Origin of the sequence: Streptomyces sp. NPDC058683, assembly GCF_042716195.1 — a bacterium.
GTDB lineage: Bacteria > Actinomycetota > Actinomycetes > Streptomycetales > Streptomycetaceae > Streptomyces.
Map to the genome: position 1 here is coordinate 1 of NZ_JBHXSK010000001.1, position 53,886 is coordinate 53,886.

Here is a 53,886-nt window from a genome sequence, read left to right on the forward strand (position 1 = left end):
CTCGGAGATGTGTAAAAGAGACAGGCCAACCGGCGATCCCGCGCTATGTTGCCCCGCTCGCGTGGGTCGGTGATCAGCGTGAACGGCTGGCTGGGCGGCCGGCTGTGACCGCCGGAGTTGCCGGCACTCTGGCGGCGAGGCGGGTCTGGTGCTCGCGGCCCGGCTGGGCCTGGCGTGTGCCGGTCTGGTGGGCGAGGGTCTCGGAGAGATCCGTCAGCAGCGAACTCGGCGTGTGCGGGGACGCGGTGATGGCCCAGGTGGGCCGGTCCGGACTGGGTCCGGCCCAGATGGTCCAGGTGGCCAGGTTCTGATTCGGGTGCTGTGCGGTGAAGGCGTCGAACTGGACGCCCGCGGCCCCGTCGGGGGACGTCCAGCGGATCCATCGTCCGTCCGCGGTGTGCTTCCATCCGGCGTCGGAGAGCGGCTGGGTGGCCGAGGTGACCGTCCTCTCGTCCACCGGGGCGCCGATGACCGTGTCCCAGCCCTCGCCGTCGGCGAGGTGGATCAGCAGATCCTGCAGCACCGGGGCGGGGGTGGCGCCGGTTGCGGTGAGGACCCACCTGCGGTCGGAGACGGGTGTCTCGTAGGCGGCTACGGTCCAGGCGGTCTCGTGGGCGGGGGTTTCGTGGACGCGCTCGATGCGCAGGGTCTGCGACTCGTGGATGGCGTGGGTCGTGTCATCCGACCAGGTCCGTTCCCTGTCAAGTTGTGCGTGTTGAAGGATTGACGCCCCGGTGGCCGACGAAGGCGAGGTTCGTCAAGGCACCGGTCCGGCGGGGACGCTGTCCAGCGCTGTCCAACGGCTGCCCGTCATCACCCATATCGAGCCCTCTTCAGGACGCTGGGATCGCGAGGGGTGCCGAGAGCACCGGCCTGCTGGTCATCTGCGCAGGGTGCGGGTGAGACGACGTGAGTGCATCGGTGCTCGGCAAGGCAGTGAAGGGTCTGCGTTCCGGCCTTGCGTCAGCCTGCGGGGCAGAAAGTTCGATGCGTCGATTGTCTGGGGTCGTGGCCGGTAACGGCTCCGTCCTGGCGATGGTCCCCAGCTGTCAGGGAAACGGTCCTAAGCGGAAACGACCCCGAGAGGGCGAGCTACTCATTGAGGAACTGCGCTTGCTGCGGACCGAGCGCGCGTCGCTTCCGGCCGTGGGTGTCGCCGCCTCTCCAAGCTGTGGAAACCTGCCCACCGTGGCCCGAACCCCGCGCGAGGGCTCCGGGGGAAAGTGGGTCTCCCGGGGCGGGGTGTAGCCAGCGCTCAGCAGCGAACCGCTCTGACCTGCGATTTCGTGCTGCTGGAGGAGGGGTGCGTTGGGGGTTACTGCTGTGAGGGGTAATGACAGGGTCTCTCAGTCCATGTGCGGCGAACCTACCCTGGCCTCATGGACAACCGCGCCGAAATCAGTGCGTTTCTGAAATCTCGCCGTGGCAAGATCACGCCCGAGCAGGCCGGTCTGCCCGTGTACGGCCAACGCCGGGTGACCGGGCTGCGCAGGAACGAGGTCGCGACGCTCGCAGGCGTCAGCGTCGAGTACTACACGCGGCTGGAGCGCGGCAATCTCAGCGGTGTCTCCGACGGCGTCCTGGACGCGCTCGCCCAGGCCCTGCGGCTCGATGACACGGAGCGCACGCACCTGTACGACCTGGCCCGAGCGGCGAACACGACGCCCGCCCGGGTGCGGCGCCGGACTGCCCGGCCGGCTGTGCGGCCCAGCGTGCAGCGCATCGTGGACGGGATGCCGGGCATGCCGGCGTTCGTGAAGAACCACCGGTTCGACATTCTGGTCGCCAACCCGCTCGGTCGCGCGCTGTTCTCGGAGATGTACGCCGATCCGGTCTGCGCGGCGAACACCGTGCGGTTCGTGTTCCTCAGCCCCGCGGCCAGGCGGTTCTACGTCGACTGGGAACGCATCGCCAGGGGCGCTGTGGGCGCGCTGCGGATCGAGGCGGGCAAGAACCCGTACGACCGGGAGCTGTCGAACCTGATCGGTGAGTTGTCGACCCGCAGTGACGCCTTCCGTGTGATGTGGGGCGCCCACGACGTGCACGTCTTCCACGAGGGGACGAAACGCCTCCGGCATCCGGTCGTCGGCGAGCTGGAGCTCGACTTCGAATCGATGAACCTGCCGGACGGCTCGGGGCTGGTCGTGGCGTTGTACAACGCGGCCCCCGGCTCCGCGGCCGAGGACGCTCTGAAACTGCTGGCGAGTTGGTCCGCCACGGCCGAGGCCGCGGATGTCCAGGCCGCCGAGGCGGACTCCGGGAACTGAACCGACCTCCACAGCCCCGCCTTCTCTGGTTGCCGCCGGCAGCATGGGCGGGGCTGTGGCCTGCGCATATACCGCTGGGGGTCCCTGCCATTACCCCTCACAGCGGAGACTCCCTCATCGTGTCCGTTCCCGGTTGCATGGTCAGTGCCCCGCTTCAGGGGCCGGCCGATATCGAGCCCCGTATCGGTCCGTCCCCGCTCATGCAAGGAACCACCATGACTGGCAAGAGCACGATGATCACGCTGAACAACGGCGTGCAGATGCCCGCGCTCGGCCTCGGCGTCTTTCAGAGCCCGCCGGAGGAGACCGCCACTGCGGTCACGACCGCGCTCCAGGACGGCTACCGGCTGATCGACACCGCCGCCGTCTACGGGAACGAGAAGGAGGTCGGCGAGGGCATCGTCGCCTCCGGCGTCGACCGCGGCGAGGTCTTCGTGACCACCAAGCTGTGGCTCTCCGACTTCGGCCACGACGCGACCCTGCGTGCCTTCGACACCAGCCTCGGCAAGTTGGGCCTGGAATACCTGGACCTGTATCTGCTGCACTTCCCGTACACGTCCGAGTTCGACTCCACGGTCGCCGCGTACAAGGCGGCGGAGAAGCTGCTGGCCGACAGGCGGGTGCGGGCGATCGGCGTCTCCAACTTCGGTCCCGAGCGTCTCGACGACCTCATCGCGCGCACCGACGTCGTGCCGGCGGTCAACCAGGTCGAGCTGCACCCGTACTTCACCCAGCGCGAACTGCGCGAGGCGCATGCCGGCCTCGGCATCGTCACCCAGGCGTGGTCGCCCCTCGGCGCGGTGAACCTGTACTGGCCCGACGCCCCGCACGCGGGCAAGAGCCCGTTGCAGGACCCGGTCATCACACGGATCGCCGCCAAGTACGGCAAGACCCCCGCGCAGATCGTGCTGCGCTGGCACATCGAGCACGGCCTGTCCGCGATCCCGAAGTCCGTCACGCCGCACCGCATCGCGGAGAACATCGGCGTCTTCGACTTCGCGCTCACCGCCGACGAGACGGCCGCCGTCGACGCCCTCGACACCGGCCTGCGCGGCGGCCCCGACCCGGACAGCATCAAGGCCGACTCCTTCGGCTGAACCGGCGCCGGCACCCGGCCGCTCCCGCGCCCCGGCCCCCTGTTTCACCCCCCACATTCAGCGAAGGCTCTACCTCCGCATGTCCTCTCACCGAGAAAAGCCCGCCAAGCTGCCGTTCGTCGTCCCGCTCCTCGCCCTCGGCACCTTCCTGATGATCACCAGCGAGTACATCATCGCGGCGCTCCTGCCCGAGGTGTCCTCCGACCTCGGCGTCAGCGTCTCCACGGCCGGCCTGCTGATCACTGCGTTCGCGGTCGGCATGATCGTGGGCGCGCCCACGATCTCGATCGCCACGCTGCGCCTGCCCAGGCGCTCCACCCTGGTCCTGGCGCCGGCCGTCTTCGCCGTCGGCCACGTGATCGCGGCACTCAGCTCCTCCTTCACCATCGTGCTCGCGGCCCGTGTGATCACCGCGCTGGCCACCGGCACCTTCATCTCCATCGCCTCGGTCGTAGCCACCTCCGCCGCCGGTGCGGCCGCCGCCTCCCGCGCCATGGGCGTGATGATGAGCGGCATGAGCCTGGCCATCGTGGCCGGTGTGCCGCTGGGCTCCTGGGTCGGTCAGGCCATCGGCTGGCGTGGCACGTTCTGGGCGCTGGCCGCCCTCGCGGTCGTAGCCGCCCTGGTCATCGGCCGGTTCATCCCCGCCGAGGAACGCCCCGAGGTGACACCCTCCGTCCGCTCCCAGCTCGCCGTACTGCGCCACGGCCGTATGTGGCTGGTCCTGGCCGCCACCGCGCTCGTCACGGGCGGCTTCATGGCCGCGTACAGCTACATCTCTCCGCTGCTCACCGAGCGGACCGGCATCTCCGAAGGAGCCGTTCCGCTGGTCCTGGTCGGCTTCGGCGTCGGCGCCCTGCTGGGCACGAACATCACCGGGCGCCTCGGCGACCGCAAGCCGCTGGCCACGTTCATCACCACCTCCGTCGCCTCGGTGCTGGTGCTGCTCCTGCTGATCCCGCTGTCCAAGAACCCCGTGGCGACAGTCGTCCTGGTGGTGCTCCTGGGCATGACGGGCCTGGGCATCACGTCGATCGCCACCCCGCTGTCCGTGCGCTTCGGACACTCCTCGCCCGCCCTTGCCGCTGCCTTGACAGTGTCGGCCTTCAACGTGGGAATCGCCCTCGTCTCCTGGCTGGCCGGCACGACCTTGGACACCTCGCTGGGCGTGACCGGACCGGAGGTGGTCGGCGTGGTGATGGCCGGCCTGGGCCTGATTCCCCTGCTCGTCCTCGCCGCGATACGCGCCACCCGGACCGTCGTGCCTCAGGTGTCCCTGCCTGCGGCGGACGAGGAGACCTCGCACGAGGCTCAGGCCCACCGCGTGGCCTGAGTACGGGACACCACCGGGTGATCCATCACAGCCCCCATCGCGGCTGATTACGTTTCGTAACAGATCAAACACTTGCAAAGGATGAAACGCCATGGCTGAAGGACAGAGTGCCGCGCAGAAGCTGCTCGGCGACTTCGCCCCCGAACTGGTCCGGCTCACCGACGACGTCCTCTTCGGCGAGGTGTGGGCGGGTGAGGGCCTGTCCCAGCGGGACCGCAGCCTGATCACCGTCGCCACCCTGGTCGCCCTCTACCGCGCCGACCAGCTCGCCTTCCACCTGCCCCGGGCCCTGGAGAACGGGGTGACGAAGGAGGAGCTGGTCGAGGCCATCACCCACATCGCGTTCTATGCCGGCTGGCCCAACGCGATGTCCGCGATCACCCAGCTGAAGAACATCGTCGAGAGCGCCGACGCGGGCTGACCCCGCGCCCACGCGTCTGCAACTCCGTCTGGAGCAACACCCCTATGAGCAAGGTCTTCTTCATTACCGGTGCCGGCCGCGGGCTGGGCGTGGACATCGCCCGCCAGGCCCTGGCCGCCGGCCACCGGGTGGTCGCCACCGGCCGTCGCCCCGAAGACGTCGTCAAGGCCCTCGGTGGCGGGCCGGACAACCTGCTGGCCACCGCCCTGGACCTCACCGACCCCGACACCGCCGAGGCCGCCGTCCGCGCGGCCGTGGAGCGGTTCGGCCGGATCGACGTCCTGGTCAACAATGCCGCCAACTTCTTCGCCGGCTACTTCGAGGTCGTCTCTCCGCAGCAGATGCGGCAGCAGATCGAGACCAACGTCTTCGGCCCGATGAACGTCACCCGCGCCGTGCTGCCCGTCCTGCGCGAGCAGCGCGCCGGGCACATCATGACGATTTCCTCGCTGGCCGGGCTGGTCGGCCAGGAGTTCTGTGCCGCCTACACCACCTCCAAGTTCGCCGTGGAGGGGTGGATGGAGGCGCTGCGCCTGGATGTGGCCCCCTTCGGGATCCGCACCACGACCGTGGAGCCCGGCTTCTTCCGCACCGAGCTGCTGGTGGACGCCTCCACCACCTGGCCGGAGCGGATCGTCGACGACTACGCCGAGAGCACCGCGGCGCAGATCGAGGGCTGGAAGTCCATGAACGGCCGCCAGGCCGGCGACCCGGCCAAGCTGGCCGCCGCCCTGGTGAAGGTCGCCGAACAGGACGAGCCGCCGGTGCGGTTCGTGGCCGGCGCCGACGCCATCACCGCCGTAGAGGCACAGGCCAAAGAGCTGCTGGCACAGGTCGGGGCATCACGCGAGCTGGGCTGGGACCTGGCCCACGACGACGCGGCCTGACCGGGCGCCCGGCACACCTCACCCACCATCAGGACCCACACCGGCCAGGGCGTCCTCGCCCGCGGCCACTCGAAAGGAGAACCACCATGAAGAAGCGTGAACTGGGAAACAGCGGCCTCGAAGTGTCCTCGATCGGGCTCGGCTGCATGGGAATGACCTTCGGCTACGGCCCGGCGGCAGACACGGGTGAGGCCATCAAGCTGATCCGGGCCGCCGCCGAGCGCGGTGTGACGCTCTTCGACACCGCCGAGGGGTACGGGGAAGCGAACGAAAGGCTGGTGGGCGAGGCCCTCGCGCCGGTGCGCGACCAGGTCGTCATCGCAACCAAGTTCGGGTTCAAGGACGGCAACCCCACGGCGGGACTGGACAGCCGCCCGGAACGGATCCGGATCGTCGCCGAGCAGTCCCTCAAGCGCCTGCAGACCGACCGCATCGACCTCTTCTACCAGCACCGGGTGGACCCCGACGTGCCGATCGAGGAGGTCGCGGGAGCCGTCAAGGAGCTCATCCAGGAGGGCAAGGTCAAGCACTTCGGCCTGTCCGAGGCCGGTGTGGACGTCATCCGCAGGGCCCACGCGGTACAGCCGGTCACGGCCCTGCAGAGCGAGTACTCGCTCTGGTGGCGCGAGCCCGAGGAGGTCATCCTGCCGACGCTGGAGGAACTGGGCATCGGCTTCGTGGCGTTCAGCCCGCTCGGCAAGGGGTTCCTGACCGGCGCGATCAGCCAGGACACGAAGTTCGAGGCCAACGACGTCCGCAACGTGCTGCCGCGCTTCGAGGAAGAGGCGCGCCAGGCCAACCTCGCGCTGATCGCGCTGCTGGGCGAGATCGCGGACGCCAAGCAGGCGACCCGGGCCCAGACCGCCATCGCGTGGCTGCTGGCACAGAAGCCGTGGATCGCACCGATCCCGGGCACGACGAAGCTGCACCGCCTCGAAGAGAACATCGGCGCCGACAGCGTGGAACTGACCTCCGAGGACCTCAAGCGCATGGAAGAGGCCGTCGCCCAGGTGCAGATCAAGGGCGAGCGGTACACCGCAGCGCAGCAGAAGACCATCAACAGGTAAGTCACCGGCCCCCATTGGCCCTTTCCCGACGAAGCGCCGAGCGTCGTTCGAAGCGCTTCGTCGGGAAGACCCCACCCATCAGGAGAGGTTCACATGGAAACGCAGGCACTCAAGGGGCGGATCGCCCTGGTCACCGGCGGCACGACCGGACTCGGCTTCGGCGCCGCCAAGCGTCTGATCGAAGAGGGCGCCACGGTCTACATCACGGGCCGGCGCAAGGACGTGCTCGACGCCGCCGCGGAGAAGCTCGGCGCGTCCGCCACCGGGATCCAGGCCGACGTCACCAGCAAGGCCGACATGCTTCGTGTCGCCGAAACGATCAAGGCGGCGCACGGCCACCTCGACATACTCTTCGCCAACGCGGGTGGCGGACACGCCACGCCCCTCGACGAGCTGACCGAGGAGCAGATCGACAGCGAGCTCGGCATCAACATCAAGGGCGTCATCCTCACGGTGCAGAGCGTGCTGGACGTCCTGCGCGACGGCGCGTCCATCGTCCTCAACGCGTCGATCACCGCCGACATGGGGCTGCCCGGGTTCGCCGTCTACGCGTCGTCGAAGGCGGCCGTACGCTCCCTCGCCCGCAGCTGGACGACGGACCTCAAGGACCGGGGGATCCGGGTCAACTCGATCAGCCCCGGAGTGGTGCCCACCGAGGGCTACAGCCACGAACAGAAGCTGAGCGACGAAGACATCGCCGCCTACGTCGAGCGCGTCGCCAAGGAGATCCCGGCGGGCCGCGTGGGCACGGCCGAGGACATCGGCGACGCCCTCGTCTTCCTGGCCTCGGACACCAGCCGCTACATCACGGGCGTCGACCTCGTCGTGGACGGCGGCATGACCCGCGTCTACGCCGGCCAGAACTGACGAAGGAATCCACATGAGCACCACCAAGTCGGCAGAACGCCACATCATCTGCGAGGTACGCGGCAAGGCAGCCCACCGCGCCAGGGTCGAGGAGCTCCTGCTGGAGCTCGTGGGCCCAGCGCGAGCCGAGGCCGGATGCCTCTACTACGACCTGTACCAGCAGTCGGACGAGCCCGACACCTTCTACATCGTCGACGGCTGGGCCTCGGCCGAAGCCGTCGCGGAACACGCCGAGCACCCGAACGTGACGAAGGTCGTCGAGCAACTGCTCCCGCTGCTCGACGTGCCCCTCAAGGTCACCACCAGCAATCGGGTCAGCGACCCGGACTGACGACTGGTCGGGGTTCCGAACCCGTCAGGAAAGACTCATGGCTCGCATCTTCATCACCGGTTCCACCGACGGCCTCGGCCTGATGGCCGCCCAGCTCCTGTCCCGGCAGGGCCACACGGTGGCGCTCCACGCACGCAACGACACCCGGGCCCGCGACGCACACGCCGTACTCCCGGACAACGCGGGCGTCGCCGTCGGGGACCTCGCCGGCATCGCCCAGACCCGCGAAGTCGCCTCCCAGGTCAACGACCTGGGCACCTTCGACGCGGTCATCCACAACGCCGGCGTCGGCTACTACGGGCGAGGCCGGGTGGAGACCGAGGACGGTCTCTCGGACGTCTTCGCGGTCAACGTGCTGGCGCCCTACCTCCTCACGGCGCTGATCACCACGCCCCGACGGCTCGTCTATCTCAGTTCCGGCATGCACCACAGCGGCGACGCCACCCTGCGGGACCCGCAGTGGGCGACGCGGCCGTGGCAGGGCTCCCAGGCGTACTCGGAGTCGAAGTTCCACCTCACCGCGCTCACGTTCGCCATCGCGAGGAAGTGGCCCGCGGTGCTTTCCAACGCCGTCGACCCGGGCTGGGTCCCCACGAAGATGGGCGGGAGCGGAGCCACTGACGACCTGCGGCTGGCTCCGGTGACCCAGGCATGGCTGGCCGTCAGCGACGACGCCGAGGCGCTGGTCACCGGCCGCTACTTCCACCACCGGCAGCCCCGCCCTCCGCACCCGGCGACGCAGTCACCCGAGGTGCAGGACCGGCTGCTGGAGTACTGCGCCGACCTCACCAAGGTCGAACTGCCGACCGCGCTCTCAGCCGACTGAGCCCGCGCGCCCCCTCACCTCCGCACGTGCGGACTGCTACGTGCGCCCAACCCGATAGGAGCGAATCATGACCGGAACGAACCCGCTCATCGCCCTGAACAACGGCGTACAGATCCCCGCCCTGGGACTCGGCGTCTACCAGAGCACCCCCGAGGAGACCACCGACGCGGTCCTGACCGCGCTGCACGACGGTTACCGGCTGATCGACACCGCCGCCGCGTACTTCAACGAGCGGGAGGTCGGCGAGGCGATCGCCCGCTCCGATGTGGACCGCTCCGAGATCTTCGTGACGACCAAGGTGTGGATCAGCGACTACGGCTACGACTCCGCGCTGCGGGCCTTCGACGTGAGCCTGCGCAAGCTGGGCCTTGAACAGCTCGACCTGTGGCTGCTGCACCAGCCGCTGCCGTCCGACTTCGAGAAGACGATCGCGGCGTACAAGGCGGCGGAGAAGCTCCTCGCCGACGGCCGCGTCCGCGCGATCGGCGTGTCGAACCAGACACCCAAGCAGCTCGAGGAGCTCATCTCCCGCACCGGCATCGTCCCGGCCGTCAACCAGATCCAGGTGCACCCCTACTACACGCAGCCCGAGTGGCGGGCGGCGAACGACAGCCACGGCATCCTGACCCAGTCGTGGTCGCCCATCGGCGGCGCCTACGTCTACCGGGGCGCCGACACCAACCCGCTCGAAGACCCCGTCATCACCGCCCTGGCCGACAAGTACGCGAAGACACCCGCGCAGGTCGTGCTGCGCTGGCACCTCGACCACGGCTTCTGCGCGATCCCCAAGTCCGTCAAGGCGCACCGCATCGCCGAGAACCTCGACGTCTTCGACTTCGCCCTGACACCCGACGAGGTGACCGCGATCGATGCCCTCGACACCGGCGTACGCGGCGGCCCCGACCCCGACTCGCTCGACCTGCAGAACGCCGGCTTCCCGATCCCCGACTAGGGACCGTGAAGCACCTTTCCAACGAGCCCAAGAACGAAAGCACGAAAGTACGCAATGATCACGAAAGCCCTGCCCATCAAGAAGCGGTCCGGATTCGCGGCGATCTCAGCAGTAGCGGCCGTCATCGTCTCGGCACCGTACGCGTCCGCCGCGACCGAGTGTGCGGATGCGCAGCCCGCCGTCAGCCACGTCAGGACCGTGGCCGCATTCGACTTCGCCACCGGCGACGTCCCTGAGAACGTCACCGTCGCCCCGGACAATTCACTGACCGTCTCGATGGTCGGCGCGCCCGCGGGCGAACGTCCGGCGCTGGTGCGGATCTCGCCGTCCGGGCAGCGCACGGTGCTGGTCACCGGGCAGAAGGGCGACGGAATCACCGGCAACACCCGCGGCCACGACGGCACCATCTACTACAACGTGTGGTCCTCCGACGCCTCCCGCAACGGAGTGTGGAAGCTCGCGCCCGGCGGCACCCCCCACCGCATCTCGGCGCTGCCCGTCGGAGGAGTCCCCAACGGTCTGGCCATCGATCCGGCCGGGCGCACCTTGTATGTCGCCGACAGCCAGAAGGGCACCGTCTGGGCGGTACCGGTCTCCGGCGGTCCCGTGACCGCCTGGCTGGTCGACCCCGCCCTCGCGATCAAGGCATCCGCACCCGTGCCGTACGGTGCGAACGGGCTCCGCTTCCACAACGGCGCCGTGTGGGTCTCCAACCTCAGCAAGGGCACCCTGCTGCGGATCCCCGTCACCGCCACCGGAGCTCCGGGCCGGATCCACACCGTCACCAGCAGCCTCACCGGCGTCGACGACTTCAACTTCCTCAGCGCCCACTCCAACGTCGTGTTCGCCGCGCTGAACACGCAGAACCAGATCGCGGTCGTCTACCCGGACGGCACCACCAGGACCGTGCTGACCGCCTCGGACGGCCTCGCCTCGCCCACCGCCACCGCAGTGCGAGGGCAGCGGCTGTACATCACCGACGGCGGACTGAACGAGCCCCACGACGCGAAGCTGCAGACCGGGACGATCGACCTCGGCGCGCTGCTCTCGCACTGAGCATCCGGCAGTTCCCCGTGATCAGAGCCCTTGGTTTTCAGGGATGCCGACTCGGGGTCCCTGCCGGTACCCCTCACCACCGAGACTCCCACGTCGTGTCCGGCCTCGGTTCCATGGTCAGTACCCCACTTCCGTGGGCCCGGCCGCCAAGGGGATGAGCCATGACCGGCAGGAGTCCGGTGATCAAGGAGAGAACAGCATGACCACAGCAGCGCGCGACACGACCCGCTCCGGGAACCAGGACGAACGCCATGGCACCGCCGTCGTCGTCGGTGCCTCCCTCGCGGGTCTGATGGCCGGACTGGCCCTGTCGCACGCCGGAGTGGACGTGACGATGCTGGAGCGATCGGGGGTGGTCTCCCGGGCCCGGAGAGGGGCCGCCCTTGGTTGGGTGAGTGAGGGCCTGCTCAGCAGAATCACGGGATCCCGTCACTCGAAGAACGGCTCGGCGCCGCTGAGTTCGGTGGCCTCCGGCGTGCAGAGCTGGACGGCTGTCCACGCCCGGCTCCGAGCGGCCGTTGACGCCGACCCCCATATCGAGCTTCGCCCCCACACGACCGTACGAAGCGTCGGCCAGGACGCGGATTCGGCGTGGGCGATCACCGCGGACCAGCAGACTTTCCGGGGCGATGTCGTGATCGGAGCGGACGGCCACGGAAGCGTGGTGCGAGCCGCCGTCGCACCCGACAAGCCCGACGCGACGTTCGCCGGCTACCTGATCTGGCTCGGTCTCACCGATGAGTCCTCGCTCGTGTCCTCGCGCCACCTGCCGCGGGACGTGGACATCCTCAGCGGTGGAGATGACTATCTCCTCGGCTATCCGCTGCCCGGCCCCGACGGTTCCGTCACCCCGGGCTCCCGCCAGGCCGGCTGGGCCTGGTACGACGCGAGCCACAACGATCTCTTGCGCGAAACGCGGGCTGTCGTCGGCAATGTCGTGCGCCGGTCGCTCACCTCCGCCGACATACCGGAGGCGACCTTCCGCGAGCTCGTGGACAAGGCCGAGGACCTGTGGCCGTCGCCCTGGCGCGAGGCCATCCTCGACTGCATCGAGCGGCGTGCCGTGATCGGCACCCCCATCGCCGAGTACGTCCCCGACCGGCTCGTCAACGGCCGCCTCGCCCTCGTCGGCGACGCCGCCCACGTGCCCACCCCGATGACGGGCTCGGGATTCAGCGCCTCACTCCACGACGCCGAGGCGGTCGCCGCAGCCGTCTCGGCCGGTGTAGGCGGACAGGCCATGGCACAGGCCCTGCGCGAGTATGAGCGGAAGCGGCTCAGCAGTGTGCGGAGCGTGGTCCAGTCGGGCCAACAGTTCAGCCGCTCCTTTGGGAATCTGGCCACCTGAGCGGCTGCCACGTCTCCAAGGCACGCGTGCCGCGCGTCGAGATGCGAGGTGACCGTACTCCGGAAAAGTACGGTCTGCGGCGGACAATGGCGAAAGCGGACAGGAAGGCGGACCGCTAGGCGCGGTTCATGCCGCGCTCGCAGGCAACCGGGTGACCACCTTCGAGTTCTTCTTTGACCTGGTCTACGTGTTTGCCCTTACCCAGGTCACCGCCTGTATGGCGCATCAGCTCGGGTGGGCTCCTGCGGCGGCCGCACCGTGGGCTGTCGCGGCCCTGGCAGGCGCAGTCACCGTCCTGGCAGCGGTGGCCGCCGCCGAGACCTGGCGATACGCGGCACTTCCACCACCTGCGACGCTGAAAACCGCTTAACAGCCACGCAGCTCGTGCAGCGACTCAGGGCGTCCGATTCGGGTGCGGCTGGGTTGGCAGCGCCCGGACGGAGGAGTCGGGCTGCGACAGAGCGTGGAGCAGTTGCCGGTTGTGCGCGGTGAGTTGGTTGACGGCGCGGACGAGGTGGTTGACGTCGGTCCGCAGTTGCGCCAGCTCCGTGGCGTCCTGCTGGCGGAGTTCCTTCAGTTTGACGATCTGCTTGCGCAGACGGATCTCGGAGTCTGGCATTTGTTCCCGTGCCCTGACCTGCGCGTAGAAGTCGTTTTTGAGGTCGGGGTGGCGCTGGGTCAGTGCGTTGCGGGGTACGCCGGCTTCCTCGGCCAGGGCGACGATCGTCCACGCGCCATTGGAGCGCTGTGGAGTCCCTTGCAGGATCCGGCCCATGGCCGCGCGGATACAGTCGCGTTCGTCGGGTGCGGGGGTCACGCGGTTCCGTCCTGGAGGGTGATGATGCGGCTGCGGTGGTGGGCGTCGGCGAGGTTGCGCAGGCGTTCGGCGTTGCCGTGCAGCCGCTCGCCGAGCGGGCCGGGGACGTGGGCTGCCCGCTGATCGAGCACGGTGGCGCGGCGCCGGAGGCCGACGGCATGCTGATCGGTGCGGGCGATGTTCGCGCACGTGGGAACACAGTGGTCGAGACTGGGGGTGGCCTTGATGCCGCGGTGGCACAGGGCCTTGTCGCGCTTGTAGACGCACATCAGCAGCGTGTGGGGGTTGTCGTAGACGGCCAGTTCAGGGTTGGCGCAGATCTGTCGGGCCTGCCGGGCGGTGATGACGTTGCCGGTGTACTGGGCCGCGGTGACGGCGGCCTTGATGGCCCGGCGGGCAGCGGGCCCGGAGATCCCGATGCCGTCCTCGAGAGCGGCGTTCAGGTCGGCGACGGTGTCGATGGTGGCGCGAGCTGTCTCGACGTCGAGGAGGTCGTGGATGCCGTCCCGGCTGCGCGCGGCGTAGCCGGCTGATACGGAAGTTCGCAGATGGCCGTACTGAATCGCGAGAGCGACCAGCCCGCCGGGTCGACGGGCGATGTGCCAGGCCAGACTTCTGCGGAACCGCTCAGTACCGATTTTGCCGTGCGGATCCGGCGGGATGACCTCATGAACCAGCCCGCGGGCAGCCGCCTCCTTGTTGGCCCAGGTGACGAAGTCCTCCACCCGGATTCCCAGCGTGTGGATGGTGAGGGAGCCGGTGCCGGTCCGGGTGCCGCGCAGGTCGTGGGCGTGGTGGTCGAACAGCAGCTCACCGTCGGGAACCATGCGTTCCAGGACGCGGATGGCGTTCACGACGGGGGCGATGGCTACCCAGGGAACATCACGGAGTTCACCCTCCGAGCGGTGGTTGCCGTCCGCGTCCCGGGCGGTCTTGTACACGGTGCTCGTGATCAGGTGGCGTCTGTACAGCCCCGTGTTGTCCGGTTCCGGGTCGGGGCAGCAGCCGCTGCGCAGTCCGGCCGCCTCGCCGGGGCGCATCCCGGTCAGGTAGGCGATGACGATGAAGCAGGCCGTGCCCAACTGGCGCATCAGGAAGGCTGCTTCGGTGTAGTCGATGGCCTCTCGCCAGGCAGTGTCGTCGAGCAGGCCGGTGACCGGGACATCGAGCGGGCAGGGACCGGGCCGTTGCAGGGCGGCCTGGCGCCGTCCTCGATCACGGGAGGCGTTGTAGACCTGGGTGAGCGAGGCGCCGGTGAACGCGGCGATGTAGGCGCCCGCGGGCGTGGTTCTGCCGAGCCAATCCGTGCTCGGGATGGGCCGCCGGTCGGTGTCGATCCGGTCCATGAAGGCCCTGAGCGCGGCCCGCGAAGCGGGTGTGGACGCGTTGGCTGCGGCCGCCTCGCGCAGACGGTTCCGTTCGGCCCAAGCAGCCAGGATGTCGTCGCTGAAATCCTCGACCGTGCGGATCGCCCAGATGAGCAGGGGGCCCATGGTCTGCTCGGCGATCGCCTCGGTTGCGTTCTCGCCGTCTGACGTCGCCGGCGGCAGGTAGTCGTCCACCCCTTCGGTCTCCCAGGGAGGGCAGCCGATCCCGCTGGGCCGGCCGCTGAGCCGGTCGAAGACCCACAGCCGGGTCAGGGACGACAGCCCACTGTGCACCGTGATGCGGGCCGTCCCGCTGTCCCGTAGGTGACGGCCGTACTCGCCCAGCACCTGCGTGGTGCAGTCGCCCAGCGTGGTGATGCCCCGGTCGGTGAGCCACACAGCCAGCCGGGCCCAGGTCCCGATCGTCTGGTACAGCGCCTTGGGCGCCTGGCGCGAGCGCCACGTGGGATGGCGCTCGCGCAGGAACGCCCACGGCAGGTCGCCGTTGACCAAGGTCCAGGCCGCCAGCCGCATCTCCTCCCGGAAGGCGTCGGGGAACGCGGACCATCGGATCGTGCTGTGCGTGACGCCCGGGTTGGCGTTCATCGGGATCAGCGGCCAGGTCGGCGCCGCCTAGCGGGCGACCGGGCCGGTGTAGCCGTCGACAATCCGGTGGGCGGGAATGACGGGGGTGTCCGGACCGGGAAGGACAAGGACAGGGGCTGCGATGGCCGTCACTGGTCGAGGTCTCCGTTGAGCAGAAGGGCGATGAGTTCACGGTCGGTGTCGGTGACCTGAGTCAGGGCACTGGTCCACACCGCGGCGCCGAGCCGGCCCTTGAGGTGTTCGAGGCGGGCGTGCGCATCTCCCCAGCCGGCCTGCCACTGGCCCGCGTCCATGACAGTGCGCAGGTTTTCCAGTGCATGGTGGAGATGCGCCAGGCGGCTGTGATGGGCGGGGTGGACTCGGGCGTTGGCACAGCCCAGACACATCAGAAACGAGGCCCCGCAGCCTCCGTCGGGGCCGGGATAGGGGCTGTTGTCGTAGTCATGGCAGTCGGCGGTGGCCGTGGGCCGGTCGGCGGGATCAGCTCTCTGGCGTAATTCGGCGGCGAACATTGCTTCTCGGGCCTTGGCCACGACGGCCTCGGCCGCCTCGGCGATGACAGGGATCGCGGCCTGGCGGACCTGGGGGTCGGTCAGGGCGTAGACGCGGTCGTGGGTGGCCTGGCTGTTCTGTCCTAGCTCGCGCCGGTGCAGTGTGTTCACCGTCCGCCGCCCTCTGCGGAACGGCGAGGAGGGGAAGCCCTGTTGGGTCGCCCACCTCTGGGCCGTGCAGCCGGTGATACCGAATCCGAACACCCCAGCGCCCGACTTCTTGCTCGCCTCGTCCTGCGGGTAGCCGTTCAGCGGGGCCCTGCCGGAGCGCCAGATCAACAAGCGGTCCGTGCCGGGGCTCAGCGTGTGGACGGCTCTGCGGGCGAACACGGTGGCCTCCAGTGCCTGCGTGATGAGCCGCCCTGGCGCGGCGGCCCCGTCGTCGGTGAGGTTGCGGGTCTCGAAGTACCGTCCGGCGCCGCGCTTGTGCTTCTCCAGCTCGACCCGGTAGATCCGCGTGCCGTCGCTGCCCGCGTCCGGAGCTGCTTGCGGCACCTTCAGACGGTTGATCACCGACAGGTTCCAGCCGTGCTCGGCCAGCAGCAACACCCCCAGCGCGACCGTCTCCATCCGGGTCAAAAACAGCCGCTGCCACGTGTGCTCGGGCCCCTCCCCGCCCAGCACCCTGACATAGCGGGCGAGCACCCTGCCGCGCTGACGAACCCTGGTGTCATGGGGTGCCTCGCCGGTACGGGCCAGACAGTCCAGCGCCTCGCCCAGTAGCCACGCCTCGCTGTCGCGAGCGAACGCCCCCGACTGCCATTGGGCAAGGTGGCGGGCGTTCTCCGTGATCCGCAGATGCGCAGTACGGAACATCCGCCGCGCCGTCGAGACGATCGCGTCGAACTCGGCGCCCTGGAAGGAAACTTCCTTCGCCTTGGGCGTCAGAACGCGTTGGGAGATAGCTTCACGTGCCGCCGCGGACAGCCGCGGATCGTCCAGCAGCAGCCCCCGCACGGTGACGATCTGCCGGTAGCCGGACATGGTGTTTGGCCGGCTGAGCTTCCACTGACTCCACACCCCCGCTGCCAGCTGGGTGATGTCGGCAACCGGTGTGTCCCTCGCGGCCAGGTACGCGGTGAACGCCTGGAGGTGAACCCAGAAATGCCTGCTGCTGAGGTGGGAAGTCCACCGGCTCGGTACACACCGGGAGGCGAACAGCCGGGCCAGCGACCCGCGCAGGGCGTCCTCGACCGGCAGACCACGGAAGTCGTAGACCGCGACGGCCCCGGCCCCGGTCCCGTCGCGGTGCTCGACGATGAGCCCGTCACCGACCAGAACCGGCTGTCTGCGCACGGATGTTGTCGGCAGAGGTGCCGCATGCCCGCGCCGACTCATACCGCCGCCCCCGACGTGACCTGCAGTTTGGTGTCGATATCCTGGATGCCCTCGGCTTCACGCGCCAGGCGCGCGAACACCTCATCCAACTGCCGCGCTGGCCGCTCACCCTCGCGGGATGAGGGCGCGGTGGCCAGCAGCGATCGCAGCTGAAGGTCGGCGACCGGGGCCAGATACCGCTCGCGGGTCGTCTCCAGGGACGCATGGCCCAGCAGGTCCTGCACCATCCGCCACGGATCCCCGTACAGCAGCCGGTAGTCCCGCCGCTCCTCCGGGGTCAGGCCGAACCGCTGGTCCATCAGATGGTGCAGGATCACCAGCATGTAGAGGGCGAAACTGTGCCGGCAGGAATGCGGAGTCGCATACGGTGCCAGGCTCCGGTACGGGTCCAGCCGACGCTCCGGCTCCGAATCCAGCACCGCCCGGCACCGCAGGTTCGCCGCCGTGAAAACGTTGTTCCACGAATGCGGCTGGAACGGCAGGCCCATCTCGTTCAGCCACAGCCACAACGGCTCCGGCCCTCCCGGACCTTCGGTGAACCACGTCATCCGCTCGTCCGCGTCAGCCTCCGTCAGCGCAATGCGGCCCATAACGCCCTGGCGGTCGCACCAGTACACCGTCGGCTTCGGCCCCCGGTTCACCCCGGTGACCAGGCGCATGTCCCGCACACCGTCGTACCGGCCGCGTGAGCTTGTTCCGCTTTGACGGACACCATTGGTGTGGTGGTCAGGCTGCGAGTGCGGCCTCGTACTCGGCAGGGCTGCGGTAGCCGAGGCTGCTGTGCAGACGATGCAAGTTGTACCAGCCCTCGACGAAATCGAAGATCGCGGTGCGAGCGACGGCCCGGCTGGGCCAGGTGGCGGTGTCGAGCAACTCGCGCTTGATGGTGGCAAAGAACGACTCGGCGAGCGCGTTGTCCCAGCACTGCCCGGTGCGGCCGACCGACAGCCGAACGCCGAACTCGTCGGCCAGGGAAGCGAATTGCTGACTGGTGTACTGCTTGGATTCAACCGGTCGTTGCAACACCGGTTTGGAGCAAGAGTAGCTGCTCGTTGAATGCCTCGGCCGGGGTCCTCCAGGCGAGTGTCTTGCGGGGTCTGGTGTTCAGTGTGTGAGCGACGGCTTCGATTTCTTCGGCGGACCAGCGCGAGAGGTCAGTGCCCTTCGGGAAGTACTGACGCAGGAGTCCGTTGGTGTTTTCGTTCGTGCCTCGCTGCCAAGGGCTGTGCGGATCGGCGAAGAACACGGGGATGCCGGTCTCCACCCTGAACTGCGTGTGCGCCGACATTTCCTTGCCGCGGTCCCATGTCAGCGACCGTGTCAGCTGCTCGGGGAGCGTCGACATTGTGTTGGCGAGCGCCCTCTTCATGGAGACCGCCCCGTAGCCGGCCAGTGCGGGACCGTTCTTCGTCCGGGGGACCGTGCCGTATCCCTCTTCGCGGGGCAGATGGACCAGCATCGTGAACCGGGTCGACCGCTCAACCACGGTGCCGATCGCGGAACGCTCCAGCCCGATGATCAAATCCCCCTCCCAGTGGCCGGGGACGGCGCGGTCCTCAGCTTCAGCGGGCCTCTCGCTGATCAACGCTTCCGGCGTGACGTGCGCCCAGGTCCTCCGCCCTGAACGCGCCCGCGGCGCACGCAGAGCGCGACCAGTCCGAAGACACAGGATGAGCTCGCGCTTCAGCGCCCCGCGGCCCTGAATGTAGAGGGCCTGGTAGATCGCCTCGTGGCTGATGCGCATGGACTCATCATCGGGGAAATCACGCTTGATCCGGTTCGCGATCTGTTCCGGACTCCATCCCTGGACCCACGAACGGTCCTTGCGATGCGGCTTGTTCCGCCCTGTCCAGGAGCCCGTCACCGGTCCCGCCACCGGTATGCCGCCAGCCGTGGTGACCTGGCCGGACAGCCTCTCCTGGACGTAGGCGTGCAACCTCGGACTGGCGGCCAGCTTCGCTGTCTTCGGACGCCGGGCCGCCATATCGGCCTTCCACTGCGCCACCGAAGCCCGGTAATCGAGCTTCCCACTTCGTGTGGCTGCGTTGCGCCGCAGCTCGCGGGAGATCGTGCCCGGATCACGACCGACGTCCCGGGCGATCTCGCGCACGCCCTTGCCCCGGGCCCGCAGCAACGCGATCTCCTCTCGCTCGGAGAACGACAAGTACCTGCCCGAGGGTGGCTTCGAATCGAACGGCCGCATGCCGCCAGACTCTCGGAACCAACGCGCCGCGACCGCCGGCGCCACGCCGATGACGGCGGCGGCCTCCTCGGCGAGAAGGCCCCTGGCGATCTCCGCCCAGAACGCCTCCTCGACATGACGCTGATACTTCGGATGCCCCGGAGACCTCAGCTTCGGACGCACCGCCCGATCCGCTGCCTGCTGACGACGCACCATCCAACACCCCCATGCATATGAGGTGTTGCGACGACTGGTTGAATCCGCCCTGGCAGCCGCGATCCGAATGGAAGATCACGGGACGTGCTGGGCGACGCTGCCGGCAGGCGGTCTTGAGGGCATCGGCGACCAGCTCGGTCCGCAGGTGATCGGCGGTCGCCCAGCCGACCACGCGCCGCGACGCAATGTCGATGACGGTGGCCAGGTAGAGCCAGCCCTCCTCGGTCGGAATGTAGGTGATGTCACCGCACCAGCGGGCGTCGAGCCCGGCGGGGTCGGGCTGGAAGTCCCGGACGATGAGATCGGGCCTGGATGCGGCTCGGGGATCGGGGATCGTGGTCAGGTGCCGTCGTCGGTGATGCCGGCCTTGCAGCCCGGCGGCCCGCATCAGCCGTGCGACACGGCGACGCCCGCATCCGGCACCTTCCCGCTTGAGCACGGCATGGACGCGAGGGGCTCCGTAAGTTCCGCGCGATCTTGCATGGACCTCGGTGATCTGCTCGGTCAGCTCAGCGTCACGGACGGCCCGGGGGCCGGGCTTGCCGGCGCGGCGGACGTAGAAGGCGGTTCTGGAGACCTTCAGCAGCTCACACGCCCGTCTGACGTTGTGGCCGCTCTGCTTCTCCGCCTCGATGAACGGGTGCACCGTCACCGGGTCTCCTTCGAGAAGAAAGCCGTGGCCCGCTTGAGGATGTCGACATCCTCGCGCAACCGGCGGTTCTCCCGCCGCAGCGCGGCCAACTCCTCCCGTTCGCTGCTGGTCAGCCCGTCGCGCTCGCCTGAATCGACCTCGGCCTGCTTCACCCAGTCGCGCACCGCGGTCTCGGTCAGATCGAAGTCCGTGGCGATCTGACCGACCGAGCGGTCACCGCGCCGACACAGCTCGACGATCTCGGCCTTGAACTCCGGTGTGAACGAGCGGCGAGGGCGGCGAGGCTTCTTCTTCCCCATGCTCTCCATGATGGACATCCTCCCGGGGCTGAACCCCTGATCTCGGATGTCCGTCAAAGCAGATCAAGCCCACAGGCTCATCAGCGCGGCTAATTCACGATTCCACTTGTTCCCGCCCACCTGGACAGGGTTGTCCGGCGACGTCTGGCGCCAGAACTGGAAGTCATCCACATCCGACTCAACCGCCTGCGTCCAGACTTTCCCACGTAGCCACAGAAAGTTGAGGAACAGGCAGACGTCCGTGATGTAGTTCCGCTTCGTCTCCTTCGTGTAGCTCCGGAACGGACTACTGCGCGTGTACAGGCTCAGGAACTCGTCGATGCGATAGTCCGGTGCCAACAGAATCGGATCACCAGGTCGGATCCCGGCAGACTCTTCGCGCTCCGCCAGATCTCCCCACCCCACCAGCACGGGTACGCGCGGGGGCACGATCGGCACCGTCTTGGGGACCCAAAACACACGCCACTTGCTCATGACGCCACCCTGTCAGATCGGCTTCAACACGCCGATTCAATAGGGAAGGTCCGCCACTTCTCGAACTCGCCGTGCGCGTCGAGGAAGGTGTCGAGGAGCGCGTCGTGGTCGCCGGCATCGGCCAGGTAGACGGGGACAATCTCCGGCTCCGGGCGGGAAGGTCCAGACTTGGCCGTGGTGACGTCGAAGACGGAGCGCGCTTCGATGGCGGCGCGTTCGGTGTCGGTCAGGGGCGCCGAGCCGGGGCGCATCTCGGCCGCGTGGACCTTCTCGAAGGCCATCAGAGCCTCCGCGGGTGAGTCGAAGGTGTCCGCGACCTGGCGCAGGTGGTCCTCGCCGTGGAGATAGACGGACTTGCCGCCTCGATGGAGGTATGTGCCGACGGCGACGGTGGTGTGGCCATCGTGGGCGTGGGCGTGGATGAGGAGCTGGCCGTCGCGGATGTCGTCGTGGATCTTCTGCGCCTGATTGGAGACCTCGCGGATTTCGCTGCGGGTGCACCATGGCATCGGATAGTTCGCCCAGGTCCATTCCTCGTTGATGGCTTCCTGGAGCTGAGGGGTGATCTCGACGGTGATGCCTTCGGCGATCAGGTGCTTTGCTGCGTCGGAGGCCCAGTAGGGCTCCGTAAGTTGATAGGCGGCCCGGCAGGGTCGGATGTGGCTGAGTAGGGCTTGCCGACTGTGGCTGGCGAGGAGTGGTCGTCCGGCTCCGTAAGTTGGTAGGTGGCCCGGGAGGGCCGGATGTGGCTGAGTACGACTTGCCATCGGTGGCTACCGAGGAGTGGCCGTCCGGCTCTCTGGGGTGCCCTGGCTGCTGATTGAGATATGCGCGTCTGATGCGGTCGCAACTTACGGAGATGACGGCGGGGTGCTCCTGGGCTGACAGCACGCTGTGCGAGGCGAGGAGGGTCAAGTGAGCAAGCATGATGGCCATGTCTGGGCCGGTGTCGATGCGGGCAAGAGCCACCATTGGGCCGCCGTCGTCGATGAGTCCGGGGCGACCTTGTGGTCCAAGAAGATCGAAAACGATGAGACGGCGATCCTGACCGCGCTCGGCGAGATCCTGGAACTGGCCGACGATGTCCACTGGGCCGTGGATATCTCAGGCACCTCGTCGGCGCTGTTGCTCGCCCTTCTGGCCGCGCATGGCCAGCAGGCCGTCTACGTGCCCGGCCGCAAGGTCAATCGTATGGCCGGCGCCTACCGGGGCGAAGCTAAGACCGATGCCCGCGACGCCTACGTCATCGCCGAAACAGCGCGCCACCGCCGCGACTTCACCATTATCGACGTGCCCGCCCAGCTGGCCGCGGACCTTGCCCTGCTGACCGCCCACCGCTCCGACCTGATCGCCGACCGAGTGCGGATGGTCAACCGGCTCCGCGACGTACTCACCGGCACCTTCCCGGCACTGGAACGGGCTTTCGACTACTCCGCTCACAAGGGCGCCCTGGTCCTGCTGACCAGCCATCAGACTGCCTCAGTGATCAGGCGCCGTGGCCGTGCCCGGCTGACGGCGTGGCTCGCCAACCGGGCGGTGCGTGGCGCCGATGCGGTCGCGGCCGCCGCGTTGGAAGCAGCCCGATCTCAGCAGACCGTGCTGCCCGGCGAGGAGGTTGCTGCCCAGCTCGTCGCCGACCTGGCGGTGCAGATTCTGGCCCTGGACGATCGGCTCAAGCGGGTCGAGAAGCAGATCTGTGACACCTTCCGCCTCCATCCTCAGGCGGCGATCATCGAGTCCCTGCCAGGTATGGGACCGATACTCGGAGCCGAGTTCGTTGTGGCGGCTGGTGACCTTGCGGCCTACGCCGACGCAGGCCACCTCGCCTCCGCGGCCGGGCTCGTCCCCGTCCCGCGTGATTCCGGGCGACGGACCGGGAACCTGCACCGTCCCAAACGGTACAACCGCCGCTTGCGCCGGGTGTTCTACATGTCCGCGCAGACCAGCATGATCCGCGAGGGACCCAGCAGGGACTTCTATCTCAAGAAGCGCTCCGAGGGGTGCAGACACGTCCAGGCCGTGATCGCCCTGGCCCGCCGGCGAGTCAGTGTGCTGTGGGCGCTTCTGCGCGACGACCGCGTGTTCACCCTCGCACCGCCAGCGGCACAGACGGAGTGACCCCGACGGCGAACATCCCCTCGCCGCCAAGCCCGATGCTCCGACCGTGCCTTGGGTGATCGGCCGACTGGAGGCAGTGGCGCGGATGGAACGGTACCCCTCCGCGGGCGCCGCCGAGCATCACTGCCTTTCAGGCTCCCCACGTCTTGGCATGCTTGCACAGGTAGCCGACGAGTTCGGACGGTTCGAGTTCGAGCGCTGCCACGGCTGATGCGTCCAGTGCGACCCGGACCGGCGAGAAGTCTCCGGTATCGGCGTCGTCCGGCTCGGGACCACCACGACGGTTGAGATCCATGTCCAGTACTTCGGCGCGGAAGTAGTGCCGCACGACGGTGACCTTGCCGCCCGGCTCGGTCAAGGTGAGGAACTCGGTGGCAGGGCCGATCGTGGCGCCGAGTTCTTCCATGACTTCGCGGCGCAGGGCTGCTTCAAGGTCGGCATCGTAGGGTTCAACGCCGCCACCGACCGTCGTGTAATAGGGCAGGCAGCCTGGCCATCTCCGGCGCAGGAACACCAGTTGATTGTCTTCCAGCAGGACCGCGCGAACGTTGTGACGGACCCTCATGTACGCGACGATAGTGCGCCCGTCCCTGTGGTGAGGCCCGAACTCAGTCGGCAGTGGCTTCGTTCACTGTCATCGGCAGCGTTTGTCGATCGGTTTCAGCAGCAGTTGGTGATCAGCGGCTCGGCGGATGTTGACGGGAAATGACGGCACCGGGAGCAGGATCGTGCTTCGTTGCCATGCCTGGCGCTGAAACGGAGTGACGAGGACCGGCGGTGCTCGAAACCCGGGGGCGGGCCGGACTCGGACCGCGGCAGGATGGGCGGATGGAGCAACCCCTTGAAGTGCCTGAACTCGCTGCTGACGCGGGATTCGTGCTGCGGCCGTGGCGTTCTTCTGACCTTCCGCTGGTCCGTGAGGCGTCGGAGGACGACTACATTCCGTTGATCACGACGGTGCCCTCGCCGTATTCCGAGCCGGCAGGCGTCGCGTTCATCGAACGGCAGTGGGGCCGGGCGACCACGAGGGCTGGGTATACGTTCGTCATCGTGACATCTGCCGGTCTGCCCGTCGGCCAGGTGGGGCTGTGGCTGAGGGATCTGGAACAGGGCCGTGCGTCGCTGGGCTACTGGGTTGTCAAGTCGGCGCGTGGTCAGGGAGCCGCCGTGGCTGCTGTCAACGCCGTGGTCGGCTGGGCCCTGCGGGATCTGCGGATTTCCCGGCTCGAACTGTGGGTGGAGCCGTGGAATACAGCCTCCGTGCGCACTGCCGAGCGTGCGGGGTTCCAACGCGAGGGACTGCTGCGGGGGTGGCAGAAGATCGGGAACGAACGCCGGGACATGTTCATGTATTCGCTGCTCAACGACGAGACGTGAGGTCGTTGGTCCCGCCGCCGGGCTGGCATGACCAGGGTCTAGACCGCGATTGCAGGGCACCGCTGGTGGACCGTGGCGGAACTGGTCACGACCTTGGATGTGGTGCGGCCGACTGGGCTGCCGGGGCTGCTGGCGTCCTTGCCGAAGGACGGCCCACCGATTCGCCGATCATGGTGAATGGCAGAGTGTCGCCAACGGCGCGGGCGCCAGCTTCACCCACGGACGACACCTCATCCGCTTGACTCGGTCATTGAGACTCCTCGTGGTCGATGCGGGCCAGGACCAGGGTGTTGTCGGCGATGACGGTCCAGTTGGCTGCTTCCAGGCCCAGGTGGGCGATGTGGGCCTGGGTGCCGGTCAGGACGGCGGTCACGGCGCTGGGATGGGTGGGGTGGGTGTCGAGGCGGACGTGGGCGTCGATGCTGGAGGTCACGTGGGGTGTCGTCTCTTCTGCCGGTGGCCGGGCCTTCGGGTCCGGCCACCGGCGTATGCGGGGTGCTATCGGGTTGCTCGCGCGGTGCGGGCGGAGTGCGCGGCCGCCGTGGTCGGCGGGCGGGCACGGGTGGTGGGCTCCGGTCGCGGTCGGGGTCGCGGCGTCGGGAGCGTTCCGGTGGCGTGCTGCCAGCGGGTGCGGACGGCGCCGATGTCGGCGAGGGAGCGGCGGGCGCCGACGACGAGTTGGAACGGGGTGTTCGCCGGGTCGCCGGCGTATGCCTCGATGTGCCGGCAGGTGTACTCGGCGGTGGCAAGGAGGGAACGCTGAAGGGCGCGCTCGCCCCAGTGCTCCACGGATCCAGCCGGTTCGGCCAGCATGCGGAGCACCTCGCCAGGATCACTTCCGTCGCCGAGCAGGCCGCGCTGCTGGGCCTCCCACAGGACCGTGACGGGGTCGACGGGCTCGCCGCGGCCGGCCAGGGTGGTCAGGCACTGCCACAGACTGGCGTGCAAGGGCAGGGCGAAGTCGTCGGGGAGCAGCCACCGGACAGACTCGATGTCGGCGGGGTAGGCGGTGGCGGTCGCGAGCAGCAGCTGCTCCTCCTCGACCGCTTCTGTGTGGTCGGGCGCGGCGGTCGGCGGTGGTGCCGTGGTGCGGGGCAGCACGCCGGCGCGCGGCGGGAAGCGGGTTGCGATGTCGTCCACGACCGCGGCGAGCGCGTCGGCCTCGGCGAGCACTGTCTGGACGGGGTGCGGGAGGGAGGCGTCGTGGACGGTCTGGACGAGGCGTTGTGCGGCTGTCTGCAGGCGGCGGCGGGCGTGTTCGGTCTCGACCATCCGGGCGTAGGCCGGTGCGTGGCGGGGCCAGGGGCAGACCTGGATGAGGGCGTGCAGGTCTGAGGCGGTCAGTCCGCGTGCCTGCTTGCGTGCCGTGGCGAGCACGCGGTCGAGCCATGTGGTGTTCTTCGCGTGCTCGTCCGGGTCGGGCGGCGGCAGAGTGCTGATCGCGGCGAACAGGGCGGCGTGCGCGGCGGTGGAGAAGGAGTCGGCGGCGATGCCGGCCAGGTCGCGGAGACGGTGCGGATCGAGGAGGAGGGCTCCGAGGAGGGCCTGCTCGACGTGGAACACCGGCTGCCGGGGTGCGCTGGTGTAGAAGTCGTCTTCGTCGGGTTCGGGGGCGTGGGACATCAGGCGGCGAGAGTGAAGTCGTCGGGGTCGAGGGCGACGCCGAGGTGCGGGGCGAGGAGGTGGCCGGCGAGCAACGGGGGCACGGCGTTGCCGATCTGCGAGAACTGCTGGCCCTTGTTGCCAGCCCAGGGGTAGTCGGCAGGGAAGGTCTGCAGGAGGCCGGCCTCGCGGGCGGTGATCCGTATCGGCTCCGGCACCGCCGGCGCGTCCGTGTCCTTGGTCGGAGGCGAGGTGGGTTCGGCGACCCAGGTGCACTCGTTGGCCCGGTGTCCGAAGAACAGTGTGCCTGCCGGCTCGGACAGCGGACGGACGGTGGCGTTGGCCTGGTTGTTGCTGCGCAGGGACCAGGACCAGCGGTGAGCCTCGGCGGTGAACGTGGGTGTGGGAAGATCGGCGGCCCGGTTCTCGGGTGTGCCGTGCCGGGCGGTCTGTCCAGCGCTTTCACGACGGGACCGCAGGGGCGCTCCGTCCGGCCGGGGTATCCAGGTGCCGCGCTCCCGGGCGTCGGACAGTGTCTTGCGGGAGCCCGACGGGAACGGTTCGGGTCCGCCGCCGGGCCCGCCGCCGGCGCAGACAGTGGGAACAGGTCGGTCGGTCGCGCCCCACCCCAGGGCCTCGGCCATGCTGACCCAGCGGGCGCGGCCCGGCCCGAACAGCGACTCCGGCTCGGCGACTTGGGAGTGCGTGGGCGTGGGAGGCTGCGCCGTACGGACCCGGGAGGCGAGCAGGATCGCCCGCCTCCTGGTCTGAGGAACGCCGAAGTCGGCGGCGTTGAGAATCCCGTACCAGACGGAGAACCCCCAGCCGCGCAGGACGGCCGCGTACTGCTTCCACAGCGGCAGGACGTCTGGCACCTCCTCCATGGCGACCCACTCGGGCTCGCCGACCGAGTTCAGGGCGTGCAGGTAGCGCATCGGCTCGGCGGCGAGGAGGGAGCGCTCGTCTCGGCAGGAGGCGAGAAGGCTCTCGCGGATGTCACGTCCGGCGGCCAGGTCCTCGACCGCCGCATTCACCAGAGGCTGGTCGAGTAGACCGAGGCGCTTGCCGGCCATGCTCCACGCCTGGCACGGCGGGGAAGCGATCACGCCGCGTGTGCGGCCGACGAACGGCCACGTCGGATACCTCGCCACGTCTGTGCGGATGGTCAACTGCCCAGCGGCGACACGGGTTTTGCAGGCCCACTCGTCCCATTCCAGACCGACGTCGCCCACACCGAGGACACCCAGTGCCCTGCTCCAGCCGCCCGGCCCCGCGAAGAGGTCGAGTATCACGTGGCCAGCCCGAAGTCGTCCTGCGCCAGCGCGTCGGCATCTCCGCGGCACGCCCAGGGCGAGCAACTGTCCGCGACGCCGTTCTCCAGCTCGTCGGCTTCGTCCGCACCGAGGGGCACGGCTGCCCGTTCGGCGGCGGTGACATGGTCGATCGGAGCCTGGCTCAGTGGGACGCGGGAGCGATGCAGGAATGCCTCGCCGAGCAGCCGGCTGCCCGCAGCGTTGGCGCGGGCATTACCCTGCCGGATCGCCGCGTCGAATTCGACGACATCCGCCCACTCGGACGGAGAGGTGTCCCTGATATGCCTCCACTGCGCATTTCCGTGGAACGGGCATCCCAGACAACTCGATTTCGGAGTATCGGCCAGCCCGAGCGAGGTCAGGTAACGAATGCAGTCCGCTCGGCTCCAATTAAGGTCCAGGAGGGGATGCCGGTTGCGCATGTACTTCACGTCGGCGTCCTTGGCCCGGTGGAACTCGTCAGTTGAGATTCCCACCCACTGCTCGACGAACACTCCCTTGGGAATGCGTGAAGGATAGGGGTGTCCGAGCAGCTCGCGGACCTTCTGCTTGATCGGCTTTACTTTATATTCGCCGGTGCACTGCCTGCGAGTCATTCCGGGCCGCCCGTCCTTGTTCAGGATATGCAGGGGCATGGAGGCGAATCGGTGATCGGGATTCAGTGCGTCACTGCGAATGTTCCCGGACGACACCCGAAGAACTGGGATGTCGGCGGGCTTTGCTATCTCCATTTCCAGGCGGTCGAGGTGGGCGTAAACCGTTGAGGGTTCCCATCCGGTGTCGGCGAAAATCGCGTAGTCGACCTTCGGAAGGATGCCTTCGGCTGACAGGGCGAGGAGGGTGCTGGATTGAACTCCCGCGCCTAGAGAAAGGGCACGGAATCGAGGCTGATCTGAAATGGTCTGTCCTGGGGGGTGGGGGAAACGGGGGGACGCCCTCAATGCGGCTGGTGCGTGAGCGGGCTGGGCGGGATCAGCCGGTCGCGGTGTATGGCGTGGCAGAGGGCAGGGATGCGGTCGAGGAGGTCGGTGGCCGACGCGATGAACTGCTGCGGTGACGGTCCGACCAGGACGACCCGGCCCGATGCGGTCTCGGCTTGGCGGCGCCGGTTCTCCATGGCGCGGGCGAGGGCCGCAGTCAGTTCCGCGCCTGCGTCCTGGGCGGCCTTGGCGATCTGCGCGACGCGTTCGAGGAGCAGCAGATCCGCGGACGAGTGCTGTGGCGTGTACCGGGCGAAGTCGAGGAACAGCCGCAGGGCGGCGGAGGCGAGTTCTTGGGCTCGGTGATCCGCGCAGGCAGCGTGTGCGGGTGGTCGGGGCGTGGGTGCACATGGCCCGGTGCACGGCGAGGGCGTCTGCTGCGATCCGGTCGGAGGGCCAGCGTGCAACGGGGTTGGGTGAGGAGGGTGTGCAGGGGTCGGAGGTTGCCTGCGTGGTGCCTTTCCGGCGGTCGGAATGTTGCCGAGGGTCAGCGGCGGCGTCCGGCCGGTGGAGTCGGGGTGGTTGTGGGGGCAGCGGTGCTCCGGCCGTGACTGCGGTGCGGGCCGGGCGCGGTGTCCGCGGTGGGCTGGCTGCTGAAGGCGGGAGCTACGCGGTCGAGGGCCTGGGCGAGCTGCTGAGCCTGGGCGTGGGCGTCCTGGAGCTGCTTGGCGACGTCGTCGGGGAGCCGGTCCCATTGGGCGCGGTACTGGTAGTGCTGGATGATCTCGGCGGCATTGCGCAGTTGCTCGGCGACCTGCCGCAGGACTGTGGTCTTCTGCTCGGGGGCATTTGCGGTGTGCGTGGCCTGCAAGAGCGCGTCCAGGGCGGCGGGCAGCGGCTCGTCGTCCGTGGGAAGGCCGTAGAGAGTGGCGTGCAGTGCCTGGGCGTAGACCGTCACGGGCCCGCCCCGACCGCGGTCGCGGTACTCGACTGGGGCCTGTCGGCGGGCGCTGAAGCTGACGGTCACGTCACGGGGAGCGGCACCAGGGTGGAGCTGATCGGCGAGGGCGCGGGCGAGACCATGCGCGGTCGGGGTGTCGGAGGACGTGGAAACTCCCATCGGACGGTGGTGATGACGTCTACGAGGGTGGTCAGCGAGTGCGGCCACGGGCCGAGGACACGGTTGGGTGACGGCGGCGCCGGCCTCGATCGGGGTCTGCCGAGTGTGCTGGGGCCTGCCAGAAGGGCTCGTGAGCGTGCAGGGCATCGAAGTCATCCGCCAGGGAGTGCAGTTGTTGTGCTTGTTCTGCCAGGTCGTGCTGGGGCATGGGGTGGTGTGGCTCCGGAGGGGGTCGGTCAGCGGCTTCGGGTAGCTGTCTTCGCGGCGGCGGGTGCGGGCGCGGGTGTCGTGCCGGGGGGCCTGGCGGTGGGCGGGCGGCTGATGGCGGCGGCCAGGGCGGTGGTGCCGGCGGCGGTGAGACGGACTCGGTCTTGCAGCGGTCCGCCCACGTAGGCCGAGGACGCGGACTTCGGGACGCGCTCGGCCAGGCCGTTCGCCTCCAGCGACCGGAGTGTGCCGATGAGCACGCGCTCGTCGCGGTAGTGGACGTACTGCCGTGCCAGGGAGCTCGTGGCCACCACGTGTCCGCAGGCGATCTCCCACAGTGCGGTGCGCTGGGCGGAGGTCAGCTGGTGGTCTGGAGCGTCGGTGGTGCTCGTCCAGCGGCGGCGTCGGAACTCGTCGGCAATGGTCTCGGCGCAGCCCGTGGCGGCTTCAGGGGCCAGGGCGGTCAGCGTGCGCGCCATCGGAAGACGCTGGTCCGTGGAGGCGCTGCTCAGGAAGGCGAGCTGCTGGAGGCGGACCACCGCGTCCGACAACTCGTCACTTGCGTAGAGACGCTCGTCGGTAACCGCCTTGATGGCCGCGTGTGTTGCGGAGGCAAGTCGCTGGGCGGAGGCGGCGTGCGCGTCTGGCTCGGACGGCGATCCGGCTCGCAGGAGGCGGTCGAGTGTGTCGTTGTGCTGCACGTACTGGTCTGCGAGCAGCAGCAGCCGTTCAACCGGCGTCGGTGGCGGGGCCACTTCGAAGAGGAGCCCATCGGTGTGCGGTGTCGTCATGTGCGGCGCCGGACGGCCGGGGCGGGCAACGGGGCCGGCGCGGGTGCGCTCGCAGCAGCGGTCGGTCGCGGTACCTCCAGCGCGGTGCGGACCGCGGCCAGAGCGCGCCGGGCGTCGTCGAGGTGGACCCGCAGGCGGGAGTGGTGGTCGAGCGAGTCGAGCCTTTGCTGGAGCGTGTCCCGCACTGTGGTGGTCAGGGTGATGAGCGGGGCGAGGGTCCGGGTGTAGTGGGCGATGGCCCGCCCGACGTGCCCGGCGCTGGCGCCGAGGGTCTCGGCGGGCGGAAGGTCGGTGATGTTCGGGGCGAGCTGGTACTTGGCGTCGGCAGCCATGCGGGCGGCGAGGCGGCAGAGCAGGTCGATGTGCCGTGTGGCGTTGGACAGACCGGTGCCGTCCGCGCTGATGGGGTGGTCGCGGATGTCGGCGGTCACGGCGTCTGCGGCTTGACGCGGGGACATGTCATCGAGGTCGGTGGGTTCGTAGGTGTGCAGGGCGTCTCCCGTCAGGTGTTTCAGGGGGCTTGCCACAGGAAGCGGGCGATGTGGTCGTTGCCGTGGCCGGTCCGGGGCGGGAGGGGGTGTGCCATCTAGCCCGGGGCGGGCGGCTGGCGATCAGGTGCCATCCCGCGCCGCGCAGGGAGGCGCCGCTCTCGCCCTCCTGGGTGAAGGTGATCAGGCGCCGTATCCGAGGGCTTTCGTTGCGCGCCACGCGGCCCCGTACAGCAGTGAGTTGGCGTTGCGAGCGCCGTCGCTGGCGGTCCGGGTGACTTCGAGGGTGGTGCCGTCATCAAGGTGGCGGGCAACCGGCCTGCCGACGATGGCCACGGCGGGCAGCGTGCCGGTCTCGTCGGCGGCTCCGACGGCGAAGATCTGACCTGCGGGCGGTGGGTGGTGGCGGTGCCGGGCGCGCACGAAGTCCTTCGCCTCACGTGAGCGCACCGGCACCAGGTGGAGCGGGACGTCGCTCACGCGGCCTTCTGGAAGTCGGACTGTGTCGGCGCGTGCTTCGCCACGGCGCGGGTGGTGATCGCCTTCGACGCGCGGGCGGACGCCGCGGACAGCTCCTCTGCTCCGGGCTCCAGATACCACGGGCGCAGGTCGAGCATGGCGGCCCGCATACCGGTGGCGAAGCACAGTGCGGTGCCCTTGGGGAGGGCGCGGATCGCGTCGGCGGGCAGGATCCGCTCCTGCCGCATGCTGACCGAGGTCGACTTGCCGGACTCCGAGTGCGAGGTCGAGGTGGTCTCGACGTCGTGGTCGCCGATCAGCCGGGAGAGCTTGTCCGCGAAGTCGGGGTCGTCGATGCCGGAGCCGATGACCTTGACGGTCGAGGCGGACCACATGGCGTCCATGCCGGCGTCCGACCACACCTTCTGGCCCTGGCGGTAGGACTGCAGGATGGTGATCGGGATGATCCCGCGGGAGCCGAGGTGTGAGTACAGGTCCGGAAGGTCGCTGATCTTGCACACGTTGGCGGCCTCGTCGAGGATCGCGAGCATCGGCGGGTCGAGGCGTCCGCCGGCGCGTTCGGCCTGCGCCGTCGCGGCCCGCATCACCGAGTCCGCGCACGCGGCGATCAGAGCCGAGGCGCCGCCTCCGCCGTCCTTGCTGAGCAGGAACAAAGTGTCGGCGGAAGACACGAACGCGGACGGCCTGAACTCGGCGATGTCCTTCTGCGGAGTGACCCAGGCAGCGATCTCGCTGTTCAGCAACGCGGCGGCATACTGGCGGGCGGTCTCGTAGATGCCGTCCCTGGTTTCCGGCGGCCCTTCCACCGATCCCTTGAGCTGGGCGGCGACGGCGGCGAACTGGTGGTCGCGGAGGATGTCGAGCGGAGTGCGGTCCGCGGGGAAGGCCAGCCACTGCATGACGTCGGTGATCGGCCGCTCGTCGAGGGCCGCGGCCAGGAACAACTGCGCCAGGATGTTGGATCCGGCCTTGGACCAGAAGTCACCCTGCTGGCTCGCGTCCACCGACGCGGCGAGGAAGTGACCGGCCAACCGCCCCGCGCCGTCCAGGGTTTTGGCGTCCGCCAAGGGGTTCCACCACATCTCGCGCGCGGCGTGCGCGATCTGCTGCGGGTCCATCGACCACACCTGACCGACGCGGGCGCGGGCATCGTAGGTCGCGGTGAAGGCATCGCCGGCGGCCTTGTTCGAGGTCAGCAGGACCGGACCGGGCGCGGAAAGGATCGAGGGGATCGCCAGCGAGGTGGTCTTGCCCGAGCGGGGCGCCATGATGGCGACGGCCACGTCCTCATAGCCCATGCGCACCTCGTGACGGGTGCCTTGCAAGTTGCCGAGCAGGATGCCGGTGTCGCGGGCTTCGATGTGCTTGGCGTCCTTCAGGCTCGGGCGCAGCGAGCGGGCCTTGTCGGCGATCGCCTTGGCCATCAGCGGTTCGATGTCCCGGGCCTTGGCCATGCCGGTGATCTTCTTCCAGCCGCCGCTGCGGTTCTTGTGCCGGGCCCACACCATGCCCGCGGCCGTCCCGAGGACAAGGAGGAGGACAACGGGGACGATGCGGGCACCGATCAGCAGGGACGTTTCTCCTGCGTGGGGCCACACCTGCTCGGGGTGGAGCAGGGCGGTGGTCGGCTGGTAGGGGGCCCAGCTGGATCCGGTGAGGTAGGCGGTGATGTTGCCGGACAGCCAGGCGAGGTGGGACAGGGGGACGACGACGGCGAGCACGCCGATCAGGAGGCGCAGGACGAGGTCGTATCCGTCGGTGTTGCTGTTGGAGGAGGAAGGGGGCAAGGGCTACGTGCTTCCGGGCGGGAACGGAGGGATCAGCGGCTGCGGCTGTTGTTGAACGACGGCCCTCGCTTGGGGATCGGGCTCGTCGGCGGGGCGGTATGCCGGACAGCGAGGGCGTGGACGCGTTCTTCCAGTGCCCCTGCGACGAGTACGGCGAGCACGTCTGTGGTCCGGCGGGTGACGTCATTCGAGTCGTGGGCCGGCAGCCTGTGCACGCTGTCGGTGCGCGCTATGGGCTTCGGATCGGCGAGTGCGGCGGTGAACGCGGTGACCAGGTGTGTGGGAGTGTGTTCGTCAAAGCGGGCATGCCACACCTTCTTGTGCAGGCCGAGCGTGACGGTGACGAACCAGGCCCCCGGATCATCGGGCGTTCCCTGGCGCACGACGTACGCCGCCTTGTCGGGCGATACGAAGCCGTCGTCGTCGTACGGTGACCAACCGGTCTGCCGGAGCGGCGCGTACGGATCGGATGGTGCGCTCGCTGTTGAGGCGGGGTCGGTGAGGGTGTCGGTGACGGCGCCGATGAGTTCGACCGGGGTGCGGGCACCGAAACTCGCGTACCACGCGGGCTGGTCCGGCTGCGCAGCGTGGTGAAGGTTCCACCACTGTCTGTCGAGATCGGGCTCCAGGCGCAGAAGGGCCTTCCGGTCGGGGCTGGAGAGCAGGACGCGCGGCATGAGGGGGTCGCTGCCGTCGCTCCAGCCGCAGGCACGGTGGAGGGGAATGGTGACCCAGGCGGGGTCACCGCCGCCAGCCAGGTGCCGCGGGGTGATGAAGTCGACCTCAAGGATCTCGGAAGTCGGTGCCATGGTCACCTCCGCGCAAGGCTTCGTCGGTCGGCCGCGAGTGCCGGTGCCGGTGGTGAGGGGGCGGTGCTGGCGGCGGTGTTGATCTCGCGGAGCGTCTTGCCGTGGGTGGCCCAGTCGTCGAGGTAACTCCACGATTCGGCGTGGTACTCGGCGAGGGCGTCGTCGAAGGCGGTGGTGCCGGGCTTGGCGGTGGCGGGAAGGGCATCACGGGTTTCCAGCCACTGCTCGTGGAGTTGGTCGAGCCGGTCGAGTGCGGCGTGCAGGACGCCCAACTGGTAGACCCAGCGGCTCTGCACGGCGTGTTCCGGCAGGCGCCCCAGTTGCGTCTCTGCCGTGGCCAGCAGGTGGCGGGTGCCGTAGCGGAGCGACTCGAATGCCTCGGCGGTGTCGGCGTCGCGCTGGCTCGCGCGTAGGCCGTAGGCGTGGTCGTCGTAGGGCCATCCGTCGAGGTCGGTGTGCTCGTCGGAGTATGCGCCCCAGGCGTTGAGGATCTTCTCGCTGTCGCTCACGTAGCGGTCGAGATGGCGGAGGAAGTTGCGGTGTGCGCGGTGATCGGCGGAGATGAGGGATGAGTCCTGTCGGTTCAGCGGCGGGCGGCCGGCTGGAAGGCGCGGGCCTTTGCCGGGGTCGTCGCGGGTTTCGTCTGGTGCCGGCGCGCGGCGCGAGCCTGGGCGCGGAGCGACTCGATACGGGCGGCGTGTGCGTCGACCACCTGCTGCGGACGCAGCGGGCTCGGTTCCTGCACGGCGCTGTAGTGGCCGGTGCGGTCGTACATGCCGCGCTGGAGCGGGCTGCTGTCGGTCAGCGCGGTGAGGAACGCACCGACGAGGTGGGAGGGTGTGTGCTCGTCAAAGTAGGCGTGCCAGATGCGCGGGCCGGGGAACTGCCCGTGGCCGGGCGCGCGGGTCTCGACGTGCCAGGCCGGCCGGTTGCTGAACTCGCTCAGCGGGCGCAGTTCGACGTGGCACATGGAGTCCAGCGAATGCGCGGTGCCGTCCGAGTCGACGTGCCAGCTCGCCGAGGTCACCGGTTGCCACGGGTCCTGTTGCTGTGGCGGCGGGCCGACGAGGGCGTCGGTGAAGCCGGCGAGGACTTCGGCGGGCACCAGTTCGCCGAACTCGGCGTACCAGCCCGGGCCGGTGTCGGTGGGCTCGGCCCGCAGCCGCCACCACGCGGAGGTGGTGGACTGCGGGTCGAGCTGGAGGCGGTGGCGCAGGTCGGGGCTGCGCATGATTATCTCGGCGCTCAACGGGTCGGAGACGGAGCTCCATTCGGCGGCGGCCAGGCCGTGGGTGACGTGGCGGGCATCCCCGGGGCCGGCGAGGTGGCGTGGGCTGGTGTCGAACGGGATTTGCCAGGCGTGCTTGTCCGCGAACGTGGCGAGCTGCCATTCGCTCAGCGGCACCGGCCGCACCCCTGCTCGCCTGCGGCGACGTTGCCGTACAGGTTACGGAGGTCGTCCAGCACGTAGTGGAGGGTGTGCTGGTCGGTTTGCTCCCACGCTGCCGTGCGCAACTCGTCGATCAGGACGGCGACTTGCATGGTGCGCGGCGTGTCCGGGTGTTCCTGCACGGCGCGTGCGAGGGCCCGCAGCGTGTCGGAGAGCTGGACGGGCAGGCCCGTGTATTCGTCCAGGAGAGGCTCGACGAGGGCGAGGGCCTGCGCCGGGTCGGGGCTCTCACGCAGGTAGTCGGTGAGGTCAGACAAGGATTCGGTCGCGGTGCGGATGGTGTCCGGGGTGAGTCCGGGCATCGGGCTCCTTGGAACGGGGGAGTCGGGTCAGCGGAGGGTCCGGGCGCCGCCGTCCGGGGTGTGGGGACGGGCGCTGGTGCGCAGCCGGACGCTGCTTTGGGCCCAGACGGCGGCGCGGGCGGCCGTGATCCGGGCCTGCTGCCACGCCCCGAGCTGGGAGGGCGTGACGGACACCGACCAGGTACGGATCTGCGCGCTCAGCGGCACGCGTCCGCGCGGGCGCATCACGGGATCGGGTCTGGCGAGTTCGGCCGAGAGGGCTTGCACCAGGTGCATCGGGGTGTTCGGAGTGAAGGTGGCCGTCCAGCCGTTGCCCTGTTGGTCCTGCGCTCCGGTCCACCACATCGCCGCCCCGTCGGCTTCCTGGAGGTACTGCATCCACGCGGTGCCGTCCGGGCTGGTCGCCAGGAAGTTTTCGCCCTCCAAACGCGTGTGCCACTGCTGCTCCTGCAACGGCGCCCAGACGTTGGAGGCGTGAGCGGAGCGGGGACGGGTGAGGGCGTCGGTCAGACCGGCGACGATCTCCACCGGGGTCTGCCGGCCCAGGTGCGCCGACCACTCGCCGTTCCGGCCGTCTGCTGGGCCATTGATAGTCCACCCGCCGGGCAGGACGTAGGGGTCGTAGGCGACACGGACGGTGCGGTCCGGGCTCTGCATGAGCAGAGGGCCGCCCTTCTTGGACTTCTCCCGCCATCCCGAGGCGCGCAGGAATTCCGAGACGTGACGGACGTCGCCGCCGCCGGCGAGGGCACGGGGCTGGACGAGGTAGTGCTGCTCGGCCTGCTCGCCTGCCCCCCAGCCCTGCCACTTTTTGTTGTTCACCGGTGCCGCCGGACCACGAGCGGTGCGGGTGCCGGTCGCGCCGCCGTGGTGGTGGAGGGCTGGGTGCTGGCGTGCTGCAGGGCGTGTTTGTGTTCGTCCAGGTCGAGGGCGATGTCGCCGAGTTCGTTCGAGGCGCGGCCCAGGGCGAGCCACACCTCCGCGGGCAGGGCGCCTCGTTCTGCCTGGTCCTTGGCGAACAGGCTGCCGGTGGCGACGAGGTGGGTGATGCCGCCGAGGACTCCCGTGTCCGGGTCGAGAACGCGGGCGATGACGTGCGCGGCCTGGGGCGGGGGAAGCTGCGCGAGGTGGTCGGCGAGCTGGCCGAGCTGGCGGGTGATCTCGTCGGCCAGCCGTGCCGGGTAGGGGGCGGGGTGAGACATGCTCCTCCGGGTCGGTGATTGGTCAGAGAGGGAGACGCGGGCCGGCGCGCTGGGTCTCGGCGAGGACGGCTTCCGGGCGGGCGCAGGCCAGCGGGGAGGCGAGGTTGGGGCCGGTCGGGATGCAGGCGCGCAGGTAATGGCGGAACAGGGCTGTTGCGAGTCGGGGCTTGAGCCGCTGGCTGATCATGGGGGGTGTGCGGGGTACTACGGGTTCCTCCGGGAAGCGGGTGGAGGCGGTGGCCCCGGCACGGTGCCGGGGCCACCGGGGAGTCTGTCTTCGGGGTCAACGGCGGCAGGATGCCGAGGACGGGGTGGCATTCGCCGGCGGCGTGGAGGCCGTCGGCCGTGGCGTGCGGGCGGCGGCGTGGTTCCGGGCGCGGAGGATCATGTGCGCGGCCTGGCTCATGGAGCCGGCGGTGTCCCTGAGCCGTGCGAGGGGCTCGGTTTCCTCGCCGGGGGCAGCCCCCTGGAGGTCACTGGCGGCGATCCAGGCCCGGACGACCACCTCCCTGATGAGGGGGAGCAGCCCTGTGACCGGGGCGGCGATCTCGGTCAGGGCCTCGGCGATCTCACCGCTGGTCTCGGCGGCAGTGACTCGCTCGGCGAGACGGGCGAGGTAGCGCAGAGCCGCGTCGTGGTCGCCGTTCGGCGTGGCCAGCGCGTTCAGTGCGGGGTCGAGGTGGACGCTGTGACCGGCGGCGAGCAGGGCGTGCGAGGCGGCGGTCGCCTTCAGCCGCTGCTGCTCGACGGACAGGCCGTGGGGAAGCCTGTGGTAGTCCCCACGCGGTCCGGGAGCGGAGAGGAAGCCGCCGGCGCGCTGGAGGATGTCCGCGGCCTTCTCGGTGCCCCCGATGGCGACGACCAGGCCGGTGCGGGGGTCCTTGACGATGGTGACGTACTCCAGCACCCAGAAGTCGGGCTCCCTGAACGTCATCGAGCCCGGGTGGCCAGCGCACGGGTGTCGGCCGGGACCGGCGGCATGGAGGCCGGTGCGGAAGTGGGCGCCCTCCGGCCTGCGGGGTGCTGGAGGGCGGTGCTGATGCCGAGCAGGTCCAGCTGCGGTCCGATCTCCCGCAGGGCGCGGGCCTGCGCCTGGGTGTCGTCGCCGGTCAGGCGGTAGATGCCGCTGTGCGGGTCCTGGACGAAGCCGTGGGCGATCAGGATCGCACCGGGACGGTCGTCGGCGGGGGCGGCGGCAACGCTGCCGTCCGGCTGCCAGGTCAGGACGGCCCGGTCCGGCTGCGAGGGCTGGATGCTGCCCAGGGCGTTGTGGCGGACCTGGGTGAGCGCGCGGTCGTAACGGGCGAGCAGATCGCCGGCGACCTGTTCCGCACTCAGGAACGGGTCATCCGCCAGAGCGATGCCGTTGGGTTCGGGAACGGCGCGGTACGCCTCGTCGGGCAGGGCCTGCGGGGCGACGGCGGCGATCAGGAAGCCGTGGCGTTCGTCGTGCCGGTCCAGGACGACGAACTGGGCGCCGTCCGGGCGGCTCAGGACGGCGGCCTGCTGCAGCGGGTGCTCGGCGAGCGAGGCGGCGACCAGATCCAGGTCCCAGATCCGGTCCGCGAGTTCGGCGAGGTCGTCCTTGGCGTCCGGCGGAAGATGGGAGCTGGTCCAGGTGTCGGGGAGTTCGCTGGCGAGGACGTCGGCGTACGAGGCGAGGCGCTGGGAGGTGTCGTGGTCGTGCATGGTGTCCTTGGGCGAGATGAAGGTCAGCGGCGCAGTTGGGCGGCCACCGGAGGCGGCGGGGACGGGACCGTGCGCGGCGGGGGCGGGCAGGCACACACGGCGGAGCGTTCGCGTTCGGTGGCGGGTACTTCCCCGGTGCAGGTGCTGCGGCCGGGGTGCGGGGCATGCCGGTCGGCCAGCCGTTCGCGGGTGTGCGCGAGGTCGGAGTGGATGACGCGTGCGTATTCGTCGGCGAGGTAGCGCAGGCGCCGGGCGGTGTGAGGATCGCTCGCGTTGCCGAGGCCGTCGAAGAAGTCCGCCAGGGCGCCGAGGGTGTCATCGACCCCGGCGAGGATGCCGTCGTGGGGTGCGGTCAGTTCGGTGAGGATTCCGGCTGCCTCGTCGGTGTCGGTGGCTTCGCGCAGACGCTCGGCGAGGTGGGAGACCGAGGCACCGAGCGCGGGATAGCGGACAGGCCGAGCATCTGTTTCGAAAGGCTTGTCGCAGTCGATGTGGTATCCGGCGGCCCGCAGGCGCGCTACGGCGTCGGTGGCGAGACGGGACTCCTCGTCTTGGGAGAGGCCGGCGGGGGCGCGGTGGTAGGTCTCGTGAAGGCGGACGACGGCGACGAAGCCCGCGCGCTGAAGAATGCTGTGCGCCTCGGAGTCCCCTCCGCGGGCGAGGAGTTCGTCGGAGTCCGGGTCGCAGCGGATGTCCAGGAAGCGGTCGGTACGGGGCAAGGAGACGTTTCTCCTACGGCGATCGGTGGGCGGTGTGCCGGACGGCGATGGGGACGGCGGCGCTTCGGGGCTGGACGAGGCGGGCTGCGGCGGTGACCAGGTCCTGCTGGATGGAGTGGAGGCGGCGGGCGATCAGCTCCAGGCGGTGCGCCGTGTCGGTGGCGACGGCTCCCGGCTGGCGGGCGATGCGGTGCGCAGAGTGCTCGACGAGTGCCCGGGTTGTGGCCAGCGGGCCGGCCTGCTCGTCGGCGAGCTGCGTGAGGATGCCCGCGAGCTGGGCTGATGCCGTGGGCGCCGACGGGATGACGGGTCGCGCCGTTGGGCCGGAGCGGACGGGGAGCAGGTGGAGGTCCTGCTCGATACGGCGCGTCTCGTCCACAAGGCGCCGCAGGATGTCCTTGGGCGGGGCGTGCCACGCGCCGTCGAGGTGGAACAGGTTCGCGATCAGGTCGAGGCGTTTGGGCTGGGCCTGAACGGCGATCCATCGGCAGCCGTGCTCCTTGCCGGGAATCTCCACGCCGGCGGCCCGTGCGAGACGGTGGGCAGCTTCGGCCCACTCCGGTCCGGTCAGCTCCCGGTCGTCCGGGTGAAGCCAGATGTCGAGGTGCAGGATCGCCCGCCGGTCGTCGTCCGGACTGGCAGCGAACTGATGCTCCAAGTAGGGGTCATAGAGGTGCTCGGCCCACTGGGCGGCCGTCCAGATCTTCTGCTCGTCGTCCGGGGCGAAGGAGTCCAGGCCCGGCCAGTGGGCGACGACCGTGTACTCCGTGAGGCCCTCGTTGGGCGAGACCGGCCGCCCCAGCGCCTCGGCGAGCGAGTCGTGCGGCATATGGGTCCGCTCGTGCAGGCGGGCAATCACCGGCCGCCTCGGACGTCGGCGATGTGCACGAGCTGGCCCAGGGCGGTGGTGGTGTACCAGCCGCAGTCGATCAGCTCGTCGCGGCCGGAGAACCGAGTAAGGAGAGCTTCCTCCATGGCCCGCAGGTAGATCAGGCAGTCCGGGCATTGGCGCGAGAGGTGCACGAGGTAGCGGGGGTGGGCGGTGACGTAGGACTGAGCTCCGCCGGTCGCATCACGCAGCCGCCACCCGTCCTCGTCGGTCGGGGTGTGCCAGGACGGGGCGACGACACGCATCGCATCACCCCACAGCTCTCGGCCGGCTACCCCCTTGAGGACGACGACGGTGTCACCGAGCTGGAAGTGGGCGTGGGTGATGTCCCGGTCGGGGGTGAGCGGGTCAGGTGTCGGCATGAAAGCCGACGTGGGCGGGGGCTGGGACATGCGGTTCCTTCCACGCAATCGGCAGCGGGGTGGGAGGAACAATGGTCCGGAGGAACGCCGGTTTGGCTAACCGGCGTTTCCCGGCTATGTTCCCCCGCCGTCAGCGGAACGGGTTCTCCGTCCCACGGTCCGCCTCACCGGCCGCATCGAGGAGTTCGAGCAGGTCAGTGCCCTCGGCGTCGCGCTGGTCGATCCACCATCCGGCGCGGGTGACGGAACGGGCCCTTTCCTCCAGCTCCGCCCAGTCCGCCTCGTCCCAACTCCCCTCCACGACCAGCGCGGTGTGCGCGGCAGTCACCAGCTGATGACGTGAGCGCTCGCCCCACTCCAGGGCCCTCTCCGGGCCCTCCAACCGCGGCATGTCGAACTGCGCCGCCCACGCGACGGCAGCCTCCTGCTCGGCGGCGCGCTTGGCCGCGAGCCACTCCTCCTTCGACTCGGTGCCGGTGTCACGCGACGCCTTCCAGCAGTCGGAGCAGTCCCTGGCAGCGAGCCAGCGTGCGAATCCGGCGCGCCGGTCGGCGGAACGGCCGGACAGGTCGTGGACGACGTCGTGGCCGCAGGCGTGCTGGACAGTCCATTGCGTACGAACGGGCATGAAGTAGCGATTCTCCTTGTGGTGCAGATGAGCGGGACGCCACGGCGCCGAGTGCGCTCAGCGGGTCTAGAAGCGGTCTACCGTGGCGGTGCGCCGCCAGCGTTACGGGCGGTGAACCGGGGACGGAGCGCCTGCCGAGGCTTGAGGCAGGGTGGTGTCCACGGCGGGACGGAGATGGAGCTGGGGCGGTCGGGGAATGCGGTGCGGGGGCAGGACGCCGACCGTGGCGCCGAGATCCTCGGCCGCCTCGTGCACCTCGCGGGTCAGGAAGGCCAGATGCCGGCCGAGTGAGTTCAGGCGGGCGCCGACCTGTCGGCCTTTGACGGTGTCGAGGGCATGGGCGAACTGGGCTGCGGTGTCGAGGAGTTCTTCCAGCCGGACGAGGGCGCCGGCTTCATAGCCGGTCTGCGTGGCGGTGAGCAGGGCGTCGGAGACCTCGCCGGCGGTGCGGGCCTCGACGGCGTCCCGCAGCAGTTCGTGCAGGGGCTGCTCGGGCGCGGGCTCCGGGCGGCTGAACCGTGTCGGGGAGTCGGCGCGCAGGAAGCCCGGCGGGACGGGACGGGGCAGTGCCCGTCCAGCTGCGGTTTCGTTGTCGTAGTGGCCGATCACCTCCCAGCCGGGCGCGTCCGGGTCCCCGGCGAGAGCCACGACCGTGTCGGTGTCGTCCTCGATGAGGTAGGCGAGGGTGACCAGGCGTCCGTCGGCCGCGTACCAGGACTCGATCAGGTCCAGCTCGCCCCTGAGCTGGGCGGCCTGAGCCGTCTCGGTCCACAGCTGCCGCTCTTCGGCGGTCAAAACGGGGTCGGGCTGGTGGCGTTGGTCGGCGAGGTCCGCGGCGGTCAGGACCTGCTCCGCCCAGAAGGCGAGGTGTGGCCACACGGCGTTGTGCTGCTCGCGCTCGGCAGGGGATCCGGGTGTCGCGGGCCGGTCGAGGGCGCGGGCGATCTCGGTGTGCGAGGCGTCGAGGGCATCGAGCAGTCCCCGCCAGGCGTGGGTGTGCCGGGCCTCGGGCAGTGCGCCGAGGGCACGGCGGGCAGCGTCGAGCAAGTGGTCGCTGTGTGTGCGGAGATGGGTGGCATAGGTGGCGAGGGCGGCCTGGTTGCGGCGGGCGAGGGCGGCGGCTGCGGCGTGGTGGTGGACGGTTCGGCCGTAGCGGTCGCGGGTGGCATCGAGCGCGGTCTGCGTCTCGCGGTCGAGGACGGCCATCCGCAGCCGGAAGCCACGCGCTCGGGAGACGATGTCCGCCAAGTCCGGTTCGGGGATGTCGGGGATGAGTGTTTCTCCGGGAGTCAGGGGCGGCGGTGCGCGTGAGGACGGGGCGGAGGACCGGCTGTCACGGCGGGCGGTTGGGCTGGAGTAGCGGGAGAGGCTGGGCGGAGGTCGGGGTCGAGATGGACCGGGTAGCGGGCTCCGGTGAGCATCTCGGCTGCCCAGGAAGCGTGTTCGTTCTCCCAGGCGCGTCCGAGGTCGAAGGGGAGGCGTACCCAGGTTCCGCGCAGGACCGGTTCGAAGCGGAAACCGGCCCGGCGCAGTATCTGGCCGGCGAACGCGTCGAGGGGGCCGTCGACTTCGACTTCGCCGCCGCGCCCGCGCACGATACGGATCGGCTTGGTGCCGGACGTCATGGGGATCGTTCCTTCTGGATTGCGGGTGAGGGTGTGAGGTGTGCTGCACGAGGTGATCGAGACAGTCGCGTCCGGCAAGCGCGGGGGTGGGTGGAGGTCTCGGCGACGCCGTGCTGCGGTTGAGCACCGCGCACAACCGCGTGATCGGGGCGCCGAGCCGGGTGTTCCTGATGGGGACGGGCCGCGGATCAGCGACGGGGCGCGGGCTGGCCCGCGGGGAGGGCTCTGGGCAGGGCCGCACTGGGTGCGGCGGCCGGTGAGGGCGGGGCGGCAGCCCGGGCCTGGCCCAGGAAGACGTCTGCGTGGGTGAGCCAGGTTTCGATCGCCGGCCAGACCTGCCGGTTGTGCTCGGCCCGGGAGAGTCCACCGGTACCGTGCTCGCGTGCCCTCTCGGCGTCGATGAGGGCGGCGGCGAGGTCGTCGAGGACGTCGGCGTCCTGCGGCGAGGGAGTGTCACTGGGGTGGCACTGATCGAGCAGCGCAGGGGCGTGATCCAGGACGTCGAGGAACTGGCGCCACGCGGTGTCGAGGAAGTCGGCGGTGCGAGCGCCGAACGCGTCCGCCCCCAGCGGTGTGACGTCGCCCTCCCATGGCGTACCGGCCACCGCGGTCCACGTGTCGTGCTGGCCGCGGATGATGTCCAGGGCTTGCCTGATGATGGAGAGCCGACGGCTGTGGACCGCGTGGTCGTAGGCGGGCAGGTACTTCTGGGTGATCGCGTGGGCGGCCCGGTCGGCGCTGGGCGCCAGCACGATGCTGCGCGGGGCATCCGGCTCGCTGTCTCCGCAGCCGCCGATGATGTCGGGAGCGAAGGCGCCGACAAGGTAACTGAGAGTGCGGCCGGGGTGTTCGACGAGCAGCAGCGAGGTGTCCGTGTCCGCATTGGCCAGGACGGCGGCGTAGGGGATCCGCTCGTTGCGTGCAGCGGATGCGAGGTCGCCGCTGTCCCAAAGCCACGGTACGATGTCCTCCTGCCACGCCTGACGGGGGTAGCGCTCGACTGCCGCGTTCCAGCGCCCGGGCAGGCGCCGGGCGATGTCACGGGCGATGTCGCCGATATAGCCCCGGCGGCTGCTGGTCAGGGCGACATCACGTTCCTCGGCGCATTGCGCGAGGTGGGCCAGGGCGGCTCGCCCGGCCTCCGGGTCGACGGTCGGCAGCTGGCGCAGGCCGGAGTCGTTGCGTACGAAGCCGGCTTCGGCCAGGACGGCCTCCGCGATCTCGTGGTTCTCGCCGTGGGCGAAGGCCATGAAGCCGGTGTGCTTGCTGTAGGTGAGGATGATTCCGGCGTCAGACATGGCGCAGCCCTCCATAGCGGCGGGCGCAGCACTGGCTGCGGTTGTACTGCCAGGCGTGCACGACGGCGGCCCGCTCCGTGATCGGGAGGACGGCGACACACGTCGGCGAGGCGGGGCTGGTGCCGTCGAGGGCGATCACCGCCTCCCACGAGACGTTGTGGCGCGTGCGGCTGGCGTGCATGACCGTCAGAAGGGCCCGCCGGGCTCTGACGAGGAGGGCCGGGAAAGCGGTCGTGATCGGGCGAGTGGACAGGGCAGGGTCTCCAGGGAGCGGGGCAGGACTCAGCGGCGGGCGGCCCGGCGCGCTGTGCTGGCGTCTGCGGCGGGCGATGTGTACGGCGACCGGGAGGCGCGGGAGCCGGCTGACGGGGGTGCGGAGACCGGCCAGTGCGCGGGATGGTTACTGAACGGCGTGCGGGGATCGGCACTCCAGCTGACGACCGATCCGCAGGGGGCATGCTGGACGGCGATCACTTCGATGCCGGACGGACGCAGGATGTAGCCCCACTGGATGTCCTGGTCTGCCGCGGTCTTCTCGGTGACGCCCATGCGCACCGGCGCGCTGCCGTCCGGGGTGATCAGGTTGGTCGGCGTGGTGCTGGGCCAGCGTTCGGTGCCGACGAGAGCGGTCACGATCTCGGGCGGGGCGCCGTCGAGGAGATCGGTGCCCAGCTCGTCCCAGCAGACGGCCACGTCGTCCACGAGATGCCGCGTCATGGCCTCGACGTCCTGACCGAACCGGTATCTGTAGGCGGCGAGCAGCAGAGGGATCTTCTGGCTCGGATCACCGTCGAGGTGGACATAGATGCCGTCGTATCCGGACTCGCTGGGCCGGGCGATGAAACAGCGGGTGGACAGAGGTTCTCCAAAACTGCCAGGACGCGGCGGAGTTGGCGGAACGGGTCTAGGGATGGCGGCGGGGAGAGGGGGTGCCGCCGGTCTCTGTGGCCCGGTGGTGCTGCTCGGTGACACCGGCCGTCGGGGCGGGCCTGGGCTGGGAACCGGTGACGGATTCCAGCGCCCGTTTCAGACTGCGCAGCGCCGCTGCATGCCCGAGCGTCAGGGCCAGCTGACTCTCGACCGAAGCAGCGGGGCCGTGCCGGTGCGCGAAGCGGTGCGTTTCGGCAAGCCCGGTGAGGGCCGTGCTCAGGTGCGTGGCCGCCCGGTTGGTGTGCACGAGCGCGGTGGCCAGCTGTACCACGTACTCGCGCCCCGCGGTGGTGGCGGCCAGAGGGCTGTTCGCGCAGTCCCGCAGATCCGCGAGGAGACCGGTCGCCAGGCTGTGCACGGCGCCCAGCTCGTCGGCGGTGGGGGAGATGGCCGCCTGCGCGCTTCCGGTCTCGGGAGGCACGAGGGCGGCGGCGGTCTCGGTGATGCGCCGCTGCCAGGCCGTCAGACGGGCGTGAACGAAGCCTTCGTTGGTCAGGCTCATCGGCGCTGCCCCCTGTAAGTGGCTGTTCGTGGCAGGGGCGGGTGCGTACGTGTTCCGTCGCTGCTGTGCAGGGTGATGTGGAAGTTCTGGTGCCGCAGGCGCTGCAGGCTGATGATCAAGTGACTCCGTATCTGCTCCGGGCTGAGGTCGTCCGGCAGGTGGCACTCGCCGGTTACGGGGTCGAGCAGGAATCCGCCGTGCGCGAGCAGTTCGGCGTTGGCGCCGAGGTAACCAGAGCGGATCCGGGGCCGCTGGTGGGCGTCGAGGGTGACGTGGACCTGCAGGTGGCCCGGGCTGCTGCGCCGGATCGGGGTAGGGGCGGCGAGCCGGTAGGCGAGCAGCAGTCGGCGGTGCAGTGCTGCCGCGGCCCGGACCGGGTCGTCAGGTACCGCGATGCCGCGCGGGGCCCGGATTCCCTGGACGTGCCGGTGGCTGGTGTTCGCGGGCAGCATCGGCAGTACCAGATACTGGCCCGGCCGGTGGGGGCGGGGCATCACGTACAGCTGGAGGCCCCAGTGGTGCGTCAGTACGGTGCGCTGAGCACCGGCTTCGTACGCCGTGTATGGCAGCGGTCCGCTGTCCCACATCCGCCCGCCTGCCTGGTCGCCGGCCATGGGGACCGCGCTGGTGGAGGGCTGCCAGCCGGGCAGGCGCTCGGCGAGAGCATGGGTGAACTCGGTGATGTTCAAGGTGGGTTCCTCGTGAAGGTGTCGGTGCCGCTGGTCACGAGGAGGCGGTCATGCCGTGGGCGTCGGTGCGGCGGCAGGTGTAGCCGGTTAGCGTCGACTTGCCCGGCGACATGGGGACGGTGGCGACATCGGAGCAGGTGAACTCGTAGGTGAAGTTCGGGCTGTTGTTGGTGCCGAGCCAGGTACGGTCGTCCTGCTCCGGGATGATCTCGTAGCCGGAGAAGACCGTGTCGCGCTGGGTGTGGCTGTGGGCGAACACGACGAGGGCCTTGAAGTCGGTGGTCTTCAGCGCGTAGCTGTCGGTGAACTTTGGTGCGGCGGCCGAGAACGAGGTGCTGCCGTGGCTGCCGAACTTGTGCACCGTCTTGTCGTGCGCCTTGATCTGTTGGGCGGACGCCTTGGAGGAGGTGAAGACCTTCTTGCCGCTCAGGTCGGCGCCCGTGGCGAAGTTGTCGCCGACGGCGGTGCGCAGGGTGGTGACCGGCGCGGCAACGTCCTTGCTGGAGGTGGCGTCCAGGGCGGTGGCGTAGCCGCCGGCGTCGAGAGCGATATTCGGTAGCTTCTTCGGGTCGGCGAGGTCGACGGCGGCGACCATCTCCCACCGCTTCGTCTTCGCCTGCTGGGCGAGAATCATCACCCGGACGTACTGCTTCTTCTTGCCGCTGCGAGTGACGGCGGCGAACCACCCCTGCTGGCCGGCCGTGAAGCGGGGGATATAGACGTCGGTGGCGGCGAGGTCGTACGACCACGGCTTGTACTTCTTGCGGTCGGCCTTGGGCAGGCCCTCGTCCTCCTTGTAGTCGGCTACCGACATTGCGTACAACGGTCCGTCCTCAATCGTGTCCAGGAGCGCCCGGTTGCGGTGCTTGTTCGCCTCGTTGTTGATCTCCGAGTAATGGGCGATCTGGGCCAGAGCCTCCTTCTTTGTCAGTGCCGGGACGGCCGTCGGAGTGGGCGAACCACTGGGGGCTGTCTTGACCGTGGTGCTGGCGTTGTTGCTGGTGGTGCAGGCGGAGGCGGTGAGGGTGACCGCCATGGCGGCGGTGAGCAGGGCGGCGGTGCGGCGGGCGGGTATGTGCTGGGGGATGTAGTGCTCCGGGTGCGTACGGTCAGTGGGCTCGGGTGGGGGCGGATGCCGCGAGTGGGGGCCGTGTGGCTGAGGGCGGGGGCCGGGTGTCGGCGGCGGTCCGCAGGTGCTTCGCGGCCTCGGCGAGGTGGGTACGGGTCTCTGCGATGCGGTCGGCGAGATGCTGGTGGCCGCTGGTCATTGCACGGGCCCGTACGGGGCTGGGTGCTTGGTGGCTGAGATCGGCGAGGCAGCCGAGTGCGTGGACGGCGGCGCCGAGGGTGGCGAGCGCGGCACCGGCGGGCTCGGCCGCGCGGGCGAGTCCGAGGGTGAGGCGGCGCTGGGCGGCCGTGACCTGGTGGGGGTAGTGGGCGGCAGCTCGGTGTCGGAAGGCGTGCTGGCCGGCCAGGTAGCCCAGCAGACGTGCCAGGTGGCGGACTTCGTCGTCCAGGATGTCGCTGAGCACTGGGTCCGCACGGATCTGGTCGGGCAGCGGGAGCTGGTCGGCGACGGAGTTCAGCCGGTCGGCCACGTCGTGCAGCAGCATCCGCTCGTCGAGATCAGTGGCAGCTTCAAGACGCATCAGAGGTCTACCGCCGGGCTGCGGACGGTGTGCCGGCTGCTGGCCCGGAGCCGAGGGCCGGTGCGGGGGCGCGGGACGTCGGGCGCGGGGTGATGGGGTTGGCGTGACGGAAGTTGACGCCGATGCCCTGCGCGGTCAGCTGCCGGACGGCGGTCTGGATCAGCAGGGCGCGGTCGCTCGTGCTGTAGGAGTCGGGCAGGGCGAAGGCGGTTTCGTGCGGTCGGTACTGGAAGTGGCAGTTGTACAGCACCGTGCGGGCGCCTTCGGGCACCAACGCGTAGGGCGCGCCCACGACCCCGTCGGGGTACCAGACCAGCGTGAGGGTCTGCGCGGTCTCCGGCGCGGACCGCCGGCACGGGGGCTCCGGCTGAGTGCGGGCGTTGCGGTGCACCGTGTCCAGGGCCAGGCGGTAGCGGGGGAGCAGGCGACGTGTGACAGCGGCGGCGGCCCGGACCGGATCGCAGGAGACCGCGAGGCCGTTCGGCTCGTCGACCGTGGCAAGGTGATGGGGCAGGAAGCCCTCGGGCTCCAGCGGAGCCACGACGAACTGGTGGCGGTACAGGGGCCGGTCGGCGACGTAGAGCTGCTGCTGCTCGGGGCCGTGCAGTACGGCGTCGTGGCCGAGGACGTACTGGCTGACGATGTAGTCGACGTGCCCGGTGTCCCAGAGCCGCTCGATGATGGGGAACTGCTCGGCGTAGGAGGCGTGCCGGTGATACTCGCTCCTCCAGGTGCCGGGCAGGCGAGCGGCGAGGGCGGCGGCGAAGGAGGACAGGAAGGTCGTGCGGATCGGCTGCACGGGCTTCGCGGCGGTCACCGGCTGGGACCGCCCGGCGCAGGCGGTGGCGAAGGCGGGGGAGGCCCTGGCGGTGTCCCGCGAGCTGTGCGGGCGCGTTGCGCGAGTGAGTCGGGATCCGGCGGCGGGTCGTAGTGCGCCCGGAGGATCTGCAGGTCGGCTTCGGCGGCCATGGCGAGCGCGGAGGAGATTCGGCTGGCCGCGTCGCGCAGCAGCTTCGGCGGCGACCCGGTCTGCGCGCCGCGGTTCTGGTTCTTCCAGCGGGCGGTGAGGGCCAGGTGGTCGATGACCTCGCCGAGGAACGGCTCGACCGCGTCCAGCAGTGCGTTGAGGACGGTGCTGAACTCGGCCGGCGTGTCGGCGGCGTCCAGCGCCTCCCGGTAGGGGCTCAGGTCCGGGACGGGGAACGGCGCGGTCGGCAGGGCGTGTGCGGCGCGGAAGTCTGCGGCGTCGCGCTCGGCCCAGCGGTGCAGGTCGTCCGTGGTGGCCGACCCGGTGTGGTGGGCGCGGATCTGTTCGCTGGTTCGGCCGACGTTGTCGTACAGCTCGAAATCGGGGTGCTGCAGGAGGGACTCCGGAGAATCTGAAGGGGCGTTCCGGCCGTTTCGGGTGGGGCTGTTGTCAGGAGTGGCGGTGTGTCCGGGAGATGGTCGGGAGGGGAGAACAGCTGATTTCACGGCGCCGCGACCGTGCTGCGGAACTCCGTGTGAGGCATGCGGGGCGGATATCTCGGCGTTCCGCCCAGATGGGGGGCGGGGTGCCGCCGATGAGGGAAGGGGCGCCGAGGTCGCGGAGCCAGCTGAGGAGCTTGGGCGACAACGTAAGTTCGCGCGGGTGGAAGGCTGGGGCCCGGGTCAACGGTGGCGACCGCTCGGTCCGGGTGGTGGTGGCACGGTGCTCTCTCGGTGGGAGGGCGCGAGGAAGAAGCGGTGGAAGCCGAGGTGGTCGTTGAGTTCCTTTGCCGCGTCGCGGAGCGATTCCGATGTGCGCCGCAGGCAGGCGCGCGCCGAAGCGTGATCGATGACCATGCGGTTCGCCAGGTAGTACGGGGCGGTGGGCTTGGAAGAGCGGGACAGACAAAAGGCGCTCTCCGCGGTCTCGGTGAAGTGCTGTGCTGCGCGGCTCGACATGGTGGCCGCCGCCGTGAGGTGCGCGAGCACGTCCTGGCCAGCACGGTTCGCGCTGTGGGGGCTGCGAGCGAAGCCGGCGGCCATGCGTACGACGTCACGTGAGAGGTCCTGCGCGTCGGCGGCATGCTGGAACAGCTCGGTGTACGAGGGCGCGGCCGGTACACGACCGCTCTCGTCCAGCAGCTGCCACTCCTCGACGGCGCTGAGGAGTTTGTCCTTCAGCGCATCGAGTGCGCCGATAAGGCGGACGGTGTCGCCGCGCGGGGCCCTCGCTTTTTCAGTGCATGCGGGCGTCTGTGTCGAAGAGCGCGAGTTCGTGGCTGTGCAGGAGGTGCTGCACGATGAAAGATCGTCCGGCGACTTTCCACAGGCCACGCCCTCGGTTGAGGTGGGCGATGGCGTCCATTTCGACGGAGGTCAGGCCGAGCAGGGAGGCTGCCGCGTGGAGTTGGTCGGTCTCCTGGCGGTAGACGATGCGGGTGGAGCAGTCGGCGAGGAGTCCTTCGGCCAGGGCGCGGCCTTGTGATCCGGCGTCGCCGGCGGTGAGCAGGTCGGACAGCCGGTGGATCACCATGAGGTTGGCGATGCCGAGGCCGCGGCTGAGTTTCCACTGGGCCTGCATGCGCTGGAGCAGTCCGACGTGCCGCATCAGCCGCCATGCCTCGTCGTACACGATCCAGCGCCGGCCGCCGGACGGGTCGGAGAGGGCGGACTCCATCCAGGCGGAGGCGCAGGTCATGGCCAGGACGAGGGCGGTGTCGTCGCCGGAGCCGCCGAGCCGGGACAGGTCGATGGTGAGCATCGGTGCGTTCGGGTCGAAGGCGACGGTGGAGGGGGCGTCGAACATGCCGGCCAGGTCACCGTGGACGAGGCGCCGCATCGCGTGGGCCAGGTCGCGGGCGGCGTCGCCGAGCCGGCCCGACATCATCCCGGCGGCTTCGTCGAGCGCATCGGGGCTGTTGAGGGTGGCGGCGACGTCTCCGAGGAGCGGGGTGCTGCCGGCGGCGGCGCGGGTGACGACGGCGTCCAGGGCGACGTCCAGGGCGGTGTGCTCCATGGGCAGCAGGTCCCGGCCCAGGACCGTCCGGGCCAGGGAGCCGAGCAGGAGCAGGCGCCGTTTGCGGATCTCGCCGACCCAGTCGGCCTCCGTCACGCTCTGCGGTCGCGGGGCCGCGTCCAGGGGGTTGAGTCTGCCGGGCAGTCCGGGGCCGAGAGCGACGGACCGGCCGCCGAGGGCGTTCGCCACCGGCGTCCACTCGCCTTTCGGGTCGCACGGCACGTAGACGTGGTATCCGAAGGCCACTGAGCGCAGGGCGAAGGACTTCGCCAAGGCGCTCTTGCCCTGGCCGATGACTCCGGCCAGCAGGAGGTTCGGATTGGTGAATCCCTCCACGCGGCCGTAGAGCGCGAACGGATCGAAGACGAACGATGCTTCCGCGTGGACGTCGCGCCCGATGTAGATGCCCTCGGCGCCGAGGCCGCCTTCGGCCAGGAACGGATACGCGCCGGCGACCACGGCCGTCGTCATGCGGTGGGCGGGCAGCTTCAGCCGGTTCTTCCGGGCGGAGGCGGGACCGGGTCGCCCGCTCGGAGGGTAGAGCGCGGCGGGCATCTCGCGCTCGGCGGTCGTGCTCTCGGCCTGGTGGGCACGGGCTTGTGCGCGGGCTGTGGCGGTGGCCTCGGCGAGCTGGCGACGCGCGGCCTTGCGGCTGGCGCGGTCGGTGCCGTGGGGGGTGAAGAGCGGGCTGGCGGAGGCGCGCCGGGTGGGCCGGTGGCTCATCGGGGGCCCTCGATTCTGCGGGTGGTGCTCATCGCACGCAGGCCGTGGTGCGAGGGCGGAGGTCGCTGGGGGTGGTCCTGCGGCGCAGGACGTGTCCGGCGGCGAGGTGGCGCTGGCAGATCGTCAGCACGGGCGGTCCCTCGGGCAGTTGCTCGGGATGGCAGGCGCTCGTCTCACCTTCTGCTGCGGTGTTGGCGGGCAGCAGGTGGAAGGCGGCGTGGACCTCGCTGGTGGCCTGCCAGAGGCGGGTGTGCGCGCTGGCCAGGTGACGGCCGGCGGCGGGGTGCGGCGGACGGGTGGTTTCGGCGAGGCGGTCCAGGAGCTGGAGCAGGGCGGTCAGGTGGGCGTGGAGCACGTCCAGGTGCAGCCGGTCCGCCCGCCGGGGCGGGGTCGTGTCCGACGAGGCAACGGCCCGGGTGTGGTGGCGGACTCCGGCGCTCGCTGCGCGGAGGTAGGGGTGCGCGTCGTCCGGAGGTGTGCGGGAGGTCAAAGGTGGTGGTCCTTCCTGCCGGGAGGCAGGGGCGGCGACGGGTGGTTCGTCGCGGATGAGCGAAGAGCAGCGGGCCAGGGCGTCTGCCGACGGGCCTTGCTCACAGGGCGGGCCGGGCGAGCGGGAGCGCGCTGAGGGTGAAGGCGTCCGGCTGCTGGTAGTTGAGCCGCCGCAGATCGACGCCCGAGGTGACGGCGTGGGTCTCGATCTGTGCGCAGGCGGCGTCCAGGAGGGCATCGGTCTCGGCGGTGACGGTGACCAGACCGGTCAGGGCCACGTCCGCGTGCCCGGCGATGAGCTGGCGTTCACGCTGCTTGACGTCGGCGTACTCGACGGAATCCTCTTCGGAATCGACCTGTCCGCGACGAGCGCGTTCATTGGCGTCGGCGATGATCGCCGCCTTCTTCCGCTGGACGTCCCGCAACGCGGACTCGAGCCCCTGCGGCACGTATATAAGGGAGAGGCTGCGGCGCACGCCGGCAGTGAACATGATCCCGTGCAGGAACCCGGCCCCCATTTCGGTGCGCGGCCAGTTCTCCACCCAGTAGGTCGCGTGCCGTGCGGTGTCGGTGGCGAGGCGGTCGTACTCCTCGAACTGGACGACGGGACCTGCGGCGGCGGGGTCGGCCTCGGCACGGCCGGTCTCGGACCACTGCTGGAGTGCGGCAAGGGCCTTGGGGTCGTAGGCGGTGCGGATGACGGCGGCGATCTCCTGCGCGGTCAGCCAGCCGGTGACCTGGAGTCCGGCGTTTCGGGCGGCCTGGGCGATGGACGCGGTGGTCTGTTCCATGACGGTGAACGCCCCGGGCAAGCCTCCGCCGGCCTGGCTGATCAGGCGCCGGGCGGCCTTGAGGTCGAGGGAGATGGCGAGGTAGGTCTCGTGCGGTGCGGCGGCGGGGCCGGCCGAGGCGACCAGTTCGGAGTAGATCTGTCCGGCAACGGGGGTCTGGGGCTGCCCGTGGTGGGTCCAGTGTCGGGTGAGGGTGTCGCCGCTGTCGGGGACGGTGCGCTCCAGTACCTGGACGGTGGCGATGTGCCCGGTGCGGGCGATGCCCGCCAGCGCGCGCCCCCAGCTGCTCACGTTGTGGTTCTGAGCGGCGGGGTCGAGGAGGGCGAAGGCGCGGCTGGTGACGCGGGCGATGGCGGTCAGTGTCTGCTGGTGCGGGTCGTGGACGGCCGCGGCGCCGCCAGCGGAGTCGCCGGGCGTGACCACCTTGAGGGACGCGGCCGTGCCGGGCAGATGGAGGACGCCGTCCTGCCGGGGCCGGGTGACGGGCCGGGCGAGCCAGAGGGTCTGGCCACTGCGGCGGCGGTGTGCGTAGCGGGCGACGATCGGCGCCCAGTCGATCAGGGAGCGGCCGTGCCGGCGGATCGCGACGAGCGCACCGGATACCGCCCACAACGGGGCCAGAGCGACGGCACCGAGCAGTCCGGTGGAGATCACCGTCATCAGCAGCAGCGCCAACGTGCATGAAACAAGAACGAGTTGCGGCAGGGAGAGGCCGAGGAGGATGCCGCGGCGGGACCGGTGCGGGAACTTCACCGTGACCGGGGCGACGGAGAGATCAGTCAAGGGGCGGGTCCTGGAGGCGCGGGTGGAACCCGGGGACGGGAGATGGTGTGCACATCCCGCCCCCGGTAGACGGGCAAGGGGATCAGAGGCCGGTCGGAGGCGGCGGTCCGCTCACCCCGCTGGATGTGGCGGTCTGCGAGCCGGAGGACGGCGGTGCGCCCTGCGGCGGCGGGGTCGTGGCCGGCGGGACGGACTGCCATCCGCCGCCCTGGCCGGA

At 69.9% G+C, this 53,886-nt stretch carries 65 protein-coding genes and 2 pseudogenes (1 of these 67 only partly in view); 15 read left to right on the forward strand and 52 right to left on the reverse strand.

The annotated features are described in order from the left end of the window. Positions 1-73: 73 nt before the first annotated feature. Together ACFWXC_RS00005 and ACFWXC_RS00010 are read right to left on the reverse strand one after the other, a co-directional pair. The gene (locus ACFWXC_RS00005) at positions 74-523 is read right to left on the reverse strand and encodes a DUF317 domain-containing protein (RefSeq protein WP_384470406.1); all 450 of its coding nucleotides are present in this window, start codon (positions 521-523) and stop codon (positions 74-76) included. Positions 524-538: 15 nt separating this feature from the next. Next, positions 539-724: pseudogene (locus ACFWXC_RS00010) on the reverse strand (DUF317 domain-containing protein); the annotation flags it as partial. Positions 725-1,379: 655 nt separating this feature from the next. On the opposite strand from ACFWXC_RS00010, the gene ACFWXC_RS00015 reads away from it, so the two are divergent. The 13 genes from ACFWXC_RS00015 to ACFWXC_RS00075 all read left to right on the forward strand — a co-directional run bounded on the left by ACFWXC_RS00015 (position 1,380) and on the right by ACFWXC_RS00075 (position 12,822). Next, positions 1,380-2,267, forward strand: coding sequence for a helix-turn-helix transcriptional regulator (locus ACFWXC_RS00015; RefSeq protein WP_384470409.1), 888 nt, complete (start codon positions 1,380-1,382; stop codon positions 2,265-2,267). Positions 2,268-2,482: 215 nt separating this feature from the next. After that, positions 2,483-3,364, forward strand: coding sequence for an aldo/keto reductase (locus ACFWXC_RS00020; RefSeq protein ID WP_384470412.1), 882 nt, complete (start codon positions 2,483-2,485; stop codon positions 3,362-3,364). Between the two features lie 79 nt (positions 3,365-3,443). Continuing rightward, positions 3,444-4,697 carry an MFS transporter gene (locus ACFWXC_RS00025; protein WP_384470415.1) on the forward strand — a complete coding sequence of 418 codons (1,254 nt, stop codon included), beginning with the start codon at positions 3,444-3,446 and terminating at the stop codon, positions 4,695-4,697. A gap of 91 nt (positions 4,698-4,788) precedes the next feature. Next, the gene (locus ACFWXC_RS00030) at positions 4,789-5,118 is read left to right on the forward strand and encodes a carboxymuconolactone decarboxylase family protein (RefSeq protein ID WP_384470418.1); all 330 of its coding nucleotides are present in this window, start codon (positions 4,789-4,791) and stop codon (positions 5,116-5,118) included. A gap of 44 nt (positions 5,119-5,162) precedes the next feature. Then, a complete protein-coding gene (locus ACFWXC_RS00035) occupies positions 5,163-6,005 on the forward strand; it encodes an SDR family NAD(P)-dependent oxidoreductase (protein WP_384470421.1) in 843 nt (280 codons plus the stop codon). A gap of 86 nt (positions 6,006-6,091) precedes the next feature. Beyond that, positions 6,092-7,072 (forward strand): aldo/keto reductase, encoded by a 981-nt coding sequence (locus tag ACFWXC_RS00040; protein ID WP_384470424.1) that lies wholly within the window; start codon positions 6,092-6,094, stop codon positions 7,070-7,072. A gap of 93 nt (positions 7,073-7,165) precedes the next feature. Continuing rightward, positions 7,166-7,939 (forward strand): SDR family NAD(P)-dependent oxidoreductase, encoded by a 774-nt coding sequence (locus tag ACFWXC_RS00045; protein ID WP_384470427.1) that lies wholly within the window; start codon positions 7,166-7,168, stop codon positions 7,937-7,939. A 13-nt stretch (positions 7,940-7,952) separates the two neighbouring features. Then, complete coding sequence (locus tag ACFWXC_RS00050) at positions 7,953-8,270, forward strand: putative quinol monooxygenase (RefSeq protein ID WP_384470430.1); 318 nt, start codon at positions 7,953-7,955, stop codon at positions 8,268-8,270. Between the two features lie 37 nt (positions 8,271-8,307). Beyond that, on the forward strand, positions 8,308-9,096 hold the full coding sequence (locus ACFWXC_RS00055; RefSeq protein ID WP_384470433.1) for an SDR family NAD(P)-dependent oxidoreductase: 789 nt from the start codon (positions 8,308-8,310) through the stop codon (positions 9,094-9,096). A gap of 67 nt (positions 9,097-9,163) precedes the next feature. Continuing rightward, entirely contained in the window at positions 9,164-10,048 is an 885-nt protein-coding gene (locus ACFWXC_RS00060; protein ID WP_384470436.1) for an aldo/keto reductase, read from the forward strand. Positions 10,049-10,102: 54 nt separating this feature from the next. Beyond that, complete coding sequence (locus ACFWXC_RS00065) at positions 10,103-11,104, forward strand: SMP-30/gluconolactonase/LRE family protein (protein WP_384470439.1); 1,002 nt, start codon at positions 10,103-10,105, stop codon at positions 11,102-11,104. A gap of 199 nt (positions 11,105-11,303) precedes the next feature. After that, positions 11,304-12,452, forward strand: coding sequence for an FAD-dependent monooxygenase (locus ACFWXC_RS00070; protein WP_384470442.1), 1,149 nt, complete (start codon positions 11,304-11,306; stop codon positions 12,450-12,452). 151 nt (positions 12,453-12,603) lie between these two features. Then, a complete protein-coding gene (locus tag ACFWXC_RS00075; protein WP_384470445.1) occupies positions 12,604-12,822 on the forward strand; it encodes a hypothetical protein in 219 nt (72 codons plus the stop codon). A gap of 24 nt (positions 12,823-12,846) precedes the next feature. Here ACFWXC_RS00075 and ACFWXC_RS00080 read toward each other — a convergent pair whose 3' ends face one another. From ACFWXC_RS00080 to ACFWXC_RS00125, 10 genes are all read right to left on the reverse strand, one after another. Further along, positions 12,847-13,269 carry a hypothetical protein gene (locus ACFWXC_RS00080; protein ID WP_384470448.1) on the reverse strand — a complete coding sequence of 141 codons (423 nt, stop codon included), beginning with the start codon at positions 13,267-13,269 and terminating at the stop codon, positions 12,847-12,849. Next, positions 13,266-15,242, reverse strand: coding sequence for an integrase (locus ACFWXC_RS00085; RefSeq protein WP_384470451.1), 1,977 nt, complete (start codon positions 15,240-15,242; stop codon positions 13,266-13,268). The genes ACFWXC_RS00080 and ACFWXC_RS00085 overlap by 4 nt, the downstream gene beginning before the upstream one ends. Positions 15,243-15,370: 128 nt before the next feature. Then, a complete protein-coding gene (locus ACFWXC_RS00090; RefSeq protein ID WP_384470454.1) occupies positions 15,371-17,089 on the reverse strand; it encodes a hypothetical protein in 1,719 nt (572 codons plus the stop codon). Between the two features lie 38 nt (positions 17,090-17,127). Then, entirely contained in the window at positions 17,128-17,790 is a 663-nt protein-coding gene (locus ACFWXC_RS00095) for a hypothetical protein (protein WP_384470457.1), read from the reverse strand. Positions 17,791-17,857: 67 nt separating this feature from the next. Next, positions 17,858-18,157, reverse strand: a complete 300-nt coding sequence (locus ACFWXC_RS00100) for a transposase (RefSeq protein ID WP_384470460.1) — start codon at positions 18,155-18,157, stop codon at positions 17,858-17,860. Beyond that, the gene (locus ACFWXC_RS00105; protein ID WP_384470463.1) at positions 18,138-19,295 is read right to left on the reverse strand and encodes an IS30 family transposase; all 1,158 of its coding nucleotides are present in this window, start codon (positions 19,293-19,295) and stop codon (positions 18,138-18,140) included. Before ACFWXC_RS00105 ends, ACFWXC_RS00100 begins: the two co-directional genes overlap by 20 nt. Continuing rightward, positions 19,210-20,181, reverse strand: a complete 972-nt coding sequence (locus ACFWXC_RS00110; protein ID WP_384470466.1) for an IS3 family transposase — start codon at positions 20,179-20,181, stop codon at positions 19,210-19,212. Before ACFWXC_RS00110 ends, ACFWXC_RS00105 begins: the two co-directional genes overlap by 86 nt. Beyond that, a complete protein-coding gene (locus ACFWXC_RS00115) occupies positions 20,178-20,489 on the reverse strand; it encodes a transposase (RefSeq protein WP_384470469.1) in 312 nt (103 codons plus the stop codon). The genes ACFWXC_RS00110 and ACFWXC_RS00115 overlap by 4 nt, the downstream gene beginning before the upstream one ends. 54 nt (positions 20,490-20,543) lie before the next feature. Continuing rightward, positions 20,544-20,954 (reverse strand): hypothetical protein, encoded by a 411-nt coding sequence (locus tag ACFWXC_RS00120; RefSeq protein ID WP_384470472.1) that lies wholly within the window; start codon positions 20,952-20,954, stop codon positions 20,544-20,546. 23 nt (positions 20,955-20,977) lie between these two features. Next, on the reverse strand, positions 20,978-21,721 hold the full coding sequence (locus ACFWXC_RS00125; RefSeq protein ID WP_384470475.1) for a hypothetical protein: 744 nt from the start codon (positions 21,719-21,721) through the stop codon (positions 20,978-20,980). Between the two features lie 148 nt (positions 21,722-21,869). On the opposite strand from ACFWXC_RS00125, the gene ACFWXC_RS00130 reads away from it, so the two are divergent. After that, a complete protein-coding gene (locus ACFWXC_RS00130; RefSeq protein ID WP_384470478.1) occupies positions 21,870-23,072 on the forward strand; it encodes an IS110 family transposase in 1,203 nt (400 codons plus the stop codon). Positions 23,073-23,202: 130 nt separating this feature from the next. On the opposite strand, the gene ACFWXC_RS00135 is transcribed toward ACFWXC_RS00130, so the two are convergent. After that, on the reverse strand, positions 23,203-23,637 hold the full coding sequence (locus ACFWXC_RS00135) for an NUDIX domain-containing protein (protein ID WP_384470481.1): 435 nt from the start codon (positions 23,635-23,637) through the stop codon (positions 23,203-23,205). Between the two features lie 263 nt (positions 23,638-23,900). Between ACFWXC_RS00135 and ACFWXC_RS00140 the strand changes: the two genes are divergently transcribed. Then, complete coding sequence (locus ACFWXC_RS00140) at positions 23,901-24,449, forward strand: GNAT family N-acetyltransferase (protein WP_384470484.1); 549 nt, start codon at positions 23,901-23,903, stop codon at positions 24,447-24,449. A gap of 247 nt (positions 24,450-24,696) precedes the next feature. Here the strand turns inward: ACFWXC_RS00140 and ACFWXC_RS00145 are convergent, their stop codons facing one another. The 39 genes and pseudogenes from ACFWXC_RS00145 to ACFWXC_RS00335 all read right to left on the reverse strand — a co-directional run. Further along, positions 24,697-24,882: a hypothetical protein gene (locus ACFWXC_RS00145; RefSeq protein ID WP_384471586.1), complete on the reverse strand. Its 186-nt coding sequence runs from the start codon at positions 24,880-24,882 to the stop codon at positions 24,697-24,699. A 65-nt stretch (positions 24,883-24,947) separates the two neighbouring features. After that, entirely contained in the window at positions 24,948-26,072 is a 1,125-nt protein-coding gene (locus ACFWXC_RS00150) for a DnaB-like helicase N-terminal domain-containing protein (RefSeq protein WP_384470487.1), read from the reverse strand. Continuing rightward, on the reverse strand, positions 26,072-27,343 hold the full coding sequence (locus tag ACFWXC_RS00155) for a DNA cytosine methyltransferase (RefSeq protein ID WP_384470490.1): 1,272 nt from the start codon (positions 27,341-27,343) through the stop codon (positions 26,072-26,074). The genes ACFWXC_RS00150 and ACFWXC_RS00155 overlap by 1 nt, the downstream gene beginning before the upstream one ends. Further along, entirely contained in the window at positions 27,340-28,095 is a 756-nt protein-coding gene (locus tag ACFWXC_RS00160) for a hypothetical protein (protein WP_384470493.1), read from the reverse strand. Before ACFWXC_RS00160 ends, ACFWXC_RS00155 begins: the two co-directional genes overlap by 4 nt. Positions 28,096-28,301: 206 nt before the next feature. Then, positions 28,302-28,751: a hypothetical protein gene (locus ACFWXC_RS00165; RefSeq protein ID WP_384470496.1), complete on the reverse strand. Its 450-nt coding sequence runs from the start codon at positions 28,749-28,751 to the stop codon at positions 28,302-28,304. An 80-nt stretch (positions 28,752-28,831) separates the two neighbouring features. Then, the gene (locus ACFWXC_RS00170) at positions 28,832-29,404 is read right to left on the reverse strand and encodes a hypothetical protein (RefSeq protein WP_384470499.1); all 573 of its coding nucleotides are present in this window, start codon (positions 29,402-29,404) and stop codon (positions 28,832-28,834) included. Positions 29,405-29,640: 236 nt separating this feature from the next. Then, positions 29,641-30,402 (reverse strand): hypothetical protein, encoded by a 762-nt coding sequence (locus ACFWXC_RS00175; protein WP_384470502.1) that lies wholly within the window; start codon positions 30,400-30,402, stop codon positions 29,641-29,643. Next, positions 30,399-30,929 carry a hypothetical protein gene (locus ACFWXC_RS00180; RefSeq protein WP_384470506.1) on the reverse strand — a complete coding sequence of 177 codons (531 nt, stop codon included), beginning with the start codon at positions 30,927-30,929 and terminating at the stop codon, positions 30,399-30,401. Before ACFWXC_RS00180 ends, ACFWXC_RS00175 begins: the two co-directional genes overlap by 4 nt. Then, positions 30,862-31,370, reverse strand: a pseudogene (locus ACFWXC_RS00185) (XF1762 family protein). Before ACFWXC_RS00185 ends, ACFWXC_RS00180 begins: the two are co-directional and overlap by 68 nt. Continuing rightward, a complete protein-coding gene (locus tag ACFWXC_RS00190) occupies positions 31,367-33,157 on the reverse strand; it encodes a type IV secretory system conjugative DNA transfer family protein (protein WP_384470509.1) in 1,791 nt (596 codons plus the stop codon). The pseudogene ACFWXC_RS00185 and the gene ACFWXC_RS00190 overlap by 4 nt, the downstream one beginning before the upstream one ends. A gap of 32 nt (positions 33,158-33,189) precedes the next feature. Continuing rightward, complete coding sequence (locus tag ACFWXC_RS00195) at positions 33,190-33,966, reverse strand: DUF317 domain-containing protein (RefSeq protein ID WP_384470512.1); 777 nt, start codon at positions 33,964-33,966, stop codon at positions 33,190-33,192. Between the two features lie 2 nt (positions 33,967-33,968). Continuing rightward, positions 33,969-34,475: a hypothetical protein gene (locus ACFWXC_RS00200; protein ID WP_384470515.1), complete on the reverse strand. Its 507-nt coding sequence runs from the start codon at positions 34,473-34,475 to the stop codon at positions 33,969-33,971. Positions 34,476-34,549: 74 nt separating this feature from the next. Beyond that, positions 34,550-35,371, reverse strand: coding sequence for a DUF317 domain-containing protein (locus tag ACFWXC_RS00205; RefSeq protein WP_384470517.1), 822 nt, complete (start codon positions 35,369-35,371; stop codon positions 34,550-34,552). Beyond that, positions 35,362-35,718: a hypothetical protein gene (locus ACFWXC_RS00210; RefSeq protein ID WP_384470519.1), complete on the reverse strand. Its 357-nt coding sequence runs from the start codon at positions 35,716-35,718 to the stop codon at positions 35,362-35,364. Before ACFWXC_RS00210 ends, ACFWXC_RS00205 begins: the two co-directional genes overlap by 10 nt. A 27-nt stretch (positions 35,719-35,745) precedes the next feature. After that, positions 35,746-36,540 carry a DUF317 domain-containing protein gene (locus ACFWXC_RS00215; protein WP_384470521.1) on the reverse strand — a complete coding sequence of 265 codons (795 nt, stop codon included), beginning with the start codon at positions 36,538-36,540 and terminating at the stop codon, positions 35,746-35,748. Then, positions 36,537-36,920, reverse strand: coding sequence for a hypothetical protein (locus ACFWXC_RS00220; protein WP_384470524.1), 384 nt, complete (start codon positions 36,918-36,920; stop codon positions 36,537-36,539). Before ACFWXC_RS00220 ends, ACFWXC_RS00215 begins: the two co-directional genes overlap by 4 nt. A gap of 22 nt (positions 36,921-36,942) precedes the next feature. Then, a complete protein-coding gene (locus ACFWXC_RS00225; RefSeq protein WP_384470527.1) occupies positions 36,943-37,107 on the reverse strand; it encodes a hypothetical protein in 165 nt (54 codons plus the stop codon). Positions 37,108-37,203: 96 nt separating this feature from the next. Further along, entirely contained in the window at positions 37,204-37,854 is a 651-nt protein-coding gene (locus ACFWXC_RS00230) for a hypothetical protein (protein ID WP_384470529.1), read from the reverse strand. After that, the gene (locus tag ACFWXC_RS00235; protein ID WP_384470532.1) at positions 37,851-38,609 is read right to left on the reverse strand and encodes a hypothetical protein; all 759 of its coding nucleotides are present in this window, start codon (positions 38,607-38,609) and stop codon (positions 37,851-37,853) included. Before ACFWXC_RS00235 ends, ACFWXC_RS00230 begins: the two co-directional genes overlap by 4 nt. Before the next feature lie 23 nt (positions 38,610-38,632). Next, positions 38,633-39,328, reverse strand: coding sequence for a hypothetical protein (locus ACFWXC_RS00240; RefSeq protein ID WP_384470535.1), 696 nt, complete (start codon positions 39,326-39,328; stop codon positions 38,633-38,635). A 13-nt stretch (positions 39,329-39,341) separates the two neighbouring features. Continuing rightward, positions 39,342-40,187 (reverse strand): relaxase/mobilization nuclease, encoded by an 846-nt coding sequence (locus tag ACFWXC_RS00245; RefSeq protein ID WP_384470538.1) that lies wholly within the window; start codon positions 40,185-40,187, stop codon positions 39,342-39,344. Continuing rightward, positions 40,184-40,609, reverse strand: coding sequence for a hypothetical protein (locus ACFWXC_RS00250; protein ID WP_384470540.1), 426 nt, complete (start codon positions 40,607-40,609; stop codon positions 40,184-40,186). Before ACFWXC_RS00250 ends, ACFWXC_RS00245 begins: the two co-directional genes overlap by 4 nt. Positions 40,610-40,709: 100 nt before the next feature. Continuing rightward, on the reverse strand, positions 40,710-41,207 hold the full coding sequence (locus tag ACFWXC_RS00255) for a hypothetical protein (RefSeq protein WP_384470543.1): 498 nt from the start codon (positions 41,205-41,207) through the stop codon (positions 40,710-40,712). Between the two features lie 102 nt (positions 41,208-41,309). Further along, on the reverse strand, positions 41,310-42,500 hold the full coding sequence (locus ACFWXC_RS00260; protein ID WP_384471545.1) for a hypothetical protein: 1,191 nt from the start codon (positions 42,498-42,500) through the stop codon (positions 41,310-41,312). Further along, a complete protein-coding gene (locus ACFWXC_RS00265) occupies positions 42,497-42,832 on the reverse strand; it encodes a hypothetical protein (RefSeq protein WP_384471548.1) in 336 nt (111 codons plus the stop codon). Before ACFWXC_RS00265 ends, ACFWXC_RS00260 begins: the two co-directional genes overlap by 4 nt. A gap of 188 nt (positions 42,833-43,020) precedes the next feature. Then, positions 43,021-44,130, reverse strand: coding sequence for a hypothetical protein (locus ACFWXC_RS00270; RefSeq protein WP_384470546.1), 1,110 nt, complete (start codon positions 44,128-44,130; stop codon positions 43,021-43,023). Further along, entirely contained in the window at positions 44,123-44,311 is a 189-nt protein-coding gene (locus tag ACFWXC_RS00275) for a hypothetical protein (RefSeq protein WP_384470548.1), read from the reverse strand. The genes ACFWXC_RS00270 and ACFWXC_RS00275 overlap by 8 nt, the downstream gene beginning before the upstream one ends. 101 nt (positions 44,312-44,412) lie before the next feature. Beyond that, positions 44,413-44,847, reverse strand: a complete 435-nt coding sequence (locus ACFWXC_RS00280; RefSeq protein ID WP_384470551.1) for a hypothetical protein — start codon at positions 44,845-44,847, stop codon at positions 44,413-44,415. Between the two features lie 187 nt (positions 44,848-45,034). Further along, complete coding sequence (locus ACFWXC_RS00285) at positions 45,035-45,562, reverse strand: hypothetical protein (RefSeq protein ID WP_384470554.1); 528 nt, start codon at positions 45,560-45,562, stop codon at positions 45,035-45,037. Beyond that, entirely contained in the window at positions 45,559-46,251 is a 693-nt protein-coding gene (locus ACFWXC_RS00290) for a hypothetical protein (protein WP_384470557.1), read from the reverse strand. The genes ACFWXC_RS00285 and ACFWXC_RS00290 overlap by 4 nt, the downstream gene beginning before the upstream one ends. A gap of 34 nt (positions 46,252-46,285) precedes the next feature. Continuing rightward, on the reverse strand, positions 46,286-47,287 hold the full coding sequence (locus ACFWXC_RS00295; RefSeq protein ID WP_384470560.1) for a hypothetical protein: 1,002 nt from the start codon (positions 47,285-47,287) through the stop codon (positions 46,286-46,288). Positions 47,288-47,360: 73 nt separating this feature from the next. Further along, the gene (locus ACFWXC_RS00300) at positions 47,361-47,900 is read right to left on the reverse strand and encodes a hypothetical protein (RefSeq protein WP_384470562.1); all 540 of its coding nucleotides are present in this window, start codon (positions 47,898-47,900) and stop codon (positions 47,361-47,363) included. Positions 47,901-47,907: 7 nt separating this feature from the next. Next, a complete protein-coding gene (locus ACFWXC_RS00305; protein ID WP_384470565.1) occupies positions 47,908-48,717 on the reverse strand; it encodes a hypothetical protein in 810 nt (269 codons plus the stop codon). Beyond that, the gene (locus ACFWXC_RS00310) at positions 48,714-49,373 is read right to left on the reverse strand and encodes a hypothetical protein (protein ID WP_384470568.1); all 660 of its coding nucleotides are present in this window, start codon (positions 49,371-49,373) and stop codon (positions 48,714-48,716) included. The genes ACFWXC_RS00305 and ACFWXC_RS00310 overlap by 4 nt, the downstream gene beginning before the upstream one ends. 177 nt (positions 49,374-49,550) lie before the next feature. Next, a complete protein-coding gene (locus ACFWXC_RS00315; RefSeq protein ID WP_384470571.1) occupies positions 49,551-50,201 on the reverse strand; it encodes a hypothetical protein in 651 nt (216 codons plus the stop codon). Next, positions 50,104-51,606 carry a VirB4 family type IV secretion system protein gene (locus ACFWXC_RS00320; protein WP_384470574.1) on the reverse strand — a complete coding sequence of 501 codons (1,503 nt, stop codon included), beginning with the start codon at positions 51,604-51,606 and terminating at the stop codon, positions 50,104-50,106. Before ACFWXC_RS00320 ends, ACFWXC_RS00315 begins: the two co-directional genes overlap by 98 nt. Positions 51,607-51,634: 28 nt before the next feature. Then, the gene (locus ACFWXC_RS00325; RefSeq protein ID WP_384470577.1) at positions 51,635-52,096 is read right to left on the reverse strand and encodes a DUF6238 family protein; all 462 of its coding nucleotides are present in this window, start codon (positions 52,094-52,096) and stop codon (positions 51,635-51,637) included. A gap of 100 nt (positions 52,097-52,196) precedes the next feature. Next, positions 52,197-53,669 (reverse strand): SCO6880 family protein, encoded by a 1,473-nt coding sequence (locus ACFWXC_RS00330; RefSeq protein ID WP_384470580.1) that lies wholly within the window; start codon positions 53,667-53,669, stop codon positions 52,197-52,199. Between the two features lie 82 nt (positions 53,670-53,751). After that, positions 53,752-53,886, reverse strand: the 3' end of a protein-coding gene (locus ACFWXC_RS00335) for an ATP-binding protein (protein WP_384470583.1). It continues 1,233 nt past the right edge of the window; 135 of the gene's 1,368 nt are visible here — the last part of the coding sequence; its start codon lies beyond the right edge, outside the window; its stop codon occupies positions 53,752-53,754.

Bases quoted from the DNA above. Each gene is read 5' to 3' on its own strand.
- ACFWXC_RS00015 (WP_384470409.1), top strand. From the start codon at position 1,380: ATGGACAACCGCGCCGAAATCAGTGCGTTTCTGAAATCTCGCCGTGGC.
- ACFWXC_RS00020 (WP_384470412.1), top strand. From the start codon at position 2,483: ATGACTGGCAAGAGCACGATGATCACGCTGAACAACGGCGTGCAGATG.
- ACFWXC_RS00025 (WP_384470415.1), top strand. From the start codon at position 3,444: ATGTCCTCTCACCGAGAAAAGCCCGCCAAGCTGCCGTTCGTCGTCCCG.
- ACFWXC_RS00030 (WP_384470418.1), top strand. From the start codon at position 4,789: ATGGCTGAAGGACAGAGTGCCGCGCAGAAGCTGCTCGGCGACTTCGCC.
- ACFWXC_RS00035 (WP_384470421.1), top strand. From the start codon at position 5,163: ATGAGCAAGGTCTTCTTCATTACCGGTGCCGGCCGCGGGCTGGGCGTG.
- ACFWXC_RS00040 (WP_384470424.1), top strand. From the start codon at position 6,092: ATGAAGAAGCGTGAACTGGGAAACAGCGGCCTCGAAGTGTCCTCGATC.
- ACFWXC_RS00045 (WP_384470427.1), top strand. From the start codon at position 7,166: ATGGAAACGCAGGCACTCAAGGGGCGGATCGCCCTGGTCACCGGCGGC.
- ACFWXC_RS00050 (WP_384470430.1), top strand. From the start codon at position 7,953: ATGAGCACCACCAAGTCGGCAGAACGCCACATCATCTGCGAGGTACGC.
- ACFWXC_RS00055 (WP_384470433.1), top strand. From the start codon at position 8,308: ATGGCTCGCATCTTCATCACCGGTTCCACCGACGGCCTCGGCCTGATG.
- ACFWXC_RS00060 (WP_384470436.1), top strand. From the start codon at position 9,164: ATGACCGGAACGAACCCGCTCATCGCCCTGAACAACGGCGTACAGATC.
- ACFWXC_RS00065 (WP_384470439.1), top strand. From the start codon at position 10,103: ATGATCACGAAAGCCCTGCCCATCAAGAAGCGGTCCGGATTCGCGGCG.
- ACFWXC_RS00070 (WP_384470442.1), top strand. From the start codon at position 11,304: ATGACCACAGCAGCGCGCGACACGACCCGCTCCGGGAACCAGGACGAA.
- ACFWXC_RS00085 (WP_384470451.1), bottom strand. From the start codon at position 15,242: ATGAACGCCAACCCGGGCGTCACGCACAGCACGATCCGATGGTCCGCG.
- ACFWXC_RS00095 (WP_384470457.1), bottom strand. From the start codon at position 17,790: ATGCGCCTGGTCACCGGGGTGAACCGGGGGCCGAAGCCGACGGTGTAC.
- ACFWXC_RS00115 (WP_384470469.1), bottom strand. From the start codon at position 20,489: ATGGAGAGCATGGGGAAGAAGAAGCCTCGCCGCCCTCGCCGCTCGTTC.
- ACFWXC_RS00120 (WP_384470472.1), bottom strand. From the start codon at position 20,954: ATGAGCAAGTGGCGTGTGTTTTGGGTCCCCAAGACGGTGCCGATCGTG.
- ACFWXC_RS00125 (WP_384470475.1), bottom strand. From the start codon at position 21,721: ATGGCAAGTCGTACTCAGCCACATCCGGCCCTCCCGGGCCACCTACCA.
- ACFWXC_RS00135 (WP_384470481.1), bottom strand. From the start codon at position 23,637: ATGAGGGTCCGTCACAACGTTCGCGCGGTCCTGCTGGAAGACAATCAA.
- ACFWXC_RS00140 (WP_384470484.1), top strand. From the start codon at position 23,901: ATGGAGCAACCCCTTGAAGTGCCTGAACTCGCTGCTGACGCGGGATTC.
- ACFWXC_RS00150 (WP_384470487.1), bottom strand. From the start codon at position 26,072: ATGTCCCACGCCCCCGAACCCGACGAAGACGACTTCTACACCAGCGCA.
- ACFWXC_RS00160 (WP_384470493.1), bottom strand. From the start codon at position 28,095: ATGGAGATAGCAAAGCCCGCCGACATCCCAGTTCTTCGGGTGTCGTCC.
- ACFWXC_RS00170 (WP_384470499.1), bottom strand. From the start codon at position 29,404: ATGGGAGTTTCCACGTCCTCCGACACCCCGACCGCGCATGGTCTCGCC.
- ACFWXC_RS00175 (WP_384470502.1), bottom strand. From the start codon at position 30,402: ATGACGACACCGCACACCGATGGGCTCCTCTTCGAAGTGGCCCCGCCA.
- ACFWXC_RS00195 (WP_384470512.1), bottom strand. From the start codon at position 33,966: ATGGCACCGACTTCCGAGATCCTTGAGGTCGACTTCATCACCCCGCGG.
- ACFWXC_RS00210 (WP_384470519.1), bottom strand. From the start codon at position 35,718: ATGCCCGGACTCACCCCGGACACCATCCGCACCGCGACCGAATCCTTG.
- ACFWXC_RS00220 (WP_384470524.1), bottom strand. From the start codon at position 36,920: ATGTCTCACCCCGCCCCCTACCCGGCACGGCTGGCCGACGAGATCACC.
- ACFWXC_RS00225 (WP_384470527.1), bottom strand. From the start codon at position 37,107: ATGATCAGCCAGCGGCTCAAGCCCCGACTCGCAACAGCCCTGTTCCGC.
- ACFWXC_RS00230 (WP_384470529.1), bottom strand. From the start codon at position 37,854: ATGACGTTCAGGGAGCCCGACTTCTGGGTGCTGGAGTACGTCACCATC.
- ACFWXC_RS00235 (WP_384470532.1), bottom strand. From the start codon at position 38,609: ATGCACGACCACGACACCTCCCAGCGCCTCGCCTCGTACGCCGACGTC.
- ACFWXC_RS00250 (WP_384470540.1), bottom strand. From the start codon at position 40,609: ATGTCCCAGCCCCCGCCCACGTCGGCTTTCATGCCGACACCTGACCCG.
- ACFWXC_RS00255 (WP_384470543.1), bottom strand. From the start codon at position 41,207: ATGCCCGTTCGTACGCAATGGACTGTCCAGCACGCCTGCGGCCACGAC.
- ACFWXC_RS00265 (WP_384471548.1), bottom strand. From the start codon at position 42,832: ATGACGTCCGGCACCAAGCCGATCCGTATCGTGCGCGGGCGCGGCGGC.
- ACFWXC_RS00270 (WP_384470546.1), bottom strand. From the start codon at position 44,130: ATGTCTGACGCCGGAATCATCCTCACCTACAGCAAGCACACCGGCTTC.
- ACFWXC_RS00275 (WP_384470548.1), bottom strand. From the start codon at position 44,311: ATGCACGCCAGCCGCACGCGCCACAACGTCTCGTGGGAGGCGGTGATC.
- ACFWXC_RS00280 (WP_384470551.1), bottom strand. From the start codon at position 44,847: ATGACGCGGCATCTCGTGGACGACGTGGCCGTCTGCTGGGACGAGCTG.
- ACFWXC_RS00285 (WP_384470554.1), bottom strand. From the start codon at position 45,562: ATGAGCCTGACCAACGAAGGCTTCGTTCACGCCCGTCTGACGGCCTGG.
- ACFWXC_RS00295 (WP_384470560.1), bottom strand. From the start codon at position 47,287: ATGGCGGTCACCCTCACCGCCTCCGCCTGCACCACCAGCAACAACGCC.
- ACFWXC_RS00300 (WP_384470562.1), bottom strand. From the start codon at position 47,900: ATGCGTCTTGAAGCTGCCACTGATCTCGACGAGCGGATGCTGCTGCAC.
- ACFWXC_RS00320 (WP_384470574.1), bottom strand. From the start codon at position 51,606: ATGAGCCACCGGCCCACCCGGCGCGCCTCCGCCAGCCCGCTCTTCACC.